Genomic DNA, 57,671 nt, shown 5'->3' on the forward strand with positions numbered 1-57,671 from the left:
CTTCAGTTTCGACTGCGCATTTCCATCGCCTGTTGCGATCCCCTGTACGGCGCCTCCCCATTCGTGTCCCCCTTGGCAAGGCCTGCCTGCCGCGGGCAAGATCGCGCCGCCGCCAATGGTTGGCGGAAGAAGGGGACCAGATTGAAGTTCACGCAGGATGCATTGCTGGGTGCGGCGGCCACCATCGTGGCGGCCCGGTTGCAAGCGCAGGCTTTGAGCAAGTCGGCACCCGCGGCCGATGCCGAGAGCAGTGTGAGTCACATGTTGCTTCAGGCGATGACTGAAGTGCTCGCCAGCACCGAGCTGATGGAAGAGCACGCCAAGAACAACCTCGATCTCTGGGCCCGCGTGGGCACCGAGTAGCCGGGCCAGGCCTCTTGCCGACGGGTGCGCGGCAAGGGGCCGCGCCTGGCAGTACCCAGCCCCACGCCGGCCCGATCTCGATCGGGCCGGCCTGTATGGAGGGCCTGCGGTCCTCTTCGATCGGGCATGACGTGCCCGGTGTCGCTTTGCGGCGCATTCGAGTCGGGCCATACCCACCGCGTTGACAGGGCTCGGCTCGGCCACGCAGAATGCGCGCCTGCTCCGGGGTGCACGCATGGTGCGTGCTGAGACGGTTGATCCGAACCCGCGAACTTGAACCGGTTAGTACCGGCGTAAGAAGAGCCGTTGATCCTTGAGGCCCAGGGCACCGCTGCGCGCGGTGTGCGGGCTGCGGGGCGCACCTTCGGAGCAGCCATTCGATTGCCGCGAAGGACTGCCGATGAACGCCCCAGAACGCCTCGAAGAGCTGCTGTCGCTGACACGTGCTCCGTTCCCAGCCTCCCGCAAGATTCACCTCACTGGTTCGCGTGAAGACCTGCGTGTGCCCTTGCGCGAGGTGAGCCTCACCAATGGCGAGACGGTGACGCTCTACGACACGTCGGGCCCGTACACCGACCCTTTTGTCGCCATCGATGTCCGCCGCGGATTGCCCGCATCGCGTTCGCCGTGGATCGGCGAACGTGGTGACACCGAGCCTTACCCTGGTCGCGCGCATCAGGCGCTGGACGACGGCGCCCGCCACGTGGATCGGGCGGCAGACACGCTCGCTGCCCTGCGGGCCGAGGCCGCAGCGCTGCAACGCCCACCCAGGCGTGCGAAGCAGGGGGCCAACGTCACACAGATGCACTACGCACGTCGAGGCATCGTGACGCCGGAGATGGAGTTCGTCGCGCTGCGCGAGAACGGCCGCCGTGAGTGGATGGCGCAGTACCTGGCCGACGCGAAGCGCGAGCAGCGTCGTGCAGGCCACGGTATGGGGGCGATGCTGCCGCGTGGGCCCATCACCCCCGAGTTCGTGCGCGACGAGGTCGCGCGGGGGCGCGCGATCATCCCGGCGAACATCAATCACCCCGAGATCGAGCCGATGGCGATCGGCCGCAACTTCCTGGTGAAGATCAACGCCAACATCGGCAACTCGGCGGTCACCTCCAGCATCGAGGAAGAGGTGGAGAAGCTGGTCTGGGCGATCCGCTGGGGCGCCGACACGGTGATGGATCTGTCCACCGGCCGCCACATTCACACCACGCGCGACTGGATCGTGCGCAACTCGCCGGTGCCCATCGGCACGGTGCCGATCTACCAGGCCCTGGAGAAGGTCGGGGGCGTCGCCGAAGAGCTGACCTGGGCCATCTTCCGCGACACCTTGATCGAGCAGGCCGAGCAGGGGGTCGACTACTTCACCATCCATGCGGGCGTGCGCCTGCCGTTCATCCACCTCACCGCAGACCGGGTCACCGGCATCGTCTCGCGGGGGGGCTCGATCATGGCGAAGTGGTGCATCGCCCACCACCAGGAGAGCTTCCTTTACACGCACTTCGAAGAGATCTGCGAGATCATGAAGGCGTACGACGTGAGCTTCTCGCTCGGAGATGGCCTGCGCCCAGGCTGTGCTTCTGATGCGAACGACGAGGCCCAGTTCGCCGAGCTGCGCACCCTGGGTGAGCTGACGCAGATCGCCTGGAAGCACGACGTGCAGACGATGATCGAAGGCCCGGGCCATGTGCCGATGCACATGATCCAGGCCAACATGGACGAGCAGCTCAAGCACTGCCACGAAGCGCCGTTCTACACCCTGGGCCCGTTGACGATCGACATCGCGCCGGGCTACGACCACATCGCCAGCGCCATCGGGGCCGCGATGATCGGCTGGATGGGCACGGCGATGCTGTGCTACGTGACGCCGAAGGAGCATCTGGGCCTGCCGGATCGAGACGACGTCAAGCAGGGCATCATCGCCTACAAGATCGCCGCGCATGCGGCCGATGTCGCCAAGGGCCACCCCGGCTCGCGTGCACGTGACGATGCGCTCTCGAAGGCCCGCTTCGAGTTCCGCTGGACAGACCAGTTCAACCTCAGCCTCGACCCCGACACGGCCCGCGACTTCCACGACGAAACGCTGCCCAAGGACAGCAGCAAGGTGGCGCACTTCTGCTCGATGTGTGGCCCCAAGTTCTGCTCGATGAAGATCACGCAGGAGGTGCGCGACTATGCGGCCACGCTGGGCGTGAACGAGGCCGACGCGTTGCGCCAGGGCATGGCGGAGAAGTCCGGTCAGTTCCGGGCCGGCGGTGGCGAGATTTACATCCCGCTGCACCCTGACACCGCATCCCACGACAAGGCCTGACGCGATGGCCGTGACCTTGCAAGTGGGCGTGGCCGGTGCCGGCCTGCTGGGCCGGTTGGTGGCGTGGCGCCTGGCCCGAAAAGGCCACCGGGTGAGCGTGTTCGACCCCGCCGCCGGGCCGGAGCCCACCTTCGATGGTGCGGGCGCCGCCGCCTTCACTGCCGCCGGCCTGCTCAGCCCGCTGGCCGAGCGTGATGTGGCCAGCGACCGGGTGGCCCACCTGGGTTGGCGATCGATCATGCTGTGGCGCGGCATCGTGCAGGCGCTGCCACGCGCGCCACACTTTTCTGAACGCGGCAGTTTGCTGGTGGTTCACCGGGGCGACCTCGCCACCGCGCAGCGCACGCTGGCCCGATTGCCCGCCCCCGGCAGCGGGCCCAACGCGCCAGTGGTGTTGACTGGCGACAAGCTGGCGGCGGTCGAGCCGGCGCTTCGGGGTGTCTCCCACGCATGGCTGTTGCCGGGCGAGGCGCAGATCGACACGGTGCAGGCCATGCGCGCGCTGCACGACGACGCGTCCTCCGTCCATTGGCACTGGGGTGAGCGTGTGATCGGTGCGTCGCCTGGCGAGTTGCGCCTGGGTGACGGCAGTCGCCGTTGCTTCGATCTGGTCTTCGATCTGCGCGGCCTGGGGGCCCGGCCCGAGCTGCCCTTGCGTGGCGTGCGGGGTGAGACGGTGTGGCTGCGCTGCCCGGGCCATGGCCTCACCCGGCCACTGCGGCTGGTGCATCCGCGCCACCGCATCTACATGGCGCCTCGCCCTGGCGACACGCTGGTGATCGGCGCCAGCGAGGTCGAAAGCGAAGACCGCAGCGAGGTCTCGCTCAAGAGCGCGGTCGAGTTGATGTCGGCTGCTCAGAGCGTGATGCCGATCCTGCAGGAGGCTCGCATCCTGCGGCTTGATCGCAACCTGCGGCCCGCGCTGCCCGACCACGAGCCCCACCTCGACACCCAGCCGGGCCTGACGCGGATCAATGGCCTGTTTCGCCACGGCTGGCTGGTGGCGCCCGCCTTGGTGGATGACGCACTGCGTTCGGTGGAGCTGGCATGACGCCGCAGAGCTTCGGCGGCGAGGCGCCTGTCCTCGTCAATGGCCAGCCGGTCGAGGGCGCGGAAGGCGCCACGCTGGCCGACCTGCTGGCGCGCCTGGGCCAGCCGGCCGATGCCGTGGCCACAGCCCTGAACGGGCAGTTCGTGCCGCGCGCTGCGCGGGGTGAAGTCGGGCTCAGCCGTGGTGACCAGGTCACCGTGTTCAAGGCCATCGTCGGAGGTTGATGCGATGCCATTCGAGACATCCACCTGGTCGCTGTATGGCGACTTGCTGCACAGCCGCTTCCTGATCGGCAGCGCCGGCTATCCATCGCCCCAGGTGCTGCGAGATTCGATCGCGGCCGCCGGCTCGCAGGTGGTGACGGTCGGCCTGAAGCGCTCGTTGGCTGGTGGTGCGGGCGACAACGGCTTCGTCGACATCATCCGCGCCAGCGGAGCGCGGCTGCTGCCGAACACGGCCGGTTGCCGCAGCGCACGCGAGGCCGTGATGCTCGCGCACATGGCCCGCGAGCTGTTCGGCACGCGCTGGATCAAGCTCGAAGTCACTGGCGACGACCACACCCTGCAGCCCGACCCCTGGGAGCTGCTGGAAGCCGCCACCCAACTGGTGCGCGATGGTTTCCAGGTCTTTCCTTACTGCACGGACGATCTGGTGACCTGCCGGCGTCTGCTGGATGCAGGGTGCGAGCTCTTGATGCCCTGGGGCGCGCCGATCGGCTCGGGGCAGGGGCTGCTGAATCCATTCGCATTGCGCACGCTGCGTGAGCGGCTGCCCGGTGTGCCGCTGATCGTCGATGCCGGCATCGGCGCGCCGCACCATGCCGCACACGCCATGGAGCTGGGCTTCGATGGTGTGCTGTTGAACTCGGCGGTGGCCCAGGCCCGCGAGCCGGCGCGCATGGCGGCGGCCTTCGCCCACGCGATCCGGGGCGGGCGTCTGGGCTACGAGTCCGGCTTGATGGCGCCCCAGGACATGGCGGTGCCCAGCACCCCCGTGGCCGATGGGCCCTTGCTGATCGGATGAGAGGTCGAGGGCCCATGACCGCCTCACGCCCACAAGTTCACATCGCTCAACGGCTTGTTGCAAGCCGTCGAGGGCATTCCCTCCAGTTTGGCGGGCAAGGGTCGACAACGAACGGATCAGCCCGTTTCCGGTCGTCCCATGCCGCCTTCTTCCCCCAGCCCCGCCCCGACCACCCGTGTGATGTCGGGCGGCATGTCGCGTGGGGCGTTCTGGTTGATGCTGCGCAGGCTGGCCTTGTTCGCAGCATCGGCCGAGCTGGTGTACCTGGCGGTGTTCCTGGCGCTCGGAATGCCGGCGATGGCGCTCGCCTGTGCGGTGGGCTCGGCCACTTACGTGGTCGCGTATGTCTTGATGGGCTTGCGGTGGAACCACACCGCCGTGGTGCTGATGTGGGCCGAGGTGCTGACGCAGGCCGGCGTCTGCACGGTGCTGCTCGGATGGGCCAGCGGAGGGCATTACTTCCTGCTGGTGTTTCTGCCGGCGGTGGCGGTCAGCCGATCCCCGCGGCGCGCCCTGGCAGCGCTGATCTTTCTTTTGGCCGCCTACCTGTGTCTCGATGTGCTCGCCCACCGTGCGGCACCGGCCTATGCATTGAGCCCGGCCTCGCTGACCACCCTGCGTTGGCTCAGCATCGTGGTGGTGTTCGGCATGTTCACCTACACCGCGCGGTTCTACACCCGGCGGGTGCAGGACGCAGAAGAGCAGCTCTACGACATGGCCACCACCGACTCGCTCACCGGCCTGTGGAACCGGCGGCAGTTCCTGCAGCTCACCCATGCCGAGATCGACCGGGCCCGCCGGCACGGCACGCCGCTCGCACTGGTGCTGGCCGACATCGATCACTTCAAGCTCGTCAACGATCAGCACGGCCACGATACGGGCGACCAGGTCATCCGCCATGTGGCGGGGCTCATGCGCGGCCAGGCGCGTGGGGGCGATCTCATGGGCCGCTGGGGCGGCGAGGAGTTCGTGGCCCTGCTGCCGATGACCGACGGCACCGGTGCTCTCGAGTGGAGCGAGCGCGTGCGCAGCCGGGTCGAGCAGACGCCCTGCCGGCCCGACGGCCAGGCCGTGGAGGTGACGCTGTCGCTCGGTGTGTGCGAGCTGCTGGCTGGCCAGACGCTCGACCACGCGTTCAAGAATGCCGACGCGGCGCTTTATGCGGCCAAGAACGCCGGCCGCAATCGGGTGTGCGTGGCGCCCGCCGCATTGCCGGCTCAGCCGCCTGCGGCAGAGGTGCACCGCCAAGCGGCGGCCGCCCCGGGCGACCCGCGACCCGCGCCCTCCATCGCCGGCTGATTTCCTGTTTGATCCGCCGGGCCCCGGCTGCGGGGCATCGGCCCTGCGTTCGTGCGCCTGGCTTGTCCGTACGAACACCATGACACTTCCTCTCATCTGGAGCATCGCCGGCACCGATTCGGGTGGCGGCGCCGGCCTGGCGGCAGACCAGCGCGCCGCCGAAGCCTTCGGCGTTCACCTGTGCCCGGTGGTCTCTGCAGTCACCGCGCAGAACAGCATGGCCGTCACCTCGGTGCGGCCGGTCCCGGCCGATTGGCTCGATGCGCAGTTGGCCGCGTTGGCCGCCGATATGCCGCCTCGCGCCATCAAATGCGGCCTGCTGGGCAATGTCGACAACCTGCGGGTGCTGGTGCGCTGGCTCGATCAACTGCGGGCTGACCATGGGCCCATTCCCCTGATCGTCGACCCGGTGCTGGGCGCGTCCACGGGCCGTTCGTTTGCCAACGACGCGATGCTGGCCGCCTACCGGCACGAGCTGCTGCCGCGCACCACGCTGCTCACGCCCAACCGCCGCGAGGCCGCGCTGCTGCTGGGGGGCGTGCCCGACGAAGGGGGGCATGCAGCATGGCCTGCGCTCGCCCGAGCATTGCGCGCCATCGGCGTCCAGGCCGTGGCCATCACCGGCGGCGACAGCCCGGACCTGGCTCATCAGGCGCTCGACTGGATCGACACGCCGCAGGCCCAGGGCTGGCTCGCTGCCCCGCGGGTGCGCACGCCACATCACCACGGCACGGGCTGCACTTTTGCGACGAGCGCTGCGTCGGCCATCGCGCTGGGCCACGCGCCGGCCGATTCGCTGGTTCTGGCCAAGATGGCGACGCTGCATGCGCTGCGACACGCCGGCCCGGTGGGGCAGGGGGCCGGGCCGGTGCGTGCCCGCGTGGGCTTTGCCACCGACGTGGGCTGCATGCCGCAAATGTCGTGGGGCGAGGCGCTAGAGGCGCTGACGCCGGTGGCCTTGCCGGACGAGGCCGAGCGCCGCGAGCCGTTGGGGCTCTACGCCATCGTTGACAGCAGCGAGCGGGTCCAACAGGTGCTGGACGCTGGCGTGCGCACCGTCCAGCTGCGCATCAAGGCGGGCAGTGTCGATGAGCCTGCCCTGCGCCAACACATCAACCAGACGATCGACCAGTGCCGAGCCGTGGGCGCTCAGCTCTTCATCAACGACCACTGGGCCCTGGCCTGTGAGCTGGGTGCGCCGGGCGTTCACCTCGGGCAGGAAGACCTGCAGGCCCTGGGCGAGGCAGGCCGGGCCGAGCTGAGGGCCAGCGGTGTGGCACTGGGCATCAGCTCGCACAGCCTGTGGGAGCTGGCGCGGGCTCGCTCGCTGGGGCCGCGCTACATCGCCTGTGGGCCGGTGTGGCCCACGCTCACCAAGGCCATGCCCTGGCGTTCACAAGGCCTGGACAACCTCAGCTGGTGGTGCCGGATGGCCGGGCACCCGGTGGTCGCGATCGGGGGCATCCTCGCGCCCGATCAGGCCCGCGCGGCCGCGGCCTGTGGTGCGGCCGGCGTGTGTGTCGTGCGGGGGCTGGGCCACCGCCTGGAGGCGACGGTGCCGGGCTTCGTCGAAGCGCTGCGCGGCGGTGCGCTCCATCCCTCTCGCGAGGTGCCGGAGCTGCCGCACCCTGTGCTGGGCTGATCGGCCTCAGCGGCCTCAGCGGCCCAGGCGCCCGGCTGCCGAGAGCAAGGCATCAACCACGCCGGCCACCGCAGCGGCGGTCTTCGGGTCTTTCAGTGCCCCCGCGTCGTCGAAGGCTTCGCCGGCCCTGCTGAGGGCGTTCTGCTGGGGCAGTACCAGCATCTGAAAGTTCATCTGCAGGTACTGGCGCAGAAGGTTCATCGAGCGCAGGCCACCGAGTGCGCCCGGCGAGGCAGAGAGCAAGGCCACCGGCTTGTTGGTGGTGGTGGACAGGGCGGCAGGCAGCCCTTCGCCGGCAGGCAGCCGGGAGAGCCAGTCGAAGGCGTTGATCACCAGTGGCGTCGGAAACCCGTTGTACTCGGGCGTCACGAGCAGCAGGGCGTCCGATGAGGCGAGCGCCGCGTGCAAGGTGCGCGCGCTGGCCGGCACGCCCTGCGCCGCTTCGAGATCGCCGTCGTAGACGGGCAGGTTCAAGGCGCGCAGGTCGAAGGCCTGAACTTCGGCACCGCGATCGCGGGCCATGCCGCCGGCCACGTGCGCCAGGCGCAGGTTGAACGAGCCTTGGCGCTGGCTGCCGGAGATGACGAGCAGTTTCATGGTGTCTTCCTGGTGGTGGCGGTGGGGCCGTGGTGCAGCCGGGCGCGGCTCACTGGCACAGGGCCTTGATGTCCTCGGGGATCGGGATCGACTTGAGCTTGTAGCTACCGGGGATTCGCACGACGAAGGCGCGCGTCTCGCGGCCCTCGCAGAGCAATTCGCCATCGCGCAGGATGCGGTGGTGCTGGATCAGCACCTTCTCGCGCCACTCTTCGACATGCGTGTGCACCTCCAGCGTCTGGCCATAGGTGGCGGGGCGCAGGAATTTGGTGTTGATCTCCAACAGCGGCGTGCCCACGATGCCACGCGTCATCTCCAGCTCACGCCAGGGCGGCACACCGCAGGCCATGAAGAAGGCCAGCGAGGCCTGGTCCATCCAGCGCGAGAAGTTGGGAAAGAAGACGATGCCTGCGGGGTCGCAGTCACCGAAGTGCACGTCGACACGGTGGATGTGGGTCTTGCTCATCGACAGGCGGATCTACAGGCAGATCAGATCGGGGTGATGCGCCTGACTGTACAAGGCCAACACCTGATCGGCCCGGCGGGCCAGCACGGCGCGCTGGTTGATGTAGCCCTTGTCGGTGATCTCGCCTGCGTCCGCCTGCGGTGGCTCGGCCAGCAGGAGGGCCCGCGCCGGCGACTGCGAGCTGCCGCCGCCCTCGGCGCGCAAGGCCCGCAGCGCGGCGCGGACCTTGTCGTGGCGTTCGTTCGCATCCATTGCTTTGGCGGCCGGGCTCGGGAAGACCAGCAGGCCCACCTCTTCGCGGTCGTGGCCGGTGACGACCACATCGGCTGCCAGCGGCGAGAGGGCGGCCACTGCCCGCAGGCGCAGCGTGCCCACCGACACCCAGGTGCCGCTCATCAGCTTGAAGTCTTCGGCCACCCGTCCATCGAAGGCCACCCCTAGGCTCGGGTTGGCACTGTCGACCAGCTTGCCCGCGTCGCCGATCAGGTAGTAGCCCTCTTCGTCGAAGGCTTTTGCCGTGAGATCCGGTGCGTCGCGGTAGCCGGGAAAGACGTTGGGGCCCCGCACCCGCATTTCGAGCTTGTCGCCGCTGGGCACCAATTTCAAGTCAACGCCAGGCAGGGGCGCGCCGATGCAGCCGGCCCGCTCGATGGCCCAGTGCACGCTTGTGACCGCGGGCGAGGTTTCGGTCGAGCCCCACGACGAGGTGAACCAGAGAGGGCGATCGCGCAGCCGCATGGCCACCGCCTCGATGCGATGCCACACGCTCTGGGGCAGGGCGGCACCCGCATAGAACAGGCCTTCGAGGGGCCCGAAGAACTGGCGCGCGAAGTCTTCGTCGCTCTCCAGGAACGGCAGCAGCATGTCAAAGCCGCGTGGCACGTTGAAGTAGAGGTTGGGCTTCACCTCGCGCAGGTTGGCCACGGTTTTCTCCACCAGGCCCGGCATCGGCCGTCCTTCATCGATGTACAGGCTGCCTCCGTGGGCCAGGACGAGGTTGAAGTTGTGGTTGGCGCCGAAGGTGTGGCTCCAGGGCAGCCAGTCCAGCAGGCGCAAAGGGTGGCGATTCAGGAAGGGCCACACCTGAGTCATCTGCTGTTGGTTGGCGCACAGCATGCGGTGGGTGTTGATCACCACCTTGGGCGTGCCGGTCGAGCCGCTGGTCAGCAGGTACTTGGCATGCGTCTGCGGTGTGATGCGCTCGAAGGCCTGGCGAACGGCCTCCGATTCGACCGCCTGGGCCAGCTGTGCGAAATCGATGGCGCCGGGCAACTCGGTGGCACCGCGGCTGAGCACCACCGGGCACTGACCCCGGCCGGCCCAGGCGGAAATCGGCGGGCCGTAGACACTGGGTTCAGCGGCATAGACCAGCGCGGGCGCCAGGGTGTCGAGAATGGTGTGGACCTTGGTGTAGTCCTTGGTCAGGCGGCAGTAGGCACTCGACACGGTGCAGACGGTGCGGCCCAGGTGCATCGTGGCCAGCGCGAGCAGGGCATGGTCGACGCTGTTGTCTGACAGCACCACCACCGGCTGGCTCGGCGGCAGGTCGAGGTCGATCAGGCCCTGGGCGATGCGGCCCACCTCGGCCCGCGCCTGGGCGTAGCTGAAGGTGCGCCAGCCGGCCCCCTGCCGCTCGGCCAGAAAGAGAGCATCCGGCGTGGTGTGGGCCCAGTGCTCCAGCCAGTCGCCGATGCAGCGTGCGAAGGGCTGCAAGGGTTCGGCGCTGCGCAGCACGAAGCCGCCGCCCGGCAGCGCTTGCCGCAACACCCGAGCAGGCGCCAGTGCGCCCGCATCGCCGAAGGGACGGATCTCGCTCATGCGTCTTCTCCTCACACACCCAAACAGGCGGCCAGTTCGCTGCTGCCCGCGAGCGCCGGGGCATCGCCGGCCAGAACGACCTGGCCTTTTTGCAGCACCACCAGGCGATCGGCCTGTGATGCCACCTTGCGGTAATCGCGATCGACGATCAGCGTAGCGATGCCGCTGGCGCGGATGTCGCCGATCACGCGCCATATCTCGGCCACGATCAGCGGCGCCAGGCCTTCCGTGGCCTCGTCCAGGATGATCAGGTCGGGGTGCGTCATCAGCACGCGGCCGATCGACAGCATCTGTTGCTCACCGCCGGAGAGCTGGCCGCCCAGGTGGCCCAGCCGTTCGGCCAGACGCGGAAAGGTGGCCAGCGTTCGATCGAGCGTCCAGTCGTGCCGACCCTCGCGGCTGGGGCGCGCCGCCATCACCAGGTTCTCGCGCACGCTGAGGTTGGGAAACACGCCTCGGCCTTCCGGCACGTAGCCGATGCCGGCTCGCGCCACTTGATGGGGCGCCGCGCGTGACATGTCCTGCCCTCGCACGGCGATGTGGCCCTCACGCTGCTTCACATGGCCGAGCAGGGTGCGGATGAGGGTGGATTTGCCCATGCCGTTGCGGCCCAGCAGCCCCACCGTCTCGCCGGGCTTCACCTCGATGTCCACCCCATGCAGCACATGGCTGGAGCCGTACCAGGCGTGAATGCCGCTGGCGTGAAGCAGGCTGGCGCTCATCCGTGGCCCCCGAGGTAGGCCGCTTGCACGGCGGGATCGTTGCGGATGGACTCGGGCACGGCCGAGGCGACCACGGCGCCGTTGACCATCACCGTGATCCAGTCGGCGATGCGGAAGACCGCGTCCATGTCGTGCTCCACCAGCAGCGTGGCGTGGCTCGGGCGCAGGTCGGCCAGCAGCGCGAGCATGCGTTCGGTCTCTTCGGCGCCCATTCCGGCCAAGGGCTCGTCCAGCAGCAGCACGGTGGGCGAGGTGGCCAGGCACATGGCGATTTCCAACTGCCGCTTCTGGCCATGGCTGAGCAGCCCGGCCGGGCGATCGAGCACCGGCTGCAGCCCGGCGCGACTGGCGGCCCGATGGGCGGCGTCCAGGCTGCGCCCGCAGTGCGCGGCCGATTGCCACCAGGCCCATGGGCGCTGGTGCGCGGCCTGCGCCGCCAGGCGGCAGTTCTCCAGCACGCTGAAGCCCGGGAAAATGGTGTTGCGCTGGTAGCTGCGGCCGAGCCCGGCGCGGGCCCGTCGAGGCTGCGCCCAACTGGTGACATCCTGGCCCTGCAGTTCCACACGGCCGGCCGACGCGGCGATCTCGCCCGACAACATGTTGATGAGGGTCGATTTGCCCGCACCGTTGGTGCCGATCACGGCATGCACCTGGCCCTGCGCGAAATCGAGTGACACGCGGTCGACCGCGACCAGGCCACCCCAGCGCCGTGTGAGGCCTTCGCAGCGCAGCAGCGGGGCGCTCATGCGCGGTCTCCGAACAGGCGCTGGCGCACCAGGGCCGGCAGGCCGATCAGCCCGTGCGGCAACAGCGCCACGCAGGCGATGATCGTGAGGCCGAGGGCCAGATGCCAGTGCTTGGCCAGGCTGCCGAACACCGCCTCGCTCTGGAACAGCTCCTGAAGCAGGGTGAAGGCGAACGCCCCGATGACGGCGCCGCGCAGGTGCCCCAGCCCGCCGAGGATGATCATGATCAGCACCGAGCCCGACAGGTGCCACGACAGCAGCTCCGGGTTGACGAAGCCGTCTTTCACCGCGAACAGAAAGCCGGCCAGGCCCGCCAGGCCGCCCGAGATCACGAAGGCGGCCAGCTTGTACGGGTACGTCGAGTAGCCCGCCGCGCGCATGCGTTGCTCGTTGGCATGGATGCCGGCCAGCGCGCGGCCGAAGCGCGAGCGGGACAACTGCGCCAGCAGGCCGAATGCCAAGGCGAGACAGCCCCACACCAGGTAGTAGAAGGGGACCGGCCGGTCCACATCCAGCAGCGTCACGCCGCCGATCGCCAGCGTGGGCTTGAAGTACAGGTAGATGCCATCGGTGCCGCCGCCCAGCGGGGTGTCGTGCACGACGTAGTACGCCATCTGGGCGAACGCGAGCGTGACCATGATGAAGTAGACACCCTTGGTGCGAAGCGAAAGCGCGCCCATCACCAGCGCATACAGGGCGGACACGCCCACGCATGCGGGCAGCAGCCACCACATCGATGCCGAATCAGATTCTGGCGACAGCTTCACCGCCGCATAGCCTGCCAGCCCGAAGAGGGCAGATTGCCCAAAGCACACCAGCCCGGTCATCCCCACCAGCAGCTCCAGGCTGAGCGCGAGGATCGCGAAGATCATGATCTTGGTGACCAGATCCACCGCGAAGCTGCCGCCCCACTGGGGCACCAACGCGAGGGCAATCGCCCCCGCGACGATGAAAAGATGCTTGCCTGCCGTCATCGCATCAGGCCTTGAACAGCCCATCGGGCTTCCACAGCAGGATGAGTGCCATCAGCACATACACCAGCACCCCCGCCGCCTGCGGGAAGACGACCTTGCCGAAGGTGTCGACCAGGCCAATCAGCAAGGCCGCCAGCAGGGCACCTCGGATCGAACCGATCCCGCCAATGACCACCACCACGAAGCAGATGATCAGCACCTGGTTGCCCATGCCCGGGTAGACGGACGAGACCGGCGCAGCCACCATGCCGGCCAGCACCGCCAGGGCCACGCCGGCGGCGAAAACGACGCGGTAGAGAAACTTGATGTCGATGCCCAGCGACTGCACCATCTCGCGGTTGCTGGCACCGGCGCGGATCATCATGCCCAGCCGTGTCTTGGTGAACACGAACCACATGCCAAGTGCCAGCAGCAGGCACACGCCCGACATGAACAGGCGGTAGACCGGGTAGCTCATCAGCTCACCGAGCGCGATGCTGCCCGAGAGCCAGTCGGGTGGCGCGACGCTGTGCACGTCGTCGCCCACCAGGATCGAGCGCAGCTCTTCGAACACCAGGATGAGGCCGTAGGTCATCAGCACCTGCTGCAGGTGCTCGCGCTCGTACAGGAAGCTGAAGAAGGCCCACTCCAGCACATAGCCCAGGGCCACCGCCAGCACCACGCCCACCGCCAGCGTGGCGAAGAACCCGCCGCCGAGCGTGGCGGCCACCGCCGGGGCCAGCGCGTACGCCATGTAGGCGCCGATCATGTAGAAGCTGCCGTGCGCCAGGTTGATGACGCCCATGATGCCGAAAATGAGCGTGAGACCTGACGCCACGAGGAACAGCAGCAGGCCGTACTGCAGCGCATTCAGGCACTGCACCAAGAAGGTGGCTAAATCCATCGGTGCGAGGTCAAAGCCCTATGGGGGGCTGTGAGGTGGGCTGTGATGTGGGCCGTGATGTGGGTGGCGCGTTGAGTGACGCGGTGCGGCGCAAGGCGCCGGCGTTGGCGCGGCGGCCCGGGCCGGTGGCGGTGGCTGGGGCGCTTTGTGAAGACGACGCCCCGCCGCTCATGCAGGCGTCAGAGCTTGCAGCCGCGTGCCGGATCGGCCAAGCCTTTCGAGGCCACGCCGACCACCTTGTTTTCTTTGCCGACCACTTGGCGCAGATAGAAATCCTGCACCGGGTTGCCCGCCTTGCTGATGCTGAACGCGCCGCGCGGGCTGTCGATCTTGGCCTTCTGCACCGCGGCCGCGAACTCTGCCTTCTTGCTCACGTCGCCTTTCACCGCCGCCAGGCCGATACCCAGGATCTGGCCCGCGTCGTATCCCTGCACGGCGTAGACATCCGGCTGCAGCTTGTAGGTCTTGGCGTAGGCCAGGCGGAAGGCGTTGTCGCGGGGCGTGTTCAGGCTGTCACCGTAGTGCAGGGCGGTGAACAACCCTTCGGCGTCGGCGCCTTGGGCTTCGAGCGTGCCATCGGTGAGGAAGCCCGAACCGTACAGCGGGATGTTTTTCTTCAGGCCCGCCGCGGCGTAGTCTTTGACGAACTTCACCGCGCCGGCGCCGGCGAAGAAGGTGAACACAGCGTCGGGTTTGGTGGCCGCGATCTCGGTGAGCAGCGCCTGGAACTCGACATTGGGGAAGGGCAGCGACAAGTCTTTCACCACCTGCCCCCCGGCCTTCTCGAAGGCCTCTTTGAAGCCCTTGACGGACTCATCGCCCGCGGCGTACTTCCAGGTGATGGTGACGACCTTCTTGTGCCCCTTCTTCGCCATCACCTCGCCCATGGCGTAGCCTGGCTGCCAGTTCGAAAACGAGCTGCGCACGATGTTCGGGCCGCACAGCGGCCCGGTGACGGCGTCCGCGCCGGCGTTGGGGACGACGAGCAGGGTGTTGGTTTCCTTGGCGACCTTCGCCATCGCCATGGCCACGCCCGAGTGCACCGTGCCCACGAGCACATCGACCTGATCGCGTTTGACCAGCTTGTTCACGTTGTCGGTGGCTTTGGCGGGGTCGCTCTCGTCATCGACCTTGAAGAACTCGACCTCGCGACCGCCCAACTTGCCCCCTTGCTCGCTGACGTACAGCCGCAGCCCGTTCTCAATGGCGTTGCCCAGTGCCGCGTAGGTGCCGGTGTAGGGCAGCATCAGGCCCACCTTGAGCTTGGTGGTGGTCTGGGCCGCCAGCGGGCCGGTGGCGAGGGCGCACACCGCCAGGCTGGCGAGGGCGAGAAGGGTACGGCGCGGGGTCATCGAAAGTCTCCGTTGAATGGTCGAGCGAGGGTATTCGCAGCCGCCGTCGGGCGCCGCTAGGGCAAGCACCGGCGTTTGAAGATGCATCATCTTGCTTAACCTGCGTCAAGGCTAACGCCATTGACTCAATATAGGCAATATAGTGCATACCCTGCAACGTTATGCTTCGGGCAGGAGAACTTCAAGCATGAACCAATCTCAGCTGCCGCCCGTCCTCGTCGTGGGCGCGGGCATCATGGGCGCGGGCATCGCGCAGGTGGCCGCGCAGGCCGGGCACCGGGTGATGCTCTACGACACCCGAGAAGGCGCGGCCGCTTCGGCCCGCGACAAGCTGGGCCAGACGCTGCAGGGCCTGGTCGCCAAGGGCAAGCTCAGTGCCGAATCGGCCGACGCCGCGCTGTCTCGCATTGCCCCGGTGCTGCGACTCGAAGATGCCGTCGAGGCGGGCCTCGTGGTCGAAGCCATCGTCGAGAACTTGGAGGCCAAGCGGGCCTTGCTGCGTCAGTTGGAGGCACTGTTGGCAGACGATGCCGTGCTCGCCTCCAACACCTCGTCGATCTCGATCACGGCGCTGGCCAATGGCCTGCGGGTTCCGGGCCGGGTGGTGGGCATGCACTTCTTCAACCCCGTGCCGTTGATGAAGTTGGTCGAAGTGGTGTCGGGGCTGCAGACCGATCACGGCGTGGCGCAGCGGGTGTTTCAGTGGGCCACCTCGTGGGGCAAGACGGCGGTGCATGCGCGCTCGACCCCGGGCTTCATCGTCAACCGCATCGCGCGCCCCTACTACGCGGAAACCTTGGCCCTGCTGCAGGAGCGCGCGGTGGAGCCTGCGGTGGTGGATGCCTGTCTGCGCGGCGCCGGGTTTCGCATGGGGCCTTGCGAACTGATGGACCTCATCGGGCACGACACGAACTTCTCGGTCACCGAGTCGGTGTATCAGGCGAACTTCTACGACAAGCGTTTCCAGCCTTCGCTGGTCCAGCGCGAGATGGTCGATGGTGGCTTGCTGGGGCGGAAGTCGGGCCGTGGTTTCTATGGCTACGGCGAAGGCGCTGCTGCACCGGCACTTCCGTCCGCTCGGGCGGGGGTGTGCCCGCGCTCGGTGCGCTGGCATGGGGGTGAGGCTGGCGGCGCCGCGATGGCCTCGTTCGGCCGTCGTTGGCGCGAGGCATTGGCAGCGGCGGGTGTGACGGTGGAGCCGGTGGCCGGCTCGGGCTGGATCGGCATCGAGGCAGAGGGCCGCCGGCTCGCACTGACCGACGGCCGTGCGGCCACCCAGCGCGCTGTGGACGACGGGGGGGACGACGGGGTGGGCGACCTCGTGCTGTTCGATCTGCCCATCGCCGAGCTGCCCGCAGGCGCTTGCCTGGCCTATGCGGCGGGTGCGGCCACCGGCTCAGCGTGGGTCGATCAAGCGGCCGCGTTGCTTGGGTTGGCGGGCGTGCAGCCTCAGCAGGTGGAGGACGCCCCCGGGCTGGTGGTGGCACGCACCCTGGCCATGCTGATCAACGAAGCGGCCGATGCGGTGCAGCAGGGCGTGTGCACCGCCGAGGGCGCCGATCTCGCGATGAAGCTGGGGGTGAACTACCCCGCGGGCCCGTTCGAATGGCTGGCCCGCTGGGATGGTGATGCGGTGGTGTCGCTGCTCGACCGACTGGCCGACCACTACCGCGGCGAGCGCTACCGGGTCAGCCCTTGGCTGCGCCAGCGCCACCCCCGTCGAGGTTCGGCACGCTGACCAGGCAGACGATGCCCTTGGGCTCGCGCTCTCGCCAGGAGACCGAGCCCCCCATCAGCTTGACCCGCTTGCGGATGCCGCCCAGACCGAGGCCGTGAGACCACTTGGCCGGCGTGCGGCCCACGCCATCGTCGCTGATGGTGACGGTGAACAGGCCTTCGTGCAGCCGCATCTCGATCAACACCTTGGTGGCCTTCGAGTGGGCGATGATGTTGCTCACCAGCTCGCGCAGGATGCGGGTGAGTGACGACCACTGGATGATGGTCAGCGTGAGGTCTTCGTCGAAGCTGGCTGTCCACTCCAGCTCGCACCGTGCCGCTTCGAGTCGCGCGGTGATGTCGGTCTTCCACTCCGCGGCGGCCAGCGCGAGCGAGTGGGTGGAGGCGGCGAGGCCCCGGGTGAGCGTCTTCAGATCCTGCAGGGTGTGACGGACGTAGTCCTCCATCTCCTTGCTCTGGGCCTTGTACATCAGGGTCAGCAGGCGGGCACCGATGTCGTCGTGCAGATCTTGTGCGATGCGCTGGCGTTCTTCGCTGCGGCCGCGTTCCACCGCACGGTCGTGCGCCAGGGCGCGCATCAACTGCTCGACGATGCGATCCGCGAGGCGCGCGTCTTCAGGCGTGAACAGGCGCTTGCCGCGCTCGGCAAACCGCAGGGCGATCTGGCCATCGAGCATCGGGCCCTGGGTGAGGTTGGGCACCGGCACCAGCAGCACCGCACCGTTGGCCACCACCCGGCTCTGTCGCCCCTGCCCGCCGGTGCGCGAGGTCTCGAGCGGCTCGAAGACGTGGCGCAGCAGATCGGCCATCCGATCGGCCGCTCGCTCGGGCTTGGCCTCGACCTCACGCGCGATGCGGTAGAGGTGCTCGAACATCCGCTCCGTGGTCAGTGTGCGGGCGCCCATCATCTGGTTGACCAGCCACTGGCGCACGGCGGCATAGGCCCCGAGTGCGAGGAACAGCGAGAGTGTCAGTGACGCGAACTGGCTGAACGAGAAGACGGCGACGAACAGCAGGTCGACCGAGGTGGCCACGGTGCTGACGCCGGCCAGCATCGCGAACTCGCGCATCACGTTTTGTGAGCGCGAGATGAACGGCACCATCAGGATGACCGAGGCGAAGAAAACGCTCCAGATCACCGGCCCCACCGCTGCCAGCGGCTGCACGTCTGGCGGCATGTGAGGGACCAGCGCGACGGCCAGCGTCAGCAGCACCAGTGCGCCGACGGTGACGGCCGCGAAGCGCCGCATCACGATGGCAAACGGATGCGGTTGCGCCGAACCGGGCCAGGCGAGGAACAGGATGCACAAGGCGCCATCGGCGATCAGCAGCGCCTGTGCCGTCCACCAGTGGTGCGGCTGCTGGCCGAGCACCGCGTAGATGCCGAATCCGAGGGTGGCACCCCAACTGGCCAGCACCGGCAGAAAACGCCAGCGCGCCCTGTACGGGTGCAAGGCCGTGGCGTGCAGCACGGCGGCGCCGGTCGCCAAGTCGAGCAGGGTGAGTAGCGAATGCTCGCGCAGCACCAGCGAGCTGGGCAGCGTGAGCCCGGGCACCGAGCCGATGGCGGCCAGCAGCAATTGGCCGGCCTGAGACAGCGCCATCAGCGCATAGAGCAGGTTGCGCAGCTGCGGCTGCACCAGGGGCACGATCCAGCCGACGAGGAACAGCACCATCGCAAAGGCGCTGAGCAGCCAGAACATCGCACCGAGCCCGGCATAGCCGCGGGGCCGCGGCACCACGTCCACCCGGTGGCCGTTGTTGAACACCAGCACCAGATGCCCGGACTCCACCTCGCGCGCGACTTGCAGCCGGGTGCTGATCAGGCGCTGACGCAGTTCATCGTCGGCCAGCCAGCGGGCGGAGTGGGTCAGGGCCAGCGCATCGAAAGCCAGCGTGCTGCCGGGCTCGATCTCGATACCGACCAACTCGCGCCCCACCTCTTCCTTCAGGCCGGGCACATTGGTGTAGACCAGCTCCAGCCCGCCCTCGTGCGTGACGCGCCAGTCGGCGGCCACGTGCGGGTTGTTGGCCATCACCCGCGCCAACAGGAAGACCGTCAGACAAGCGACCACCGCAGCCAGCAGCAGGGCCTGGCGACGCCAACCGATGCGGGGCGTGCCACTGGCCAACGGCGGCGTGGCGCCGAACGTGCTGGGCTCGCCGAAACGTGAGTCGGTGGAGTGGGACCAACCGCTGTCGCTGGCTGGCTGGACGGAATCGGGGGGGTCTTCTGCGGCGGTGGTGGAACTCATGATGCGCCCACCGCGTGGCGCGGGGCATGAACGACGAAGATCAGACCAGACCTTGCTTGCTGGCCAAGACGGCCGCTTCGGCGCGGCTGGACACGTTGAGCTTGCGGTAGATCGACTTGATGTGATCGTTGACGGTGAACCACTTGATGCCCATCAGGTTGGCGATCTCTTTGATCGTGAAACCCTTGCTCAGGTACGTCAAGACTTCGATCTCGCGCGGCGTCAGGTGAGGCAGATCGACCGGCTTTTCGATGGGCACCGGCTTCTGGCCGGCACCCGAAGGCGCGCTGGACAGGGTGCTCATCGGCGCAGGTGCGGCCGAATCGGCCGCGGCGCCGTGGCGGAAGTGCGTGAGCAGGCGGCGGGCAATGGCGGGCGAGAGCGGCGGTTGCCCCAGCACGATCTTGCGCAGCTCTTCGACGAGCACGTCGAAGCGGTCTTCCTTGAGCAGGTAGCCGTCGGCGCCGCACTGCAGGGCCGGGAAGAGATGGTCGTCGTCCGAATACAGCGTGGTCACCACCTTGGTGGCCGGGTATTGCGTCAGCTCGGCGAGCAGCTCCAGGCCATTGCCGTCGGGCAATTCCAGATCCACCAGCATCAGCTTGAACGGGTCGGCCCCGTGCAAGCCGTGCGGCCCGGTCAGCGCGATCTGCTCGCGGGCGGTCTCCAGGTCTCCAGCTTCGGTGATCGAAATCGGATCGCTGAAGCTCTCCCGAAGCACGCGCGACAGAAAGTCGCGGGCGACGGGGTTGTCTTCCAGGATCAGCACCTTCACGGTCATTTGCGCTCCCCTATTACATCAAGCTGGCGTGGGCCGGCATGCTAGCAGCCACCCAAGGGGGGGACCGAGCCCCCTTTTGGGGGACGATGCCAGGGCCTGGGCTCTCCCTATTCTTAGGGGTAAAGCCCGGCGAAGCAACCGCGAACTTGCCCGGTGGTGTTCAGCCGTTCACCAGCACCAGCTTGCCCTTGATGGCGCGCTCGGCCATGCGGCGGTAGGCGGTCGGGACTTCGCTCATCGGCAGCAGGCTGTCGATCACCGGCTTGATCTTGCCCTCGGCATACCAGCGCGCCAGTTCGGCCAGTGCCCGCGCATTGGCGGCGGGTTCCCGGCGGACGAATTCGCCCCAGAACACGCCGACGATCGAAGCGCCCTTGAGCAGTGCAAGGTTGAAGGGCAGGGCCGGGATGCCGCCGGCCGCGAAGCCGACCACCAGATAGCGGCCGCGCCAGGCGATCGAGCGAAACGCCGGCTCCGCGTGCTCGCCCCCGACGGCGTCGTAGATGATGTCCGGCCCGGCGCCCCCGGTGATGCGCTTGAGGGCATCGCGCAGCGACTCGGTGCTGTAGTTGATGGTGTCGTCGGCGCCGATGGCGCGACAGGCAGCGCATTTGTCGTCGGTCGACACGGCGGCGATCACGCGCGCGCCCGCGGCCTTGGCGATCTGGATGGCCGCGGTGCCCACGCCACCGGCAGCGCCCAGGATCAGAACGGTTTCACCGGCCTTGAGCTGGCCGCGGTCCAGCAGCGCGTGGTGCGAGGTGCCATAGGTGAAGGCGAAGGCGGCCGCGTCTTCCAGCGCGAACCCGGGCGGCAGCGGAATCAGCTGTTGCGCCTTCACGCAGGCGTGCGTGCCGAACCCGCCCGAGGTGCCGATCGCCGCCACCGGATCGCCCACCTTCAAGTGCGTGACTCCGGAACCGACGGCCTCGACCCGCCCGGCGAACTCTGATCCCGGCACGAACGGCAGCGGTGGGCGGACCTGGTACTTGCCTTCGACCGTCAGCAGATCAGGGAAATTGATGCTCGCCGCACGGATGGCGATACGCACCTCGTCGGCGGCCGGCTCCGGGGTGGGCAGTTCGCGCCAGACGAGGGCGCCGGGGCCGGTGGTCGATTCGCAAAGCCAGGCTTGCATGGCGTGCTCCAGAGGCTGGTGGATGGGTTGCTGGCGGCATGATAGGCAGACGCGGCGGTCCGAATCGTCGCCTGTGTGACGTTGGTGTGGCGATGGGGCCGCGTGGGTTCCACGCTTCACAACACGTGAGAAGCCGTGACCGGGTGTTGCGGCTGCCTACAATCGCCGCATGCGCATCCTCATCGCCAATGACGACGGTTACCTCGCGCCCGGCATCGCTGCGCTGGTCCAAGCCTGCCAAGGCCTGGGCGAGATCGATGTCATCGCGCCCGAACAAAACGCGAGCGGCACTTCGAATGCCTTGAGCCTGACCCGGCCTCTGACGGTGCACGAGGCCCGCGGAGAGCCCGTGCAGGGCTTTCGCTTCGTCAACGGCACGCCCTCGGACAGCGTGCACATCGCGTTGACGGGGCTGCTGCCCCACAAGCCCGATCTGGTGCTCTCGGGTATCAACCAGGGCGCCAACATGGGCGACGACACGCTTTACTCGGGCACCGTCGCCGCCGCCATGGAGGGCTTTCTGTTCGGCGTGCCGGCCATCGCCTTCTCTCAGGCGGAAAAAGGCTGGACGCACCTGGACGCCGCCGCGCGCACGGCCCGCCGCATCGTCGAGGCGGTGCTGGCCTCCATGGCGCAGCGGCCGCCGGCCGCCAAGCCCTGGCTGCTGAACGTGAACATCCCGAACCGGCCGGACGCCGACCAACTGCCTTGGGCCACGACACGCCTGGGCCGTCGCCACGCCAGTGAGCCCGTCATCAAGCAGATCAGCCCCCGTGGCGAAACGGTCTACTGGATCGGCCCCGCGGGTGACGCTCGCGAGGCGGGCGAGGGCACCGATTTCCACGCGGTGGCCCATGGCCGGGTATCCATCACGCCCTTGCAGGTGGACTTGACCGATCACGCCGCGCTGCCGGATTGGCAGTCGCGCTTGTGTGGCGGTGGATGAGCATCGTGCTGTGCAGTAGGGCATGCGAGATGCGTCGATGAGTGACAAGAAGCCGGCCGGCACCCGCACCGCGCGTTTTCCGGCGTCGCTCGAAGGGCGGGCACCGGCGCCGGCCATGACGGCCCCTGGGGTGCTGCGCCCGCAACGCCTGCTGCACGAGGTGGCGCAGGATGCCGCCCGCCAGGTGGCCCCGCGCGGCTTGGGCCTGGACAGCGCGCCCGTGCGCCAACGGATGGTGCAGCGCCTGCGGTCCGACGGTGTTCGCTGCGAACCTGTGTTGACGGCGATGGGCCATGTGCCCCGGCACGAGTTCGTCGACACGGCCCTGGTGGCTCAGGCGTATGAAGACACGAGCCTGCCGATTGGCCTGTCCCAGACCATCTCCAAGCCCTCTGTCGTCGCGCGGATGATCGAGTGGCTGTACCTGGGCGAAGCGGCGCGGCAGCGCGGTCACCTCGGCCGTGTGCTGGAGATCGGCACCGGCTGCGGCTACCAGGCGGCGGTGCTGGCGCATTTGTCCACCCAGGTGATTTCGGTCGAACGGCTGAAGGCGCTGCACGAGCTGGCCGCCCGTCACCTGCATCGCCTGCAGGTACCGCGCTGCCGACTGGTATATGGTGACGGCATGCGTGGGCACCCGCCCAACGCTCCTTACGACACCATCATCGCTGCCGCTGGGGGTGAAGACCTTCCCGGTTCGTGGCTCGATCAACTGGCTGTCGGTGGCCGCCTGGTGGCCCCTGCGCGTTCGAACGATGGGCGCGGACAGGTCCTGGTGATCGTCGATCGCACCCCCGATGGATGGCACCGCAGCTTCGGCGAGGCGGTGCAGTTCGTCCCCTTAAAATCCGGCACCCATTGACATGACCACTACACAGGGATTGCACGCGCCGATGAACCCCAGCCGTTGGACTTCCACACGAACACTCGGCCTGTGGGCGGTCTGCGCGGCCATGCTGCTCGCGGGCTGCAAGACGGTCCACTCACCAGCCCCGGTGGAGGAGCGTGCCACCTCGGCCAGCCAGGTCAAGCCCGCGGCGGCCCCGGAGGCGGCCAAGCCGGCGTCCACCCCCGCAGCGACCTCAGGCGATGCCCGGCCAGCCACCTACACCGTCAAGCCAGGCGACACGCTGATGCGCATCGCACTGGAGTCGGGTCAGGCCTGGCGAGACATCGCCCGCTGGAACGGGATGGACAACCCGAATGTGATCGAGGTAGGGCAGGTGTTGCGGGTGATGCCGCCGGCCGCCGAGACCGCCGTCGCGACGAAGCCTGTCACCCCTCCCAAGATCGAGACCAAGCCGCTCGACGCGGGCACGAAGCCCGCAGCGTCTGCACCGGCCGCCTCTGCCGCGGCGTCTGCCAGCGTGGCGCCGGCCGTGCCCGCCAAGGACAACGACGACGACGTCCAGTGGGCCTGGCCAGCCGCCGGCCCGGTGGCCACGCCTTTCGACGAATCGCGCAACAAGGGCTTGGCGATCACCGGCAAGGCGGGTGATCCGGTCTACGCCGCGGCCGATGGCCGGGTGGTCTACGCCGGTTCGGGCCTGCGAGGCTACGGCAATCTGGTGATCGTGAAGCACAACGCCACGTACCTCACGGCCTACGCGCACAACCAGACCTTGCTGGTCAAGGAAGATCAGGTGGTGCGCAAGGGCCAGAAGATCGCCGAAATGGGCTCGTCGGACGCCGAGCGCGTTCAACTGCACTTCGAGGTGCGTCGCCAGGGCAAGCCCGTCGATCCGACCAAGCTGTTGCCTCCCCGCTGATTTCACCCCCACCGCCTATCCGCATCGATTGACGCCGCCTCCGGGCGGCGTCGGCCTTTGCACCGCCTGCCAGAGAACCGCATGACTGCACGAGACGAGTGGCTGACCGTCGAATCGCTCGACATTGAGGCCCAGGGCGTTGCCCACAACAGCGAAGGCAAGGTTGTCTTCATCGAAGGCGCGCTGCCGGGTGAGCAGGTGCAGGTTGATGTCGGCCGCAAGAAGAACCAGTGGGAGCAGGCGACGATGCGCGAGATGCGACGCGAGAGCGCGCAACGCGTGCGGCCGGCGTGCCCGCATTTCGGGTTGCACGCCGGCGCCTGCGGTGGCTGCAAGATGCAGCACTTGCACGGGGCGGCTCAGGTCGCGATCAAGCAGCGGGTGCTGGAAGACAACATGGCGCACCTCGGCAAGGTGAAGCCCGAGCGCATGCTGCGACCGATCGAAGGCCCGACGTGGGGCTACCGCCTGCGCGCCCGGCTGTCGGTGCGGTACGTGCCGAAAAAGGGCACGGTCCTGGTGGGCTTCCACGAGCGCAAGTCGCGCTATGTGGCCGACATGGGTGAGTGCCACGTGCTGCCGCGGCGGGTGAGCGACATGCTGATCCCGCTGCGTGAGTTGATCGGCGCCATGGACGGGCGCGATCGGCTGCCGCAGATTGAATTGGCCATTGGCGACGCCGTCACCGCGCTGGTGCTGCGGCATCTGGAACCACTGTCGGCCGCAGATGTGCGCCGACTGCGCGAGTTTGCCGAGCGGCACGGCGTGCAGTGGTGGCTGCAACCCAAGGGGCCTGAGACGGTGCACCTGATGGATGAGGGAGGCCCTGAGCTGGCCTACACCTTGCCCGAATTCGGCCTGACCATGCCGTTCAAGCCCACCGACTTCACCCAGGTCAACCACCAGATCAACACCGTGCTCGTCGGCCGCGCGCTGCGCCTGCTGGATGTGCAGGCTGACGAGCGGGTGATCGACTGGTTCTGCGGCTTGGGCAACTTCACCTTGCCACTGGCCACGCGGGCACGCGAGGTGCTGGGCATCGAGGGCAGCGAGGTGCTGGTCGAGCGCTCACGGCAGAACGCGGTTCGCAACGGTGTGGCCGAGCGGACGAGCTTTGCGGCGCGCAACCTGTTCGAGATCGGCCCGGAAGACCTGATGTCGTACGGCGTGGCCGACAAGTGGTTGGTCGATCCGCCGCGTGAGGGGGCCTTTGCCCTGGCCAAGGCGCTGGCGGATCTGAATGAAGCGCCCCGCGAAGGCTGGCGTTTCCCGCGTCGAATCGTCTATGTGAGCTGCAATCCGGCCACATTGGCGCGCGACGCCGGGCTGCTCGTCCACGTCGCCGGCTATCGCTGCGTGGCCGCGGGGGCTGTCAACATGTTCCCGCACACCGCGCACGTCGAGTCGATCGCCGTCTTCGAGCGCTGACCGAGGTAGCGCCTGCGTCAGCCGAAGATGATGCCGCGCAAGCCTCGCCAGGACAGCAGGTTTCCTGGCATTCGACGCTCGTTCAGTATGTCCGACAGGCGTTGCGCGATGCGGGGGCTGTGGCGCGCGCGCCAGACGACCAGGCTGACCAGCGCCGGGTAGCGATTGACGGTGGCGGCCTTGCGGTACATCTCGAACCGTGGCCGGAGGGCGTCGAGGCTGCGGCGGTAGGCCTGCAGCACTTGGGCATCTTCAGCGGGGCTGGTTTGCAGTGCCGCTGATGCCGCCATGCCGGTCTCCAGCGCCTTGCCAATGCCCTCGCCTGTGAAGGCGTAAGTGGCACCGGCGGCTTCGCCGGTCACCAGCACGCCCGGCTCGCACCACCGGGCGCCGTCGAGATCGCAGCGCAAGGGCGCGCCTTTCAGCTCACCCAGGGATTCACCTTCCTGCATCAGGCGTGCCGCCAGCGGATCGATGGCGAGATAGTCGTTGAACACCGCCCGGAGGTTGCGGCTCTGGTTCTCGTCGGTGTGGCTGTCCAGCAGGCCCACGCCGATGTTGTAGGTGTCGTCCGGCCCCGGAAAAATCCATCCGTAGCCGCTTCGAAGCTGGCGGTGCCACACGAAGCGGGGGTTGCCGAGCTCGGCTGCCATGCCCGGGTGTCGCACATACGCCCGCAAGGCCATCGCGCTGGGCGTGCGCCTTTCGCAGAGATTGGCTGCGAGCAAGGCCGATGGCGTGGCGCCCGTGGCCAGCACGAGCCAGCGGCACTCGACGTCGCGGGTCTGTCCGCCGTGGCTCAACTGGGCGCCGACGACGCGCCCGTTCGCATCGCGGCGAGCCAGCAGAAACTTCGCAGGTGCCACCATGCGCGCGCCGGCCTCAACGGCGGCGGTGCACAGCAGGGCATCCAACTCGCGACGAGGCAACACCGCCAGCTCGCCCGCCACGTCGATGTGACGTCCACTCGGAGCCACGCAACGGGCCGCGGCGGCGGGCCGGGCGAGTGCCATCACCCGGTCGTGGACGCCCAGGCGGCGCAGCGCGGCGTGGGTGTCGGGCACCAGGCCGTCTCCGCACACCTTGTCGCGCGGGAAGGCTTGCGCGTCGACCAGCACGACATCGCGGCCCGCGGCGGCCAGTTGCTGCGCGCAGGCGCTTCCTGCCGGTCCCGCGCCCACGACCAGCACCTCGCACGTCTCAGGCAGCGAACTGAGGGGGTGATTCCAGTCGGGCATCTTCATCGGCGGCGTTGGATCGGTGTTCGGGCGACGTTCGGGCGGCAGAGCGGCCGCGGCATTGTGCCGTTTGCCCGCCAACGAAAAGGGCCCGCGAGGGGCCCTTGAATCTGAGATGCAGGGTGCGCTCAGTCGCTCTCGCCACCGAAGATGCCGAGCAGGCTGAGCAGGCTCTGGAAGACGTTGTAGATGTCGAGGTAGAGCGCGAGTGTGGCGGTGATGTAGTTGGTTTCGCCGCCGTCGATCACACGCTTCAGGTCGTACACCATGTACGCCGAGAACAACCCGATGCACAGCACCGACATCGTGAGAAACGCTGCACTGGACTGGACGAACACGTTGATGATGCCGGCGATCATGATCACCACCGCGCCGACGAACAGGAACTTGCCCATGCCCGACAGGTCGCGCTTGATCACGGAGGCGAGCGTGGCCATCACCAGGAAGACGCCGGCCGTCCCGCCAAAGGCGGTCATCACCAGTGCGCTGCCGTTCTTCATGCCCAGCACGATCGCCAGCAGTCGGGACAGCATCAGCCCCATGAAGAAGGTGAAGGCCAGCAACACGCCAATGCCCGCAGCGGAGTGCTTCGTCTTTTCGATCGCGAACATGAACCCGATGGCGCCCGCGAAGAACACCACCATGCCGACGCCGGGGCTCAGGCCAGTGACCAGACCGGTGGAGACCCCGAGCCAGGCGCCGAGCACCGTGGGGATCATCGAGAGAGCGAGCAGCCAGTAGGTGTTTCGCAGCACCCGGTGGCGTTGCGCCGCCAGCGAGCCCGACCCGGCCAGGCCGGTATAGGTTTGCAGGCTTTCGTTCATGGAACCTCCGTTGGTTGCAATGCGCCGCAGGGCGCAGCATGTCAGACCGTTAAACGGCAATTCTAGTTCCGCCCCCTTCCGCGAGAGGGTTCATGCGGCTCCTCGGGGTTGGCCATTGGCCGCGTTCAGGCTATACTTAGCGGGTTTACCCGAAAACACAGCCGCCCAGCGAAACTCCCCCTCACGGTTTCCTCTCGAGTCCTGCCCAAGCCTTCGAACAGCCCTGTGCTGCGGAGGGCGATAGTGGGCCCGGGCTGGGTGCGCGAACACCGGAGTTTCCATCTTGCCGCTACCGTCGTCCCTGGTGCCTGTCACGGCGCCCGCCATCCTGGCTCTCGCAGACGGCACGGTCTTTTCAGGCACCTCGATCGGCGCAGCCGGTCGCACGGTCGGTGAAGTGGTGTTCAACACCGCGCTCACCGGCTACCAGGAAATTCTCACCGACCCCAGCTACTGCCAGCAGATCGTCACGTTGACGTATCCGCACATCGGCAACTACGGCGTCAACGGTGAGGATGTCGAGGCGTCCAAAGTCCATGCCGCCGGTCTGATCATCAAGGATCTGCCGGTTCGCGTCTCCAACTTCCGCCAATCACAGACGCTGTCCGAGTACCTGCGTGCGCAGGGCACGGTGGCGATCGCAGGCATCGACACGCGTCGCCTCACCCGTGTGCTGCGCACGACGGGCGCACAGAACGGCTGCATCGCCACCTTTGCCGAAGGCCATCCGGTCAGCGACGCAGACATCGCCGATGCGGTGGCCCGCGCGAAAGCGGCCCCCAGCATGGCAGGGCAGGATCTGGCGCAGGTGGTCAGTGTCGACCGAGCCTACGAGTGGACAGAAACCGAATGGCAGCTGTCGAGGGCCGATGGCACGCCCGGCTACGGGCAACTGGCCGATGCGAAATACCACGTGGTGGCCTTTGACTTCGGCGTCAAGCGCAACATCCTTCGCATGCTGGCCGAGCGCGGATGCCGTGTGACGGTGGTGCCAGCCAAGACGCCAGCGGCCGAGGTGCTGAAGCACCGGCCCGACGGCATCTTCTTGAGCAATGGGCCTGGCGACCCGCAGCCTTGCGACTATGCAATCGCCGCGGTGCGTGAGCTGATCGAGACGGGCATCCCCACGTTTGGGATCTGCCTGGGTCACCAGATCATGGCGCTGGCATCCGGCGCGAAGACCTTCAAGATGAAGTTCGGGCACCACGGCGCGAACCATCCGGTCAAAGACCTGGATTCGGGTCGCGTGTCGATCACCAGCCAGAACCACGGTTTCGCGGTGGACGAGAAGACCTTGCCCGCCAACCTGCGCGCCACCCACGTCAGCCTGTTCGACGGCACGCTGCAGGGCTTGGCCCGCACCGACAAGCCGGCGTTTTGCTTCCAGGGTCACCCCGAAGCCTCGCCAGGCCCGCACGACATTGCTTACCTGTTCGATCGTTTCACCGCGTTGATGTCGGAGAAGAACTGAATGCCCAAGCGTACCGACATCCAGAGCATCCTCATCGTCGGCGCCGGCCCGATCATCATCGGGCAGGCGTGCGAGTTCGACTATTCCGGCGCCCAGGCCTGCAAGGCGCTGCGTGAAGAGGGCTACAAGGTCATCCTGGTCAACTCGAACCCGGCGACCATCATGACCGACCCCGACACGGCCGATGTGACCTACATCGAGCCCATCACCTGGCAGGTCGTCGAAAAGATCATCGCCAAAGAGCGGCCCGATGCCATCCTGCCGACGATGGGGGGCCAGACGGCGCTGAACTGTGCGCTCGATCTGCACAAGCATGGCGTGCTGGCCAAGTACGGCGTCGAAATGATTGGCGCCAATGAGCATGCGATCGAGAAGGCCGAAGACCGCCTGAAGTTCAAGGACGCGATGACCAAGATCGGGCTCGGCTCTGCCAAATCTGGCATCGCGCACTCGATGGAAGAAGCCTGGGCCGTGCAAAAGAGCATCCAGGCCGAGATCGGCGGCTCGGGCTTCCCGATGGTGATCCGCCCCAGCTTCACGCTCGGCGGCACCGGCGGCGGCATTGCCTACAACCCTGAAGAGTTCGAGACCATCTGCAAGCGCGGCCTTGATCTCTCGCCCACCAACGAACTGCTCATCGAAGAATCGCTCATCGGGTGGAAAGAGTACGAGATGGAGGTCGTCCGCGACAAGGCGGACAACTGCATCATCGTGTGCTCGATCGAGAACCTCGACCCGATGGGCATCCACACCGGCGACTCGATCACTGTCGCCCCCGCCCAGACGCTGACCGACAAGGAATACCAGTTGCTGCGCAACGCGTCGATCGCGATCTTGCGTGAGATCGGCGTCGACACTGGTGGCTCGAATGTGCAGTTCTCGATCAATCCGGACACCGGCCGGATGATCGTGATCGAGATGAACCCGCGTGTGTCGCGTTCCTCTGCACTGGCCTCCAAGGCCACGGGCTTCCCGATCGCCAAGGTCGCGGCCAAGCTGGCGGTGGGCTACACGTTGGACGAGCTGAAGAACGACATCACGGGTGGTGCCACGCCGGCCTCGTTCGAGCCGTCGATCGACTACGTGGTCACCAAGATCCCGCGCTTCGCCTTCGAGAAGTTCCCGGCGGCCGATGCCCACCTCACCACCCAGATGAAGTCGGTGGGCGAAGTGATGGCGATGGGGCGCTGCTTCCAGGAGAGCTTCCAAAAGGCGCTTCGCGGCCTGGAAACGGGTATCGACGGCCTGACCGAGCGCTCGACGGACCGGGAAGAGGTCGTGCAGGAAATCGGCGAGGCCGGGCCCGAGCGAATCTTGTTCGTGGCCGACGCGTTCCGCATCGGAATGACGCTGGACGAGATCTTCGCGGAGACGGCGATCGACCCGTGGTTCCTGGCGCAGATCGAGCAGATCGTGTCCACCGAGAAGGCGCTGTCGGGTCGGACGTTGGACAGTCTGAGCAAGGCGGAGCTGTTCTTCCTGAAGCAGAAGGGCTTCTCGGACAAGCGCCTGGCCAAGTTGCTCGGCACCAACCAGCACGAAGTTCGCGCGCGTCGTCATGCCCTGAACGTCCGCCCGGTCTACAAGCGGGTCGATACCTGCGCTGCCGAGTTCGCGACGCAGACCGCCTACCTCTACTCGACCTACGACGAGGAGTGCGAAGCGCAACCCAGCGACAAGAAGAAGATCATGGTGCTGGGCGGCGGCCCGAACCGGATCGGGCAGGGCATCGAATTCGACTACTGCTGCGTCCATGCCGCGCTGGCGATGCGTGAAGACGGGTACGAGACCATCATGGTCAACTGCAACCCGGAAACCGTGTCGACCGACTACGACACCTCCGATCGTCTTTACTTCGAGCCGGTGACGCTCGAAGATGTGCTCGAGATCGTCGACAAGGAAAAGCCCGTTGGCGTGATCGTGCAGTACGGCGGCCAGACGCCGCTGAAGCTCGCACTCGACCTGGAGCGTGCCGGTGTGCCCATCATCGGTACCAGCCCCGATTCCATCGACATCGCCGAGGACCGTGAGCGCTTTCAGAAGCTGCTGCACGAACTCGGCCTCAAGCAGCCTCCCAATCGCACTGCGCGTACCGAAGAGGCGGCGATCGCGATGGCGCAAGAGATCGGCTACCCGCTGGTCGTGCGCCCGAGCTACGTGCTGGGCGGCCGTGCGATGGAAATCGTGCACGGCGACAAAGACCTGGAGCGCTACATGCGCGAAGCGGTGCGCGTCAGCGAGAAGTCTCCTGTGCTGCTGGATCGCTTCCTCGACGACGCGATCGAGGTCGATGTCGACTGCATCAGCGATGGCCATGACGTGATGATCGGCGGCATCATGGAGCACATCGAGCAGGCGGGCGTCCACTCCGGTGACTCTGCCTGTTCGCTGCCGCCTTATTCGCTGCCTGCCAGTCTGCAGGATGAGCTTCGTCGGCAGACAGCGCTGATGGCGCGTGCCCTGAAGGTGGTGGGCCTGATGAACGTGCAGTTCGCCATCCAGGGCGAAGGCGACGATCGCACGGTCTACGTTCTGGAGGTGAACCCCCGCGCGTCGCGCACGGTGCCTTTCGTGTCGAAGGCGACGGGTCAACCTTTGGCGAAGATCGCCGCGCGCTGCATGGCGGGCCAGAAATTGGTCGACCAGCGCGGCAAGGATGGCCAAGCGCCCCGCGAAGTGGTGCCGCCGTACTTCAGCGTCAAGGAAGCCGTTTTCCCGTTCAACAAGTTCCCGGGCGTTGACCCCATCCTGGGGCCCGAGATGCGCTCCACCGGCGAGGTGATGGGGGTGGCCTACAGCTTTGGCGAGGCGATGCTCAAGAGCCAGTTGGGCGCGGGCTCTCGACTGCCGAGCAAGGGCACTGTCGTGATCACGGTCAAGAACAACGACAAGGATCGCGCGGTCAAGGTCGCAGGCGATCTGGTCGACCTGGGTTACCAAGTGGTGGCCACCAAAGGCACTGCGGCTGCGATCTCGGCGGCGGGTGTCCCGGTGAAGCTGGTCAACAAGGTCAAGGACGGGCGCCCCCACATCGCCGACATGATCAAGGCCGGCGAGATCCAGCTGGTGTTCACCACGGTCGACGAAACGCGCACCGCCATCGCTGATTCACGTTATATCCGCACGGCAGCCCTGGCCAATCGGGTGACCTACTACACGACGATGGCGGGGTGTGAAGCAGCGACGGAGGCGCTCAAGCACCAGGACGACCTGAACGTGCTTTCTCTGCAAGAGCTGCACCGGGCGTTGGCCTGAGCCCACGGGGTTGGCGCGGGCTTGCAGCCCGCCCAATCTGCTCTAAACTTCGTCTAAGCGCGCCTTTTGGCGCGTTTTCCTTTTTCCCACGAATCTCATCAAGCTGCGGGTGAACGGCCCCTCGAGGCCGAAACTTCCCGCACTGACCGAAGGTATTCCAGTGAGCACCATCCCTCTGACCACGCGTGGCGCCGAAAAGCTCAAAGAAGAACTGCAGCGCCTGAAGACTGTGGAGCGCCATGCCGTGATCCAGGCCATCGCCGAGGCACGAGCGCAGGGCGACCTCTCTGAGAACGCCGAATACGATGCCGCCAAGGACAAGCAAGGCTTCATCGAGGGCCGCATTCTGGAGATCGAAAGCAAGCTGGCCGCGGCGCAGATCATCGACCCCTCCACCCTCGACGCGGGCGGCCGCGTGGTGTTCGGCGCCACTGTGGAGCTGGAAGAAGAGGAATCCGGCGCCAAGGTCACCTACCAGATCGTTGGCGACGACGAGGCCGATCTGAAGCTGGGGCTGATTTCGATCAGCTCACCGATTGCGCGCGCGATGATCGGCAAGGAAGCGGGCGACGTGGCCGAAGTGCGCGCGCCAGGCGGCGTGAAGACTTACGAGATCGTCGCCGTTCGCTACCAGTGAACGCGGCCGAACGCACCCGCCGCGTGTTGCCCGGTCTGTGGGCCGGTGTGCTGTGGTGTATCGCCCTGGTCGCCACGCCTGCGCCATTCGCTGTGCTGGCAACAGGCGATGCGGGGCGAGTCGTCGGAAGAATCTTCAGCCAGGAGGCCTATCTCAGCCTGGCGATCGCGGTGGTGCTGTTGGCCCTGGAGCGTCGCGCGGCGTCGTTGTCCGGTGAGTCCCGCCTGAACGCACCGATGTTGATGGCGCTGGGAGCCATTTTCTGCACCGTTGCCGGTTACTTTGGGCTTCAGCCGATGATGGCGGCCGCGAAGGCGGGGCAGGGCGCCTGGACCTTCGGCCAGCTTCACGGGGCGAGCTTGGCCTTCTTTGGCATCAAGATCATCCTTGCCACCGCCCTGGCTTGGCGAGCCGCGGGGCTGTCGCCCCGACAGGTCAGTCTTGTTGGGCCTTCTTCTTGACGCTGGTGGTGCGCGACTTGGCGCGCTTGATCTGACCACCGGCTGTGACCCGCTCGTTGCCGAAGACTTTGACCTTCTTCACCGTCGGGCGATGCGTACCGCTCTTGGAGAAGCTGACGATCTTGACGGTACGCGGGCCCGGCTTGCGGTCTTCCCGCTCGACCGCGGCCTTTCGCGGCAGCGGGCGCCACAGCACCAGCAGCTTGCCGATATGCTGGACTGGCGCGGCGTTCAGCTCGTCGGACAATTGCGCCAAAGCGGCCTCGCGTGTGGTCCGGTCGTCCGAGAACATGCGAACCTTGATCAGGCCATGGGCCTTCAGGGCGGCATCGGTCTCTTTCACGATGGCAGGCGTCAGTCCGTCGGCGCCGATCATCACCACCGGGTCAAGGTGATGGGCCTCCCCGCGCTTTTCTTTGCGTTGGGCGGGGGTCAGTTCGATTGCAGGCATCCCCGTATTATGTCCCTGGCATGAAAGTCAAAACCAAAAGCAAGAAGGTCAACAAGGCGTGGTTGCACGACCATCTGACCGATCCTTACGTGAAGATGGCCCAGAAAGAGGGCTATCGCGCTCGGGCTGCCTACAAGCTCAAGGAGATCGACGAGGCGTTCCAGTTGATCCGCCCGGGCCAGGTGGTTGTGGATCTGGGTGCAGCCCCCGGTGCCTGGAGCCAGTACCTGCGGCGTCGCTTTGCGCCGAAGTCGGCCGGTGTCGGCGGGGCCGCGTCCGGTGAACTGGACGGCACCATCATTGCGCTGGACCTGCTCGAGTTCGAGCCGATCGACGGTGTGGCGTTCATCCAGGGCGACTTCCGGGATGACGAAGTGATGCACCAGTTGGAAGCCGCGCTGGGCGGCAAGGCCGTCGACGTGGTGGTTTCGGACATGGCGCCCAACTTGTCCGGCATTGCATCCTCGGATTCGGCCCGCATTTCGCACCTGGTCGAGTTGGCCGTTGATTTTTCGACGCGTCATCTGAAGCCCGAAGGGGCGTTGGTCGCGAAGGTTTTCCATGGCAGCGGCTACAGCCAACTGGTGGAGCTGTTCAAACAGACATTTCGTGTCGTGAAACCCATCAAGCCGAAATCGTCGCGGGACAAGTCGGCGGAGACATTTCTGGTCGGCATCGGTCTGAAAAGACCTTGAATCGAACGCTGGTATGCCATCTAAGGCCTGATAAGCCGCTGGATTGGGCGCCATCGGCCTCTTTAGGGGCCTCCGGGACATGTCAGGATGCCGGGGTATTGAGTCGACTAGAATCAACCCTATATGCCTGGGATGGCAGGTGGGTTAGCCCGCCTGCGCAGACCCAACTGGATCTCGTAAAGGAACCGCGGTGAACAATCAGTGGATTTCGAAGGTCGCCGTCTGGCTGGTGATCGCTTTGGTGCTGTTCACCGTCTTCAAGCAGTTCGACAAGCCGCGGACGAATGAACAGGTGACCTACACCCAGTTCATGGAGGACGCCAAGCAAGGGCGCGTGAAGCGCGTCGAAGTGCAAGGGCGTACGCTGAAGGTCACCCCCAGCGAAGGACAGCCGTTCACCATCTCGTCGCCTGGCGACTTGTGGATGGTTGGCGACCTGATGAAGTACGGCGTCCAAGTCTCGGGCAAGCCTGATGAAGAGCCTTCGCTGCTGCAGACCCTGCTGCTGTCCTGGGGCCCGATGCTGCTGCTGATCGGCGTTTGGATCTACTTCATGCGCCAGATGCAAGGCGGCGGCAAGGGCGGTGCGTTCAGCTTCGGCAAATCGAAGGCGCGCATGCTCGACGAAGCGAACAACTCGACCACCTTTGCTGACGTCGCGGGTTGCGACGAGGCCAAGGAAGAGGTCAAGGAGTTGGTCGACTTCCTGAAAGATCCGCAGAAGTTCCAGAAGCTGGGCGGTCGTATTCCGCGCGGCGTACTGCTGGTGGGCCCCCCGGGGACCGGCAAGACCTTGCTGGCCAAGGCCATCGCAGGTGAAGCCAAGGTGCCGTTCTTCTCCATCTCAGGCTCGGACTTCGTTGAGATGTTCGTCGGTGTCGGTGCGGCCCGCGTGCGCGACATGTTCGAGCAGGCCAAGAAGAGCGCGCCCTGCATCATCTTCGTCGACGAAATCGATGCGGTGGGTCGTCACCGCGGTGCCGGCTTGGGCGGCGGCAACGACGAGCGCGAGCAGACTCTGAACCAGATGCTCGTCGAGATGGACGGTTTCGAGACGAACCTGGGTGTGATCGTGATGGCGGCCACCAACCGCCCGGACATCCTGGATCCCGCGCTGCTGCGTCCGGGGCGATTCGATCGCCAGGTGTATGTGACGCTGCCAGACATCCGCGGACGCGAGCAGATCCTCAACGTCCACATGCGCAAGGTGCCGGTGGGCGGCGACGTCAAGGCGGACATCATCGCGCGTGGCACCCCGGGCTTCTCGGGCGCCGATCTGGCCAACCTGGTCAACGAAGCGGCGCTGTTCGCGGCCCGCCGCAATGGTCGCGTGGTCGAGATGATCGACTTCGAACGCGCGAAGGACAAGATCATCATGGGCACCGAGCGCAAGTCCATGGTGATGGATGAAGAAGAGCGCAAGAACACGGCCTACCACGAGTCTGGCCACGCCCTGATCGGCCGCCTGCTGCCGAAGCTGGATCCGGTGCACAAGGTGACCATCATTCCGCGCGGCGGTGCCCTGGGTGTGACGGTGTCGTTGCCTGAGAAGGACCGCTACAGCGTCGACAAGATTCGCATGCTCAGCACCATTTCGATGCTGTTCGGCGGCCGGATTGCCGAAGAAGTGTTCATGGGCCAGATGACGACGGGTGCCAGCAACGACTTTGAGCGCGCTACGCAGATCGCTCGCGACATGGTCATGCGCTACGGCATGACGGATTCGCTCGGCCCGATGGTCTATGCCGAGAACGAGGGTGAGGTCTTCCTAGGACGCTCGGTGACAAAGACGACCAACGTCTCGGAAGACACGATGCGCAAGGTCGATGCCGAGGTGCGGCGCATCATCGACGAGCAGTATGCGATTGCACGCAAGCTCATCGAAGACAACCAAGACAAGATGCATGCGATGGCCAACTCGCTGCTCGAATGGGAAACCATCGACGCGGATCAGGTCGACGACATCATGAACGGCAAGCCGCCGCGTCCTCCGAAGGACTGGTCTCCCTCGGCCAATCGGTCGGGCGCCGGCCCCACGCCGCCAGTCAATCCTGACAGCGCCCCTGCTGCCGCCTGATTGGCGCAGGCGCCACTTCAACGGGGCCAGTCGGCCCCGTTGTGCTTGGTGCATCAGAGCTACACAGCCACGCCGCGCCCGTGCCCAACTCGACAGCCAACATCTGGCAGACCGCACGTTTCTCGCTCGATCTGGGGCCCAGGCCTCTGGTGATGGGCATCGTCAATGCGACCCCTGATTCGTTTTCGGACGGTGGGCGGCATTCGGCGGCGGCCCAGGCTTGCGCGCACTGCGACCAACTGCTGGCCGAGGGGGTCGACATCCTGGACATCGGCGGCGAGTCCACGCGGCCCGGGTCGCTGACGCCGCCGGTCGACGTCGAACTCGAGCGTGTCCTGCCGGTGATTCGGCACGCGGTGACGCTCGGCGTGCCGGTGTCAGTGGATACCAGCCGTGCCGAAGTCATCGCGGCGGCACTCGAGGCGGGCGCTGACATCGTCAATGACGTCCGGGCCTTGCGCTGGCCGAAGGCTCTGGAAACAGTGGCCGGCCATGCGCGGGCGGGTGTGTGTCTGATGCACATGCAGGGTGAGCCTGCCACGATGCAACAGGCGCCCCTGTACCGCGACGTGGTGGAGGAAGTTCGGGCGTTCCTGCACGAGCGGCTCAATGCGTTGGAAGCGGCGGGTGTCGCCGCGGAGCGTGTGGTGCTCGACCCGGGCTATGGCTTCGGCAAGTCGCAGGAACACAATCTGTCCTTGTTTCGACTGCAGCCTCGGTTGCTGCAGATCGGACGCCCGCTGCTGGTGGGCTGGTCCCGCAAGGGAACACTGGGCCAGTTGACGGGGCGGCCGGTCGATCAACGCCTGCCGGCCAGCGTCGGCGCGGCCCTGGCTGCGGTCGCCCACGGCGCGCGCATCGTGCGCGTCCACGATGTGGCAGCCACCGTGGATGCGTTGAAAGTTTGGAATGCCGCGGGCCTGGGGATGGCTCGTCCGGCGTGAAGTGAATCAAAGCACAACAGGAGTGAACCCATGACCCGCCAGTACTTCGGCACGGACGGCATTCGCGGCACCGTCGGGCAAGAGCCCATCACCGCCGATTTCGCACTGCGCCTGGGACATGCGGTGGGCCGAGTCTTGCAGCAGGGCTTGCAACGTCGTGGCAGCACGCGAGCCCCGGCCGTACTGATCGGCAAGGACACCCGGATCTCGGGCTACATGATGGAGTCGGCGCTGGAGGCTGGATTTGCGTCGGCGGGCGTCGATGTGCTGCTGACCGGGCCGCTGCCGACGCCGGGCGTGGCTTATCTGACTCGCGCCCTGCGCTTGGACCTGGGCGTGGTGATCAGCGCCTCGCACAACGCCTATCCAGACAACGGCATCAAGTTCTTCTCTGCGAAGGGCGAAAAGCTGCCCGATACGTGGGAGATCGCGGTCGAAGCCGCGCTGGCTGAGCCGCCGCAATGGGTGGATTCGGCCCGCCTGGGCCGTGCGCGCCGATTGGCCGACGCTCAGGGGCGCTATGTGGAGTTCTGCAAGGGCACGGTCAGCGGCGAGCTGTCCCTCAAGGGCTTGAAGCTGGTGATCGATGCTGCGAATGGTGCGGCCTACCAGGTGGCGCCTGCGGTCTTCCACGAGCTCGGCGCTGAAGTGGTCAGCATTGGCTGTTCGCCGAACGGAACCAACATCAATGCCGGCTATGGCGCTACCGCTCCCCAGGCGCTGATCGCGGCCGTCAAGGAGCATGGTGCCGACTATGGCATCGCCCTGGATGGCGATGCCGATCGGCTCCAGTTGGTGGATGCTGCCGGGCGCCTCTATAACGGCGATGAGCTGATCTACCTGATGGCGATGGATCGCCGATCGCTGGGCGAGCCTGTCCCGGGTGTCGTCGGTACGCTGATGACGAACATGGCGGTCGAAGTGGCTTTGGCGGCGCAGGGCATTGAACTGGTTCGCGCGAAGGTGGGTGACCGCTACGTCCTGGAAGAACTTGGGCGGCGTGGGTGGATTCTGGGCGGCGAGAGTTCCGGCCACTTGCTCGCTCTGGACAAGCACAGCACCGGCGATGGCATCGTCAGTGCACTTCAGGTGCTCCAGGCCGTCCAGCGCAGCTCACGCACCCTGGCGGACCTGATCAGGGACGTGGTGCTGTTTCCGCAGACCATGATCAACGTGCGTCTGCCCGAGGGGCGTGATCCGGCCGATTGGGCGCGCAATGCGGCGCTGGGGGCTCAGATCGAATCGGCCAAGGCCGAGCTGGGCAAATCAGGCCGCGTTTTGATTCGGCCGTCGGGTACGGAGCCCGTACTTCGTGTCATGGTGGAGGCGCAGGATGCCGGCCAGGCCAAACGTCTGGCTGAGCGGATGGCAGCGGCCGCGCTGGAGTGATTCGCGGAGTTGGCTGACGTTGCCTGAATTTGGCGTTTCTACGGCAATTTTGCCGGTGACAGTTTCGTGACACTCACATGACGGCAGCACAGCTGCCGTCGTCGCGCCCCCGGCCGTCTCCGACGCGTCACGGCCCTGTCACAAAACCTTCCTACAGTCCGCCCGAACCGAGCCGAGGGTGCGAACAGCGCCGGCCGGGCACTGAAGAAAGGTTGATGACATGCTGAGTTCTCTCGTTCGTCCCGTGTGGGTGGGTGTTGCCGCCCTGGTGCTGTCGCAGGGCGCAATGGCGCAGGACGTCACCGGCGCTGGCGCTTCGTTCCCGGCCCCGATCTATGCCAAGTGGGCCGATGCCTACAACAAGGCCAGCGGCGCGCGGATCAACTACCAGTCGGTCGGCTCGGGTGCCGGCATCAAGCAGATCAAGTCCAAGACGGTCGACTTCGGCGCTTCGGACATGCCGCTGAAGGACGAAGAACTGGCGGCCGACGGCCTCTTCCAGTTCCCCACGGTGATCGGCGGCGTGGTCCCTGTCATCAACGTCAAGGGCATCAATCCTGGGCAACTGAAGCTCAGCGGCCAGGTGCTGGGCGACATCTACCTGGGCAAGGTGACCAAGTGGAACGACGCCTCGATCGCCGCTCTGAATGCCGGCGTGGCTTTGCCGGATGCTGACATTGCCGTCGTGCGGCGCGCAGATGGTTCAGGCACCAGCTTCATCTTCACCAACTACCTGAGCAAGGTGAACGCCGAGTGGAAGGCCAAGGTGGGTGAAGGCACGGCGGTCAACTGGCCGACGGGCGCGGGTGGCAAGGGCAATGAAGGGGTGGCGTCGTATGTGCAGCGCCTGCCCAATTCGATCGGTTACGTCGAGTACGCCTATGCCAAGCAAAACAAGATGTCGCACGTTCTGCTGAAGAACAAGGACGGCAACTTCGTGGCCCCCGACGACCTGAACTTCAAGGCCGCCGCGGCCAATGCGGATTGGTCCAAGACCTTCTACCAAGTGTTGACCGAACAGCCGGGCAAGGACTCCTGGCCGCTGACGGGTGCCACGTTCATCCTGATGCACAAGGTGCAGGCCAAGGCTGAACAGGCCGGCACCACGCTGAAGTTCTTCGACTGGGCCTATGCCAGCGGCGACAAGATGGCCAGCGAGCTTGAGTACGTGCCGTTGCCCGATGCCGTCAAGGCGCTCGTCCACAAGCAGTGGGCTGAGGTGAAGGACGCCAGCGGCAAGCCGGTTTCCTATAAGTAAGTCAGGCGACAGGACGACTCGACGGACCCCACGTCGGTGGGCCCGTGGCCGAAGGCTGCGGGCCCTCGGCGCGCGACGTATGAAGGAACGCAAGGTGACCGCTACACTGCCGGCCAGCCCGATTGCCAGCGAGCTTCCCATGGAACGATCCTCTCCGGCGGGGCGACCCGGCGGCCGCGCGGTGCGTGCCCCTTGGGCCGACCGGCTGTTTGCTCTCGCCGCACACGGTGCGGCTTGGCTGACGCTGGCCCTGCTGCTGGGGATCCTGCTGTCTCTGTTCGCCGGCGCGGCGCCGGCCATTCGCGAGTACGGGCTCAGTTTCCTGTGGCGCTCCGAATGGGATCCTGTCCAAGACCGCTACGGCGGCTTGATCATGATCTACGGCACGCTGATGACGTCGTTCATCGCGCTGCTGATTGCGGTTCCGGTCAGTTTCGGCATCGCGCTGTTCCTCACCGAGTTGTCGCCGCAGTGGCTCAAGCGGCCGCTCGGGGTGGCCATCGAACTGCTTGCCGCGGTGCCGTCGATCGTCTATGGCATGTGGGGGCTGCTGGTCTTCGGCCCCCTGCTGGCCACTTATGTGCAGCAGCCGCTGCAACACCTGTTCAAAGGCGTGCCCGTCCTGGGCGCGCTGTTCTCAGGGCCGCCGGTGGGCATCGGTTTGCTGTCGGCGGGCATCATCCTCGCGATCATGGTCATCCCGTTCATTGCCTCGGTGATGCGTGATGTTTTCGAGGTCACGCCACCCATGTTGAAAGAGTCCGCCTATGGCCTGGGCTCGACGACGTGGGAGGTGGTCTGGAACGTTGTGCTGCCCTACACCAAGACAGGGGTGGTGGGCGGCGTCATGCTGGGCCTGGGCCGTGCACTGGGCGAAACGATGGCGGTGACCTTCGTGATCGGCAACATGAACCAGTTGAATTCCATCTCCGTCTTCGAGGCGGCCAACAGCATCACCTCGGCGCTGGCGAACGAGTTTGCCGAAGCCGGCGAAGGCCTGCACCAAGCCTCGCTGATTTACCTCGGCCTGGTGCTGTTCTTCATCACCTTTGTCGTGCTGGCCTTCTCGAAGATCTTGCTGGCCCAATTGAAGAAGAGCGAGGGCAGCAAGTCATGAGTTCTCTTGCCACTTTCGATCCGGCACGCCTGGCGATGCACCGCCGGCGCAAGCGCGTCAACGTGGTGGCGCTTGCCCTGTCGCTCGGTGCGATGGCGTTCGGCGTGTTCTGGCTGATCTGGATCCTTTACGAGACGGTCCACCTCGGCCTGGGCGGGCTCAGTCTGCAGGTCTTCACCGAGATGACACCGCCACCCCAGGCAGAAACCGGTGGCCTGGCGAATGCGATCTTCGGCTCACTGGCGATGGTGTCGTTGGCCACGCTGTTGGGTACTCCGATCGGCATCATGGCGGGCGTTTATCTGGCGGAGTACGGACAACGCACCTGGCTCGGGCGTACCACCCAGTTCATCAACGACATCCTGCTGTCCGCGCCCTCCATCGTGATCGGCCTGTTCATCTACGCGGTGGTGGTGTCCCGCTTCAAGTCCTTCTCGGGCTGGGCCGGCGTGCTGGCCCTCGCGTTGATCGTTATCCCGGTGGTGATCCGCCAAACAGAGAACATGCTCAGTCTCGTCCCGAATGCCATGCGCGAGGCGGCCTATGCGCTGGGCACGCCGAAGTGGAAGGTCATCCTGGCGATCACCCTCAAGAGCGTCCGGGCGGGCGTGTTGACCGGTGTACTGCTGGCGGTGGCTCGCATCTCGGGCGAAACCGCACCGCTGTTGTTCACTGCCTTGTCCAACCAGTTCTGGACTTCGAATCTTGGTGAGCCGATGGCCAGCCTGCCTGTGACCATCTTCAAGTTCGCCATGAGCCCGTATGAGAACTGGCAGAAGCTCGCCTGGGCGGGTGTCTTCCTGATCACGCTGGGCGTGCTCGCGCTGAACATCCTCGCGCGCGTGCTGTTCCGCAACAAAAACTGATCGAAACGCGAGAGTTCCCATGGACGCGAAAGTCGAACTGTCGGTGACCGAGAAGGCCAAGATCTCGGTTCGTGACCTCAACTTCTACTACGGCAGCTTCCACGCGCTGAAGCACATCAACCTCGACATCCCCGAGAAGAAGGTGACTGCCTTCATCGGTCCGTCGGGCTGTGGCAAGTCAACCTTGCTGCGCACCTTCAACCGCATGTTCGAGTTGTATCCCGAGCAGCGTGCCGAGGGCGAAATCCTGGTCGATGGCGAGAACGTGCTGGACCGTCGGCTCGATGTGTCGCTGATCCGCGCCAAGGTCGGCATGGTCTTCCAGAAGCCCACGCCGTTCCCGATGTCGATCTACGACAACATCGCGTTCGGCGTGAAGCTGTTCGAGAACCTGTCGCGTGTCGAGATGGACGAGCGCGTTGAGTGGGCGCTGAAGAAGTCCGCGCTCTGGAATGAGGTGAAGGACAAGCTGGGGCAGAGCGGTTCGGGGCTGTCCGGCGGCCAGCAGCAACGCCTGTGCATTGCGCGCGGCATCGCGATCAAGCCCGAGGTGCTGCTGCTGGATGAGCCTTGTTCGGCGCTGGATCCGATCTCGACCGGCAAGGTCGAAGAACTGATCCACGAGCTGAAGAGCGACTACACCGTGGTCATCGTGACGCACAACATGCAACAGGCTGCGCGGGTTTCCGACTACACCGCGTACATGTACCTGGGCGATCTGGTCGAGTTCGGCCCGACGCGTGACCTGTTCATGAAGCCGCAGAAGAAAGACACTGAAGACTACATCACCGGCCGCTTCGGTTGATCGAACGGGAGAACCACACACCATGTCCGACAAGCATCTCTCCACCCAGTTCGACGCCGAGTTGAGCGGGGTCTCCACGCGCGTGCTCGAAATGGGCGGGCTGGTCGAGGCGCAGGTGGCTCAGGCCATCTACGCGCTGACCAACTTCAGCGCCGAGACGGCGACCCAGGTGTTGCAGATGGAGGAGCGGGTCAATCAGCTCGAAGTCGACATCGATGCAGACCTCTCGGCCATCATCGCGCGGCGTCAGCCGACGGCGCGTGACCTGCGCCTGCTGATCGCCATCAGCAAGACCATCGGCAACCTCGAACGCGTGGGCGACGAGGCCGCGCGCATTGCCCGCACCGTGCAGCGCCTGATCAACACGGGCGTCTTCAGTCGTCTGCGGCTGCCGGTGGGTGATGTGTCGTTCGAGGCCAAGCTCGCCACCGCGTCGCTGAGAAAGGCGCTCGACGCCTTCGCGCGCTTGGACACGGTGCAGGCGCTGGACGTCATCAAGAACGACAACCAGATCGATGCTGAGTTCGACGGCCTGATGCGCAAGCTCATCACCTACATGATGGAAGACCCGCGCACCATTTCGGCCAGCATCGACCTGGTGTTCGTGGCCAAGGCCATCGAGCGTGTGGGCGACCACGCCAAGAACCTGGCTGAACAGATCATCTACATCGTCAAGGGTCAGGACGTGCGCCACAACCCGGTCGAAGCGGTCGAGACGATCGCCTTGAACCGCAACTGACGCGCACCGGCTGCCCGACGAACGGAGAAACACACCCATGCCCACCGTGCTCGTGGTCGAAGACGAAGCGGCCATCGCCGAGCTGGTCGCGATCAACCTGCGCCATGCCGGCTTTGAGGTCACGCTGGCCGAGAACGCCGACCAGGCGATGGTCGCTGTCGACGCTGTCCTGCCCGACCTGGTCTTGCTCGATTGGATGCTGCCCGGGCAATCCGGCGTGGCACTGGCGCGCCGCTGGCGCGCAGACGCCCGGACGCGTGAACTGCCCATCATCATGCTCACGGCCCGTGCCGATGAGACGGACAAGGTGGCAGGCCTGGACGCCGGGGCCGACGACTACCTGACCAAACCTTTCTCGACCCAGGAGCTGCTGGCCCGCATCCGGGCCGTGCTGCGCCGCCGCGTGCCGGAGGCTCTGGACACCGTCGTCGAGATCGGTGGCTTGAAGCTGGACCCGTCGACCCGACGTGTCAGCCGCGAGGGAGTGGATCTGAAGTTGGGGCCCACCGAGTTCAGGCTGCTGCATTTCTTCATGACCCACCCCGAGCGCGTGCACAGCCGCGCGCAACTGCTCGACCGCGTGTGGGGCGATCATGTGTTCATCGAGGAGCGGACGGTGGATGTGCACGTGAAGCGGCTGCGCGAGGCCTTGTTGCCGGCCCGATGTGCCTCGATGATCGAGACGGTGCGGGGCGCTGGCTACCGGCTGAGCCAGCAAGCTGTCGCTTCGGCCGCGTGAACGCGGGCCGCAGGCGGCACGGCGGGAGCCGCTGATGTCGTGGATCTGGTTGCGCGCCTTGCTGGTGTTCGTGCTGGCCGTCACAGGCGGTTTGCTGGGCCACGCGCTGCATTGGGGCGAGTCCTGGGCGCTGGCCTGCGCTTTGGCGGGGGTTTGCGGCGGATTGCTGATCTTCATAGCCCGTGACGTCTGGCGTGGCCACCAGCTGTTGGGCTGGTTGGCCGGCGCGATCGGGGGCGAGCCACCGCGCATGGGCGGCTTCTGGGGCGAGATGGCCATTCGCGTCGAGCGTGCGCTTCGCTCGCGCGAGCGAAGCGCCGCGGTCGAGCGCGACCGGCTCGCACAGTTCTTGTCCGCCGTCGAGGCGTCGCCCAATGGCGTGCTGCTGCTCGACGCCAGCGAGCAGATCGAATGGTGCAATGCGTTGGCGGCCGATCACCTGGGGCTGGACAGGCAGCGCGACCTGCGCCAGCGGGTGACCAACCTCGTGCGCGCGCCCGCCTTCGTGACGATGCTGCAGTCCAAGGCCTTCGACCATCCGGTGCAGATTCCCCAGCCCGGCGGCAGCGGGTTGCTCTCGGTGATCGTGCGGCCGTATGGCGATGGTCAGCGCCTGGTCCTGACGCAGGACATCACCGAGCGCGAGCGTGCCGATGCGATGCGACGCGACTTCGTGGCCAACGTGTCGCATGAGATTCGCACGCCCCTGACGGTGGTGGCCGGCTTCGTCGAGACGTTGACAAACCTGCCGCTGTCCGAGGTCGAACGCAAGCGTGTGCTGGCGTTGATGGGGCAACAGACGCAGCGGATGCAATCCCTGGTCGGTGACCTGCTGACCCTGGCCCGGCTGGAGGGCAGCCCTCGTCCTCCCTCGGACGCGTGGTTGCCGATGTCGCGCCTGGGCGCCGCGGTCGAGAACGATGCGCGCGGGCTGTCGGCCGGCCGCCATCAGTTCAGCTTCGATTGGGGCCCTGACATCGAGCTGGCCGGCAACGAATCCGAGCTGATCAGCGCCGTGACGAACCTGGTCAGCAACGCGGTGCGCTATACGCCGGAGGCCGGCAGGATCGATGTGCGCTGGCAAGAGCGTCCCGAAGGCGCCGGCGAGATCGTCGTGAAGGACACCGGGCCGGGCATTGCTGCGGAACACCTGCCGCGATTGACAGAGCGCTTCTACCGGGTCGATGGCAGCCGGTCACGCGACACCGGCGGAACGGGCCTGGGGTTGGCCATCGTCAAACATGTCGTTCAGCGGCACGGGGGCGAGCTGCTCATCGAGAGCACGCCGGGCCAGGGATCGACGTTCACCTTGGTGCTGCCGGCGATGCGGGTTCGGCAGCAGGTGTCGAAGTTGGCTCTGCACTCGTAAGTGGGCCGCGCTGCGGCAAGTAGATGCCCATCTGCTCGCTGCGCTCGCCAGGCCGACGCAGCTTCATTGCCAATCGCCATCCCGCCGGGGCTTCAGGGGCAACGGCATTGCCGCGCCAGCTGAGCAGCAGATGGTCGCAGTGAGCGACTTCCGTTTGAGGGCTGACCGTGGTCAGCACCTTGTGCCGTCCGAACACTTCGAGGGCGGCCACGTTGGCGCGTGACATGCCTGGCGCTCGCACGCAGGCCCCGAGAGGCACCTGTTGATTGACGAGTTCCATCAGGGGGCGCGGGCTGCGGCCGAAATCCAGCGGGGGCAGAAGCAGTGTCATGGTCAGCAACCAGGCCAGTGCCACGCCGCTGGCGGGCAGCACGAGGCTCTTCCACAGCGGATGCCGATGCCGGGAGGTGCGCCACCGAACCAGCCACAACCAGGCGAAGGTGCCTGCGGCAGCCGCGACCAGCTCGATCACGGAGAAGCGAGGCACGAACCCCGGTGCCAGCCGTTGGATGTTGGCCATGGGCTTGGGCGGGATACCGGTCTGCATCGACAGGTAGATCACCCACACCGCCAGTGCAGCCAGGCTGAAGAAGAAGACGGAGAACCAGTCAATCGCCGATCCGGCACTGCGTTTGAGCGTGGGCAGCGCGAAGGCGGCCAACACCGCCATGCCGGGCATCGCGAGCATCAGCGCCCGATCAGAGCCCCCCATCGCGATGCATGACAGCACGCCCACCACGACCGTCGCTAGCGGCACGGCAATGTGGCGGCGCATCCAGTGTTGGCGCCAGCGCCACAGTGTCCACAGGGCCAACGGCCAAACCGGCCACGCAAACCACAGCAGCAGGCGCGTTGTGCCTGCTGCGCTGGGCGTCGCCATCCTGAGCTGCCACGCTCCGAGCAAGGTGGCCACGCCGGCGGCCACGGCGATCGAGGCCAACAGCCACGGCCACAGGGCGCGGACACTGGCGTAGCTGGAGCGGAGCACGATCAACAGGGCTGTCGCGCCCAGGGCCATGGCCATGCTGGGCGCGCCACTGCTGGCCAACGCGGGCAAGGCGAGCAACACGGCCAGCCGCACCGCGGTGGATCGGTAGGGCGCCGCCGACAGCGCCCACAGCCACAGTGCCACCTCGCTGAGTTGCATCAGTTCGGGCGTGGTTTCGTGGCCCAGTTGGAGCAGGCCCAGCGTGGCAATCGTCGCGAGCAGCCCGCCGTCAGCCAGTGCGCGGGCATAGTCCACCGGGTCGGCCTCGCCGCCAAATGCAAAGGGTACCGGCTGGGCGGCGTCGGTGCGCGCGAGGTTGAATGTGGCGTACCAGACGAGCGCCAGGGTCAGCGCGAGCAGGGCGGCGAAGGGCAGGCGGGCCGCCAGGGCCGGATCGATCCAGGAACCCAGCAGCTTGATGAACATCGCGCCCAACGCGTGGGGCAGCAGGGCGGTCTCTGCCGGCAGGTCGCCCAGCGTGGGCGAGATCCACGGCGTGCGGCCCTCGGCCATGCCCAGCATCGTGGCAAAGGCGGTCAGGTCGGCATTGCGCCACGGATCGCGGCCGAACAACCCGGGGAGCAGGTAGGCGGCGCAAAAGAGCACCAGCGCCACGCGGGGCAGTCGCTGGGCGGCCCGCTGGGTGACGAGGGCGGGAGTGGGTTGGTTCACGGGCGGCATCATGCCAAGGCAGAGCGGCGCGACCGGGCGCGCCAATGAAAAAGGCAGCCGAGTAGGCTGCCTTTCAGATCTTGCAAGCGATGCGGGCTCGACGGCCCAGGATCACTTCTTGATGCCGACGCGGGCGAACTTGTTGCGGAACTTCTCGACGCGGCCGCCCAGCGTATCGACGCTCTTTTGCTGGCCCGTGTAGAAGGGATGCGACTCGCTCGTGGTTTCCAGCTTGAACAGCGGCAGTTCGCGGCCGTCGTCCATCTTCACGGTTTCCTTGGTCGGGGCGCACGAACGCGTCACGAACTTGAAGCCATTGGACAGATCCACGAAGCACACATCGCGGTAGTTGGGGTGGATGCCTTCTTTCATGTCGCAAACCTTTCGCGGAGATCGTTGGCAGCCACGCCGCACCATGCGAGCGCACTTACCGGGCCTCATTCGCCGGTCGCTGTCTTCGCCGCGGTGGGTAAAGAAGTGGCCGGGAACGTGGAAAAACGTTGGATTATAGCCCAGCCGCTGAGCTGGCCGGTCGGTGGGCGACCGCCACCAACACGTGCCTCGTCATCGATCTTGCCAACTCGTGCTCGCCCACCAGCACCGTGCCGTGACCTTCCTGCCGCAGCAGTTCGGCTTCCTCGGCGTTGTGGCTGCGCACGACGATCTGGATTCCGGGGTTCAGCGTCCTGGCCGTTTCCACCATCTTGCGCACGTGAACCGTTTCCGGGGTGGCGATGGCCAGCGCACGGGCATCCTTGATGTGGGCCTGGACCAGCACCTCGGGCTCGGTGGCATTTCCCCAGACCGCGGCCTGACCTTGCGTTCGCAGCCGCTCGACCGCATCGCGGTTTTGCTCGACCACGACGAAGGGTACCGCCTCTTCCGAGAGCGATTCAGCGATGCGCTGGCCCACCCGCCCCCAGCCGACGAGAACGACTTGATTGGCCAGGTACTTCGCCTCGGTATTCATGGGCAGCGCCGCCAGCGGATCTTCGGCAGGATCCAGCCGACGGGCCATGCGCGGGTGGCGTTGAATCCAGCGCTCGATCGGCTCGATCAGGCTGAAAGTCACCGGATTCAGTGCGATCGAGATCAGCGCACCGGCAACCACCAGGCTCTGCCCTTCGGGCGGCAACAGCCCGAGGGAGAGGCCCAGGCCGGCGAGGATGAATGAAAACTCGCCGATCTGTGCCAGGCTGGCAGAAGCGGTGAGGGCCGTCTTCACCGGGTAGCGCAGCACCAGCACCAACACGGCGGCGGCCAGAGACTTGCCAACGATGATGATCGCCACCGTTGCGAGCACCTGCATCGGCCGCTCGATCAGCACGGCAGGGTCGAACAGCATGCCGACGGACACAAAGAACAGCACCGCGAAGGCATGCTGCAACGGCAAGGTCTGTTCAGCGGCCCGCTGACTGAATTCGGATTCGCGCAGCACCATGCCGGCGAAGAAGGCGCCCAAGGCGAACGACACCCCGAACAGCGCTGACGAGCCATAGGCGATGCTGACGGCCGCCGCCACGACACACAACGTGAACAACTCGCGCGAGCCGGTTTTGGTCACCTGCCAGAGCACCCAGGGAAAGAGGCGCCGGCCGACGATCAGCATGAACGCGACAAAGCCGCCCACCTGGATGAGCGTCTTCGCCAGTGTCCAGGCCAATCCCTCACCGGACTCGGACCCATGGGCCCCGACCGACTCGCTGCCCAGCAAGGGGGCGAGTGCGGGCAGCAGCACCAACACCAGCACCATCGCCAGGTCTTCGACCACCAGCCAGCCCACGGCGATGCGGCCATTCGCCGAATCGACGATGCCGCGGCTTTCCAAGGCCTTGAGCAGCACCACCGTGCTCGCCACCGACAGAGACAGCCCGAAGATGATCGCGCCCCCGAACGACCAGCCCCAGAGTGTGGAGATACCCGCCCCCAAGGCGGTGGCAACCGCCATCTGCGCGATGGCTCCAGGCAACGCGACACGGCGGACCGCCAGCAAGTCGGCCACCGAGAAGTGCAAGCCGACGCCGAACATCAGCAGCATGACGCCGATCTCGGCCAACTGAGCCGCGATGACACCGTCCGCGACAAACCCCGGCGTGGCGGGCCCGATGGCCACGCCCGCGAGCAGGTAGCCCACGAGTGCGGGCAGACGCAGGCGTACCGCCACGAATCCCAGCACCAACGCCAGCGCAAAGCCGGCGGCCAGGGTGGTGATCAGGCTGGCGGCATGCGGCATCCAAGGCTCCTCTGATGGGGGATGGGTCCTGCGATGGAGCCCAGAAATGACAACAGCCCGCGTCGCGGCGGGCTGTTGGCGCACGTTGGGGTGGCGTGCGGGTGCAGGGCTCGACGCGGCTTTACCCGCCCCGGCGCATCATGTCGAAGAAATCGAGATTCGTCTTGCTCGCCTTCATCTTGTCGAGCATGAACTCCATCGCCTCGATTTCGTCCATCGGGTAGATCAGTTTGCGCAGGATCCAGGTCTTCTGCAGGATTTCCGGCTTGAGCAGAAGTTCCTCGCGGCGCGTACCCGACTTGTTGATCAGGATGGACGGGTAGACCCGCTTCTCGGCCATCCGGCGATCCAGGTGGATTTCGCAGTTGCCGGTGCCCTTGAATTCTTCGTAGATGACTTCGTCCATCCGCGAGCCGGTATCGATCAGCGCCGTACCGATGATGGTCAACGAGCCACCTTCCTCGACATTGCGGGCCGCGCCAAAGAAGCGCTTCGGGCGTTGCAGCGCGTTGGCATCGACACCGCCCGTCAGCACCTTGCCGGAGCTGGGCAGCACGTTGTTGTAGGCGCGGGCCAGACGAGTGATCGAGTCCAGCAGGATCACCACGTCCTTGCGCAGTTCGACCAGGCGCTTGGCACGCTCGATCACCATCTCGGCCACCTGCACGTGGCGGGCTGCCGGTTCATCGAAGGTCGAGCTGATGACCTCGCCGCGCACGGTGCGCAGCATCTCGGTCACTTCTTCCGGACGCTCATCCACCAGCAGCACGATGAGGTGCACGTCAGGGTGGTTGGCCACGATGGCGTGGGCCAAGTGCTGCATCATGACCGTCTTGCCGGTCTTGGGCTGTGCCACGAGCAGGGCGCGCTGGCCTTTGCCGATGGGGGCGATCAGGTCGATGATCCGACCGGTGATGTTTTCTTCGCCCTTGAAGTTGTCACGCTCCAGCTTGAACGGCTCTTTCGGGAAGAGCGGCGTCAAGTTCTCGAACATGATCTTGTGCTTGTTCTCCTCGGGCGTCAGACCGTTCACGCGATCGACCTTGACCAGCGCGAAATAGCGCTCGCCATCCTTCGGCACGCGCACTTCGCCTTCGATCAAGTCGCCGGTGTGCAGGTTGAAGCGGCGAATCTGGCTCGGCGAGAGGTAAATGTCGTCGGTCGATGCCATGTAGCTGGTATCGATCGAGCGCAAAAAGCCGAAACCGTCGGGCAGGACCTCGAGCACCCCGTCACCGAAGACCTGCTCGCCCGCTTTGGCGCGCTTCTTCATGATCGCGAACATCAACTCCTGCTTGCGCAGACGAGAGACGTTGTCGATCTCCAATTCCTCGCCCATCTTGATGAGGGCGGAAACATGAAGCGCCTTGAGTTCTGACAGATGCATCGACAAACACCCTTGGGGGAAATCGGCCGCGCGCTTTAGCAGGTGCGCCGTGCCGGATCAGTGTGGCCCTGGCCGGACATCACCGGCGCCATGGGCGCAGACCGTGAATCGAGAGAGGGGTCGGGAGCTTGGGGCCTGAATCCGGCGCGCCTGGCAATCAAAGACGATTGTGGGCGCCGTGGCCTTGAAGCCTGTTCACAGCACGGGAGTGGGCCGTAGCCGCTAGGTTGGCGGCGCCGCTCCCGGTGCGTCAGGCGCGATTATAGATGGCCGTCGAGGAAGGCCGTCAATTGGGCCTTCGAAAGTGCGCCGACTTTGGTCGCTGCCAGTTGGCCGCCCTTGAAGAGCATCAGCGTGGGGATACCGCGAATACCGAACTTGGCCGGTACATCGCGATTGTCATCAACGTTCATCTTGGCGATCTGGAGACGGTCGCCATACTCTTTGGCGGTTTCATCCAGGATCGGCGCGATCATCTTGCACGGGCCGCACCATTCGGCCCAATAGTCCACCAGTACCGGTTTGTCAGACTTCAGGACATCTGCCTCGAATGAGGCATCGGAGATGTGCTTGATCAATTCGCTGCTCATGAAAGATCCTTGCGGGATGGGCCTGCGCGGCCGGGTGGGGCGCGGGCGATCGGTGCTCGGCCCGGGGTTGGATCAGGTGTTGCCAACCTGATGATTTTCAAGCCCTGCGAAGCGCGTTGTCGGCGCCATGCGCCTGCCAGGGGCCGGGCACAATGATTCTGACATAAAGCCTGCGCAGCTGTCGGGCGACTCGGGGTGGTAGCCCTGGGCCCGGCGGGTGCTTGTTCTGCGCCCACTTTCTTGATGTCCGCTTCCGCCACCTTGTTTGCCTTGCCCGCCGGCCGTCCTGACAGGGCTTGGTGGCAGGTCGCTGCGCGGGCGGTGCACGACTGGGCGCGTCCCAGCCGTGTCGATCTGCGCGATGCCGTCTGGCTGCTGCCGTATTCGGCGCTGTTGCCGGCGGCCCGCCAGGGCCTGGCGGATGTGGGGGGCTGGCAACCGCGCGTCGAGACGGTGGCGACGCTGCGAGCGCAACTGGGGCCGCGGCTGGCCGCCGGTGGCCCGGGCCCGGACGCGGTGCTCAACCGTTTGCAGGCCGCGCAGTGGTTGCGTGAGGTGCCTGCAGGGGCCGCCTGGGCTCGCGATGACGCGCAGGCCTTTCGCCAAGGGGTGGATGCGCTGGTGCGCACCGCCGAGGCGATGCAGATGCGCGTGGCTTGTCTGGCGCCGGCTCAGAGAGAGGCCTGGTGGAACGAGGCCCGAGCGTTGCTGGCCGGCAGCCAGGGGCCGGGAAGCATCGAGAGGCTGCTCGCCCGGGTGGCGCTGGAGTGGGTGGCCAGCGACTTGTCGGTCGATGCGGATGTGCTGCGCCGGCTGCGTCCGAGCGGCTGGATCCTGTTGCGGGCCGGCGGGCCAGACGCACTGGCCGAAGCGCTCCAACGCGAAGCTCTCGAGTCCGGCATCCCCGGCTTGCTGCTGGATGCGGACCCGCCGCCGTCAGAGCCTTTTGCCTTGGCGCTGCATGGACAACCACCGGCCGAGGCGGTGTGCCATGACGCCGAAACCGAGGCCCAGGCGGCGTGTGCCCAGGTGCTGGCCGAACTGAAGGTCTCGCCCGTTGCCCAGGTCGCGCTCATCGCCCAGGATCGCGAGGCCGTGCGGCGTGTGCGGGCACTGCTGGAGCGGTTCGGCGTGGCTGTCATTGACGACACCGGGTGGCGGCTGTCCACCACTCGCAGTGCCGCTCGGATGATCGCGATGCTGCGTTCGGCGCAATCGCTTCGGCCCGGTGGCGCCGATACCACCGCCGCCGACCGCCGGCTTGAATGGCTGAAGGACGACGCGATCGGCCTGGCCCAGCCCGACTCACTGGTGCTGCTCGAGGCCCATTGGCGCGGCCAGCGTCTGGCCGATGATGCGCGTGAAAAGGCGGAGGCATTCTGGGTCGATGCGCAGGCACGGCTGGCGCCGTTGCTCGGTGGCCGGCGCAAAGCGCTGTCCGACTGGCTGCGCGCCCTGTCGGCCCTGTGCCTGGCGGACACGCAGGAGGCGGCTCGCTGGCGCGACGATCCGGCGGGCCGCGCCGTGTTGCTCGCGCTGCGCCTGGAACCCCATGCCGCGCACGACGCCACCTGGCAGACGTTGGCGGGGCAGGCCACGATGTCGCTCGATGATTTCGTGGCGTGGGTCGATGAGGTGCTCGGTGACGCGAGCTTTGTGCCGCCGCACGACAGCCGCGCCCGGGTGGTCATCACACCGATGGCACGAGCGTTGCTGAGGCCCTTCGACGCGGTGGTGTTCCCGGGCGCCGACGAGCGCCGACTGGGCGCCATCGAGCCCCAACCCGAACTGATACCGCCGGCTGCGGCGCAGGCGCTCGGCATCGAGGGCACCGCCGCGCAACGAGAGCGCGAGACGCTGGCCTTCGCCCAACTGCTTCGACAGCCTCGGCTGACGCTGCTGCGGCGGGCGGCGGAAGGCAGCGAACCCTTGGGTGCCAGCGCACTGGTCGAGCGCCTGCGCCTGGCATGGCTGGCCGCGCCGGACGGTGCCCGCACCCTGCCAAGGGTGTCGCCGAGCTTGCCGGTGCGGTCCGAGCGGGCCGTGGCGGTGGATCCACCGCTGCCCACGGCGGGCTCGCGCTGGCCCGCCAGCCTGAGCGCGAGCGCGGTCGAGGCGCTGCGCGCCTGCCCTTATCGCTTCTTCAGCCGCGTGTTGCTGGGCTTGGGTGAGGTCGATGAGTTGGACCGGGGGCCCGCCAAGCGCGACTACGGCAACTGGCTGCATGCGGTGCTGTTCCGCTTCCACCAAGGCCGCGTGCCTACGCAGGACCTTGAAGCCGACCGCGATCGGCTGCGCCAATCCGCGCGCGACGAGCAAGACGCCTCCGCCTACAGCGAAGCCGATCTCCTGCCGTTTCTGGCCAGCTTCGAGGCCCTGGTCGACCCCTATCTGCGATGGCTGCACAAGCGAGAGCACGAAGGCTGGGCCTGGGCGCATGGCGAACAGGAACGCCGCATTGCGCCCCCGGCGCTGGGCGGTGTCGCACTGCACGGTCGCCTCGATCGGCTTGACCAGCACCCCGATGGCCGGGTGGAACTGCTGGACTACAAGACCGGCAGCGTGACCTCGTTGAGAAGCCAATTGACCGACCGCAGCGAAGACACCCAGCTGGCCTTCTACGCCGCCTTGCTGGCCTGCGATGAGCGCGGCGGCCTGCGGCCCGAGGTGGTCAACGCCGCCTACCTGGCGCTCGACGATCGTCACGCGCCGGTGTCGCTGCCCCACGCCGGCGTGGGCGAATCGGCGATGCTGTTGATCGATGGCCTGGCCGCCGAGCTGGCGCGCTTGCGTGCGGGTGAGCCGATGCAAGCGTTGGGCCAGGGCGCGGTGTGCGAGCACTGCGAAGCCCGCGGCCTGTGCCGGCGCGATCATTGGTCGGCCCCCGCTTCGCCGGCCAAGAACGGCGAGGGCGACACCGCGCCGTCTGACGCTGGTGGGCCCGCATGAGCCAGGCGGCCGCTTACCGCATCGATGGCGCCGAGGCCGATCGCGCACGCTTCTACGCCACCGCCTGCGATCCGCGCCAGAGCGTGGTGGTCGAGGCCTGTGCCGGGGCGGGCAAGACCTGGATGCTGGTCTCGCGCATCCTGCGTGCGCTGCTCGAGGGCGCCGAGCCGCAGCAGATCCTCGCCATCACCTTCACCCGCAAGGCCGCGGGCGAGATGCGTGAGCGCCTGAACGATTGGCTGGCAGAGTTCTCCGATGTCCAGGCCACCGAGGCACAGCGCGTGCAAGCCCTGCGCGACCGCGGCATGAGCGAGGACGAGGCCCGCCGACACGCCCCGGCGCTGGGCCAATTGCGCGCGCGTGTGCTGGCCAGCGGCCGCGTCGTGCAGGTGCGAACCTTCCACGCCTGGTTCGCCCAGCTGATGCGCATGGCGCCGCTCGAGGTGCTGGTGGAGCAGGGTCTGTCACCCGGCATGTCGCTGATCGAGGACCCGCAGGAGCTGGGCCCCGAGCTGATGCGGCGCTTTCAGCGGCGCGTGGCGGCCGACAACGCGCTGCAAGCCGACTACCGCGCCCTGGTGGCGCGGCAAGGCCGCACGGTCGTGACGCGCTGGCTGCATACCGCGTGGGAGCGCCGCACCGAGGTCGAACGGGCGGATGCGGCGGGCCTGCTGGAAGGCGCGGTGCCTTCTGCGGCCGAGCACTTCCCCGCTTGTGCGGGCTTCGGCGATCCGCTGGACGCCTGGGCGTCGGCGCCGTTGCAAGACTTGCTCAAGGACGTCGCGCAGGCGCTGGGCACCGTGGAGAAGGCCAACCACCAGAAATCGGCGCAGTGGCTGCAGCAGGCTTTGCAGGCTGAAGACCGTGCCCAGGCTTTTGCGCTGGCCTGGAAGGCCCTGCACACCGAAGAGAACAGCCTGCGCAAACTCAGCGGTGTGCCGCCAGAGTTCGGCCAGCTCAGTGATGCGCTGAAAACCATCGATGAACAACGGCGCCAACAAGAGGCGCACGAGGACCAGCGCCGCATCGTGCCGCTGGTGCGGGTGCTCTTTGCCGAATACGCGGCGCTCAAACGTGCACGCTCTCTGGTCGACATGAACGACCTCGAGCAATTGGCGCTCCAATTGCTGGGCGAAGGGCAGTGGTCCGGCTGGATCCAGGAGCGCCTGGACACGCGTTTGCGGCATCTGCTGATCGACGAGTTCCAAGACACCAGCCCGCTGCAGTGGCATGCGCTGCGACCCTGGCTGGCCGGCTATGCCGGCGCCGGCGGCGGGGCCAGTGGGCAAGTGCCGTTGTCGGTGTTCATCGTGGGTGACCCGAAGCAGAGCATCTATCGCTTCCGCCGGGCCGAGCCACGGGTGTTCGCGGCGGCTGGCAGCTTCGTGGCGCAGGCGTTGGGGGGGCGCCTGCTGTCATGCGATCACACGCGCCGCAACGCGCCGCAGGTGCTGTCGGTGTTGAACCACGTCTTCTTGCAGGCGCAGCAATCGCAGCAGTACCAAGGCTACCGGCCTCACACCACCGAAGTGGCCGCAGCGGCGGGCGATGCCTTCAGCGGGGTGTGGTCGCTGCCGCGCGAGCCCAAGCCGCCCGCGAAGCAGCGCACCGATCGCGACGCGCCGCTCACCTGGCGCGACAGCCTCACCGTGCCCCGCGTGGAAGAGGAAGAGCGCCGCACCGCCGCCGAGGCCCGCTCCGTGGCGGCCGCCATCGCCGAGCTCATCACGCGTCACGGCGTGAAGCCGGCGGACATCCAGGTGCTCGCGCGGCGCCGCACGGTGCTGGCCCAGGTGTCCGAGGCGCTGCGTGCGCTGCATGTGCCGCATGTGCGGGCCGATGAGCTGCAGCTCGCCGAAGAGCCCGAAGCGCGTGACCTCATTGCGCTGCTGGATGCGCTGGCCTCGCCGGGGCACGACCTGTCGTTGGCGCAGGCACTCAAGAGCCCGATCTTCGGCGCCACCGATGCGGATCTGCTGTGGCTGTCCGAGCGCGTGCGCGGCCGCGGCCAATGGTCCGCCACGCTGCAGGCCTGCGCACGTCAGGCTCCGCCGGCGCTGCGCCGGGCGGCGCACTGCCTGGCCCGCTGGGCCGAGGTGGCGCGCATCCTGCCGCCGCATGATTTGCTTGACCGCGTCCTCCACGAGGGTGATGTCGCTGCCCGAATGTTGTGCGCCGCACCAGCCGAGCGCCGCGACCACACCCGTGCCGTGATCGACAGCCTGCTTGCCCAGACGCTGGCGCTCGATGGGGGGCGCTACACCACCCCGTACCGCTTCGTTCGTGCGCTCAAGAGCGGCTGGCTGACGGGCACCGTCGCGGCCGCCGAGGATGCCGTGCGCTTGCTGACGGTGCATGGCGCCAAGGGGCTCGAGTCCGACGTCGTCTTCCTGATGGACACCGACCCGGAGGCCCGCAACCCGGAAAGCGGTGGCCTGTTGGTGGACTGGCCGGTCGAATCGGCGCATCCCGCCACGGTGGCCTTTGTCGGGCGCTGGTCGCATCTGGCCCCGTCGCTGCGGCCTTTGCTGGAGCAGGAGCGGCTCGAATCGGCCCGCGAGGAGATGAACGGCCTGTACGTGGCCATGACGCGGGCGCGGCGCAGGCTGGTGATCTCCAGCGTCGAGCCTCGGCGCAAGGCGTCGGACACCGCCTGGTGGGATCGCTTGCTGCCCTCGGCCCCCGAGTGGACGCCGGACCCGTCCCGCGCCCCCCACGCCACCTTGGGCATGGACGACAGGGTCGCGGTGATCGACTGGCCGGCCCCGGCCCTGGGCGCGCCGGTGCCGCGCGCGGTGCCGGCGCAGGTGCTGGAGTCCGAGCCCACGCGAGCCACCCTGATCGGCGAGGCGTTCCACCGCCTGATGCAGTGGGCCACCGGCCCGGCGGGCTTGGGCGCCCGGAGAGGCCGTGAAGGCGATGGGGGCGATGGGGGCGATGGGGGCGATGGGCGCGATCGGATCGACCGCAGCGCTGCCCGGGCCTGGGTCGCCGGCGCGGTTCCCGCGGCAGCGGCGGAGTTCGGCCTGACGGTCGACGAAGCCGCCGTGGCAGAGCGGGCGGCGGCGACCGTGCTGGCCAGTGCGGCCTGTTCACCGCTGCTGCATGGGCCCCATATCGAGTGGGCCGGCGATGAAGTACCGGTGGCCGACGGCGGCGAATCGCTGCGGATCGACCGTCTGGTGGCCACCGTCGACCCCTCGGCTGTGCAAGACCTGTTCA

General features: G+C 66.8%; 48 protein-coding genes and 1 riboswitch (1 of these 49 running past the window's edge). Of the genes, 29 read left to right on the forward strand and 19 right to left on the reverse strand.

Translation table 11 applies throughout. From position 1 onward, the window contains the following. Positions 1-141: 141 nt before the first annotated feature. The 7 genes from AACH06_RS02155 (at position 142) to AACH06_RS02185 (ending at position 7,683) form a co-directional block, all read left to right on the forward strand. Entirely contained in the window at positions 142-363 is a 222-nt protein-coding gene (locus AACH06_RS02155; RefSeq protein ID WP_341423944.1) for a hypothetical protein, read from the forward strand. 213 nt (positions 364-576) lie between these two features. Next, a riboswitch (TPP riboswitch) is annotated at positions 577-680 on the forward strand. A gap of 83 nt (positions 681-763) precedes the next feature. Next, positions 764-2,668 carry a phosphomethylpyrimidine synthase ThiC gene (thiC, locus tag AACH06_RS02160; RefSeq protein WP_341423945.1) on the forward strand — a complete coding sequence of 635 codons (1,905 nt, stop codon included), beginning with the start codon at positions 764-766 and terminating at the stop codon, positions 2,666-2,668. Positions 2,669-2,672: 4 nt separating this feature from the next. After that, positions 2,673-3,719: an FAD-dependent oxidoreductase gene (locus AACH06_RS02165; protein ID WP_341423946.1), complete on the forward strand. Its 1,047-nt coding sequence runs from the start codon at positions 2,673-2,675 to the stop codon at positions 3,717-3,719. After that, complete coding sequence (gene thiS / locus AACH06_RS02170) at positions 3,716-3,943, forward strand: sulfur carrier protein ThiS (RefSeq protein ID WP_341423947.1); 228 nt, start codon at positions 3,716-3,718, stop codon at positions 3,941-3,943. The genes AACH06_RS02165 and thiS overlap by 4 nt, the downstream gene beginning before the upstream one ends. A 4-nt stretch (positions 3,944-3,947) precedes the next feature. Further along, complete coding sequence (locus AACH06_RS02175) at positions 3,948-4,742, forward strand: thiazole synthase (RefSeq protein WP_341423949.1); 795 nt, start codon at positions 3,948-3,950, stop codon at positions 4,740-4,742. A 138-nt stretch (positions 4,743-4,880) separates the two neighbouring features. Continuing rightward, positions 4,881-6,041, forward strand: coding sequence for a GGDEF domain-containing protein (locus tag AACH06_RS02180; protein ID WP_341423951.1), 1,161 nt, complete (start codon positions 4,881-4,883; stop codon positions 6,039-6,041). A gap of 79 nt (positions 6,042-6,120) precedes the next feature. Next, on the forward strand, positions 6,121-7,683 hold the full coding sequence (locus AACH06_RS02185; protein ID WP_341423952.1) for a bifunctional hydroxymethylpyrimidine kinase/phosphomethylpyrimidine kinase: 1,563 nt from the start codon (positions 6,121-6,123) through the stop codon (positions 7,681-7,683). Between the two features lie 15 nt (positions 7,684-7,698). Here the strand turns inward: AACH06_RS02185 and AACH06_RS02190 are convergent, their stop codons facing one another. The 8 genes from AACH06_RS02190 to AACH06_RS02225 all read right to left on the reverse strand — a co-directional run bounded on the left by AACH06_RS02190 (position 7,699) and on the right by AACH06_RS02225 (position 15,241). Further along, the gene (locus tag AACH06_RS02190; protein WP_341423953.1) at positions 7,699-8,280 is read right to left on the reverse strand and encodes an NADPH-dependent FMN reductase; all 582 of its coding nucleotides are present in this window, start codon (positions 8,278-8,280) and stop codon (positions 7,699-7,701) included. Between the two features lie 49 nt (positions 8,281-8,329). Further along, positions 8,330-8,746: an acyl-CoA thioesterase gene (locus AACH06_RS02195; protein ID WP_341423954.1), complete on the reverse strand. Its 417-nt coding sequence runs from the start codon at positions 8,744-8,746 to the stop codon at positions 8,330-8,332. A 12-nt stretch (positions 8,747-8,758) separates the two neighbouring features. Continuing rightward, positions 8,759-10,564 carry a feruloyl-CoA synthase gene (locus AACH06_RS02200; protein WP_341423955.1) on the reverse strand — a complete coding sequence of 602 codons (1,806 nt, stop codon included), beginning with the start codon at positions 10,562-10,564 and terminating at the stop codon, positions 8,759-8,761. An 11-nt stretch (positions 10,565-10,575) separates the two neighbouring features. Beyond that, positions 10,576-11,286, reverse strand: coding sequence for an ABC transporter ATP-binding protein (locus tag AACH06_RS02205; protein WP_341423956.1), 711 nt, complete (start codon positions 11,284-11,286; stop codon positions 10,576-10,578). Then, positions 11,283-12,032: an ABC transporter ATP-binding protein gene (locus AACH06_RS02210; protein WP_341423957.1), complete on the reverse strand. Its 750-nt coding sequence runs from the start codon at positions 12,030-12,032 to the stop codon at positions 11,283-11,285. The genes AACH06_RS02205 and AACH06_RS02210 overlap by 4 nt, the downstream gene beginning before the upstream one ends. Beyond that, the gene (locus AACH06_RS02215; protein ID WP_341423958.1) at positions 12,029-13,006 is read right to left on the reverse strand and encodes a branched-chain amino acid ABC transporter permease; all 978 of its coding nucleotides are present in this window, start codon (positions 13,004-13,006) and stop codon (positions 12,029-12,031) included. The genes AACH06_RS02210 and AACH06_RS02215 overlap by 4 nt, the downstream gene beginning before the upstream one ends. Positions 13,007-13,010: 4 nt before the next feature. Next, positions 13,011-13,889 (reverse strand): branched-chain amino acid ABC transporter permease, encoded by an 879-nt coding sequence (locus AACH06_RS02220; RefSeq protein ID WP_341423959.1) that lies wholly within the window; start codon positions 13,887-13,889, stop codon positions 13,011-13,013. A gap of 179 nt (positions 13,890-14,068) precedes the next feature. Beyond that, positions 14,069-15,241 carry an ABC transporter substrate-binding protein gene (locus tag AACH06_RS02225; RefSeq protein ID WP_341423961.1) on the reverse strand — a complete coding sequence of 391 codons (1,173 nt, stop codon included), beginning with the start codon at positions 15,239-15,241 and terminating at the stop codon, positions 14,069-14,071. Between the two features lie 187 nt (positions 15,242-15,428). Here AACH06_RS02225 and AACH06_RS02230 point away from each other — a divergent pair, with 187 nt between their 5' ends. Further along, complete coding sequence (locus AACH06_RS02230) at positions 15,429-16,979, forward strand: 3-hydroxyacyl-CoA dehydrogenase (RefSeq protein WP_341423962.1); 1,551 nt, start codon at positions 15,429-15,431, stop codon at positions 16,977-16,979. Here the strand turns inward: AACH06_RS02230 and AACH06_RS02235 are convergent. From AACH06_RS02235 to AACH06_RS02245, 3 genes are all read right to left on the reverse strand, one after another. Next, the gene (locus AACH06_RS02235; protein WP_341423963.1) at positions 16,930-19,233 is read right to left on the reverse strand and encodes a sensor histidine kinase; all 2,304 of its coding nucleotides are present in this window, start codon (positions 19,231-19,233) and stop codon (positions 16,930-16,932) included. The two genes, AACH06_RS02230 and AACH06_RS02235, sit on opposite strands and share 50 nt — an antisense overlap. Positions 19,234-19,273: 40 nt before the next feature. Further along, the gene (locus AACH06_RS02240; protein WP_341423964.1) at positions 19,274-20,014 is read right to left on the reverse strand and encodes a LuxR C-terminal-related transcriptional regulator; all 741 of its coding nucleotides are present in this window, start codon (positions 20,012-20,014) and stop codon (positions 19,274-19,276) included. A 160-nt stretch (positions 20,015-20,174) separates the two neighbouring features. Further along, on the reverse strand, positions 20,175-21,152 hold the full coding sequence (locus AACH06_RS02245) for an NADPH:quinone oxidoreductase family protein (protein ID WP_341423965.1): 978 nt from the start codon (positions 21,150-21,152) through the stop codon (positions 20,175-20,177). A gap of 169 nt (positions 21,153-21,321) precedes the next feature. Here AACH06_RS02245 and surE point away from each other — a divergent pair, with 169 nt between their 5' ends. The 4 genes from surE to rlmD all read left to right on the forward strand — a co-directional run bounded on the left by surE (position 21,322) and on the right by rlmD (position 25,295). Continuing rightward, positions 21,322-22,098 carry a 5'/3'-nucleotidase SurE gene (gene surE / locus AACH06_RS02250; protein WP_341423966.1) on the forward strand — a complete coding sequence of 259 codons (777 nt, stop codon included), beginning with the start codon at positions 21,322-21,324 and terminating at the stop codon, positions 22,096-22,098. 37 nt (positions 22,099-22,135) lie between these two features. Beyond that, positions 22,136-22,960, forward strand: coding sequence for a protein-L-isoaspartate(D-aspartate) O-methyltransferase (locus AACH06_RS02255; RefSeq protein ID WP_341423967.1), 825 nt, complete (start codon positions 22,136-22,138; stop codon positions 22,958-22,960). Position 22,961: 1 nt separating this feature from the next. Continuing rightward, complete coding sequence (locus AACH06_RS02260) at positions 22,962-23,867, forward strand: peptidoglycan DD-metalloendopeptidase family protein (RefSeq protein ID WP_423221974.1); 906 nt, start codon at positions 22,962-22,964, stop codon at positions 23,865-23,867. An 81-nt stretch (positions 23,868-23,948) separates the two neighbouring features. Next, positions 23,949-25,295 carry a 23S rRNA (uracil(1939)-C(5))-methyltransferase RlmD gene (gene rlmD, locus AACH06_RS02265; protein WP_341423968.1) on the forward strand — a complete coding sequence of 449 codons (1,347 nt, stop codon included), beginning with the start codon at positions 23,949-23,951 and terminating at the stop codon, positions 25,293-25,295. 17 nt (positions 25,296-25,312) lie between these two features. Here rlmD and AACH06_RS02270 read toward each other — a convergent pair whose 3' ends face one another. Continuing rightward, complete coding sequence (locus AACH06_RS02270) at positions 25,313-26,539, reverse strand: NAD(P)/FAD-dependent oxidoreductase (RefSeq protein WP_341423969.1); 1,227 nt, start codon at positions 26,537-26,539, stop codon at positions 25,313-25,315. Positions 26,540-26,661: 122 nt separating this feature from the next. Next, positions 26,662-27,357 (reverse strand): Bax inhibitor-1/YccA family protein, encoded by a 696-nt coding sequence (locus tag AACH06_RS02275; protein WP_341423970.1) that lies wholly within the window; start codon positions 27,355-27,357, stop codon positions 26,662-26,664. A gap of 301 nt (positions 27,358-27,658) precedes the next feature. On the opposite strand from AACH06_RS02275, the gene carA reads away from it, so the two are divergent. The 4 genes from carA (at position 27,659) to AACH06_RS02295 (ending at position 33,181) form a co-directional block, all read left to right on the forward strand. Continuing rightward, positions 27,659-28,828 (forward strand): glutamine-hydrolyzing carbamoyl-phosphate synthase small subunit, encoded by a 1,170-nt coding sequence (gene carA / locus AACH06_RS02280; RefSeq protein ID WP_341424224.1) that lies wholly within the window; start codon positions 27,659-27,661, stop codon positions 28,826-28,828. After that, positions 28,829-32,083: a carbamoyl-phosphate synthase large subunit gene (gene carB / locus AACH06_RS02285; RefSeq protein ID WP_341423971.1), complete on the forward strand. Its 3,255-nt coding sequence runs from the start codon at positions 28,829-28,831 to the stop codon at positions 32,081-32,083. A gap of 160 nt (positions 32,084-32,243) precedes the next feature. Continuing rightward, on the forward strand, positions 32,244-32,720 hold the full coding sequence (gene greA, locus AACH06_RS02290) for a transcription elongation factor GreA (protein WP_341423972.1): 477 nt from the start codon (positions 32,244-32,246) through the stop codon (positions 32,718-32,720). Positions 32,721-32,743: 23 nt separating this feature from the next. Next, positions 32,744-33,181, forward strand: coding sequence for a DUF4149 domain-containing protein (locus AACH06_RS02295; protein ID WP_341424225.1), 438 nt, complete (start codon positions 32,744-32,746; stop codon positions 33,179-33,181). Here the strand turns inward: AACH06_RS02295 and AACH06_RS02300 are convergent. Continuing rightward, positions 33,156-33,632, reverse strand: coding sequence for a YhbY family RNA-binding protein (locus AACH06_RS02300; RefSeq protein WP_341423973.1), 477 nt, complete (start codon positions 33,630-33,632; stop codon positions 33,156-33,158). The genes AACH06_RS02295 and AACH06_RS02300 overlap by 26 nt on opposite strands. A gap of 20 nt (positions 33,633-33,652) precedes the next feature. Here AACH06_RS02300 and AACH06_RS02305 point away from each other — a divergent pair, with 20 nt between their 5' ends. The 11 genes from AACH06_RS02305 (at position 33,653) to phoR (ending at position 45,630) form a co-directional block, all read left to right on the forward strand. Continuing rightward, positions 33,653-34,327 (forward strand): RlmE family RNA methyltransferase, encoded by a 675-nt coding sequence (locus tag AACH06_RS02305; protein ID WP_341424226.1) that lies wholly within the window; start codon positions 33,653-33,655, stop codon positions 34,325-34,327. Positions 34,328-34,517: 190 nt separating this feature from the next. Next, on the forward strand, positions 34,518-36,404 hold the full coding sequence (gene ftsH / locus AACH06_RS02310) for an ATP-dependent zinc metalloprotease FtsH (protein WP_341423974.1): 1,887 nt from the start codon (positions 34,518-34,520) through the stop codon (positions 36,402-36,404). Between the two features lie 80 nt (positions 36,405-36,484). Continuing rightward, positions 36,485-37,348: a dihydropteroate synthase gene (gene folP / locus AACH06_RS02315; RefSeq protein WP_341423975.1), complete on the forward strand. Its 864-nt coding sequence runs from the start codon at positions 36,485-36,487 to the stop codon at positions 37,346-37,348. A gap of 30 nt (positions 37,349-37,378) precedes the next feature. Continuing rightward, positions 37,379-38,737, forward strand: a complete 1,359-nt coding sequence (gene glmM / locus AACH06_RS02320) for a phosphoglucosamine mutase (RefSeq protein WP_341423976.1) — start codon at positions 37,379-37,381, stop codon at positions 38,735-38,737. A 220-nt stretch (positions 38,738-38,957) separates the two neighbouring features. Further along, positions 38,958-39,995 carry a phosphate ABC transporter substrate-binding protein PstS gene (pstS, locus tag AACH06_RS02325; protein WP_341423977.1) on the forward strand — a complete coding sequence of 346 codons (1,038 nt, stop codon included), beginning with the start codon at positions 38,958-38,960 and terminating at the stop codon, positions 39,993-39,995. Between the two features lie 139 nt (positions 39,996-40,134). After that, positions 40,135-41,112, forward strand: coding sequence for a phosphate ABC transporter permease subunit PstC (pstC, locus tag AACH06_RS02330; RefSeq protein ID WP_341423978.1), 978 nt, complete (start codon positions 40,135-40,137; stop codon positions 41,110-41,112). Next, on the forward strand, positions 41,109-41,978 hold the full coding sequence (pstA, locus tag AACH06_RS02335; protein ID WP_341423979.1) for a phosphate ABC transporter permease PstA: 870 nt from the start codon (positions 41,109-41,111) through the stop codon (positions 41,976-41,978). Before pstC ends, pstA begins: the two co-directional genes overlap by 4 nt. 19 nt (positions 41,979-41,997) lie before the next feature. Beyond that, complete coding sequence (pstB, locus tag AACH06_RS02340) at positions 41,998-42,783, forward strand: phosphate ABC transporter ATP-binding protein PstB (protein WP_341423980.1); 786 nt, start codon at positions 41,998-42,000, stop codon at positions 42,781-42,783. Between the two features lie 22 nt (positions 42,784-42,805). Next, positions 42,806-43,522: a phosphate signaling complex protein PhoU gene (gene phoU / locus AACH06_RS02345; protein ID WP_341423981.1), complete on the forward strand. Its 717-nt coding sequence runs from the start codon at positions 42,806-42,808 to the stop codon at positions 43,520-43,522. Positions 43,523-43,559: 37 nt separating this feature from the next. Next, a complete protein-coding gene (phoB, locus tag AACH06_RS02350; protein ID WP_341423982.1) occupies positions 43,560-44,261 on the forward strand; it encodes a phosphate regulon transcriptional regulator PhoB in 702 nt (233 codons plus the stop codon). 34 nt (positions 44,262-44,295) lie between these two features. Next, positions 44,296-45,630, forward strand: a complete 1,335-nt coding sequence (gene phoR, locus AACH06_RS02355; protein ID WP_341423983.1) for a phosphate regulon sensor histidine kinase PhoR — start codon at positions 44,296-44,298, stop codon at positions 45,628-45,630. Here phoR and AACH06_RS02360 read toward each other — a convergent pair. From AACH06_RS02360 to trxA, 5 genes are all read right to left on the reverse strand, one after another. Then, a complete protein-coding gene (locus AACH06_RS02360) occupies positions 45,566-47,299 on the reverse strand; it encodes a hypothetical protein (protein WP_423221976.1) in 1,734 nt (577 codons plus the stop codon). The two genes, phoR and AACH06_RS02360, sit on opposite strands and share 65 nt — an antisense overlap. Before the next feature lie 102 nt (positions 47,300-47,401). Beyond that, the gene (locus tag AACH06_RS02365) at positions 47,402-47,662 is read right to left on the reverse strand and encodes a type B 50S ribosomal protein L31 (protein WP_341423985.1); all 261 of its coding nucleotides are present in this window, start codon (positions 47,660-47,662) and stop codon (positions 47,402-47,404) included. Between the two features lie 133 nt (positions 47,663-47,795). Further along, positions 47,796-49,523, reverse strand: coding sequence for a cation:proton antiporter domain-containing protein (locus AACH06_RS02370; protein WP_341423986.1), 1,728 nt, complete (start codon positions 49,521-49,523; stop codon positions 47,796-47,798). Between the two features lie 121 nt (positions 49,524-49,644). Further along, entirely contained in the window at positions 49,645-50,910 is a 1,266-nt protein-coding gene (gene rho / locus AACH06_RS02375; protein WP_341423987.1) for a transcription termination factor Rho, read from the reverse strand. A gap of 260 nt (positions 50,911-51,170) precedes the next feature. After that, positions 51,171-51,500 (reverse strand): thioredoxin TrxA, encoded by a 330-nt coding sequence (trxA, locus tag AACH06_RS02380; protein WP_341423988.1) that lies wholly within the window; start codon positions 51,498-51,500, stop codon positions 51,171-51,173. Positions 51,501-51,743: 243 nt separating this feature from the next. Here trxA and AACH06_RS02385 point away from each other — a divergent pair, with 243 nt between their 5' ends. Together AACH06_RS02385 and AACH06_RS02390 are read left to right on the forward strand one after the other, a co-directional pair. Continuing rightward, positions 51,744-54,449, forward strand: coding sequence for a PD-(D/E)XK nuclease family protein (locus tag AACH06_RS02385; RefSeq protein ID WP_341423989.1), 2,706 nt, complete (start codon positions 51,744-51,746; stop codon positions 54,447-54,449). After that, on the forward strand, positions 54,446-57,671 hold the 5' portion of the coding sequence (locus tag AACH06_RS02390; protein ID WP_341423990.1) for a UvrD-helicase domain-containing protein. Its footprint extends 185 nt past the window's final position; 3,226 of the gene's 3,411 nt are visible here — the first part of the coding sequence; its start codon is at positions 54,446-54,448; its stop codon lies beyond the right edge, outside the window. Before AACH06_RS02385 ends, AACH06_RS02390 begins: the two co-directional genes overlap by 4 nt.

Source organism: Ideonella lacteola, assembly GCF_038066555.1.
Taxonomy (GTDB): domain Bacteria; phylum Pseudomonadota; class Gammaproteobacteria; order Burkholderiales; family Burkholderiaceae_C; genus Ideonella; species Ideonella lacteola.

Excerpts from the sequence above, each read along its gene's own strand:
- thiC (WP_341423945.1), top strand. The coding sequence starts at position 764 with ATGAACGCCCCAGAACGCCTCGAAGAGCTGCTGTCGCTGACACGTGCT.
- AACH06_RS02165 (WP_341423946.1), top strand. The coding sequence starts at position 2,673 with ATGGCCGTGACCTTGCAAGTGGGCGTGGCCGGTGCCGGCCTGCTGGGC.
- thiS (WP_341423947.1), top strand. The coding sequence starts at position 3,716 with ATGACGCCGCAGAGCTTCGGCGGCGAGGCGCCTGTCCTCGTCAATGGC.
- AACH06_RS02175 (WP_341423949.1), top strand. The coding sequence starts at position 3,948 with ATGCCATTCGAGACATCCACCTGGTCGCTGTATGGCGACTTGCTGCAC.
- AACH06_RS02180 (WP_341423951.1), top strand. The coding sequence starts at position 4,881 with ATGCCGCCTTCTTCCCCCAGCCCCGCCCCGACCACCCGTGTGATGTCG.
- AACH06_RS02185 (WP_341423952.1), top strand. The coding sequence starts at position 6,121 with ATGACACTTCCTCTCATCTGGAGCATCGCCGGCACCGATTCGGGTGGC.
- AACH06_RS02190 (WP_341423953.1), bottom strand. The coding sequence starts at position 8,280 with ATGAAACTGCTCGTCATCTCCGGCAGCCAGCGCCAAGGCTCGTTCAAC.
- AACH06_RS02195 (WP_341423954.1), bottom strand. The coding sequence starts at position 8,746 with ATGAGCAAGACCCACATCCACCGTGTCGACGTGCACTTCGGTGACTGC.
- AACH06_RS02200 (WP_341423955.1), bottom strand. The coding sequence starts at position 10,564 with ATGAGCGAGATCCGTCCCTTCGGCGATGCGGGCGCACTGGCGCCTGCT.
- AACH06_RS02205 (WP_341423956.1), bottom strand. The coding sequence starts at position 11,286 with ATGAGCGCCAGCCTGCTTCACGCCAGCGGCATTCACGCCTGGTACGGC.
- AACH06_RS02210 (WP_341423957.1), bottom strand. The coding sequence starts at position 12,032 with ATGAGCGCCCCGCTGCTGCGCTGCGAAGGCCTCACACGGCGCTGGGGT.
- AACH06_RS02215 (WP_341423958.1), bottom strand. The coding sequence starts at position 13,006 with ATGACGGCAGGCAAGCATCTTTTCATCGTCGCGGGGGCGATTGCCCTC.
- AACH06_RS02220 (WP_341423959.1), bottom strand. The coding sequence starts at position 13,889 with ATGGATTTAGCCACCTTCTTGGTGCAGTGCCTGAATGCGCTGCAGTAC.
- AACH06_RS02225 (WP_341423961.1), bottom strand. The coding sequence starts at position 15,241 with ATGACCCCGCGCCGTACCCTTCTCGCCCTCGCCAGCCTGGCGGTGTGC.
- AACH06_RS02230 (WP_341423962.1), top strand. The coding sequence starts at position 15,429 with ATGAACCAATCTCAGCTGCCGCCCGTCCTCGTCGTGGGCGCGGGCATC.
- AACH06_RS02235 (WP_341423963.1), bottom strand. The coding sequence starts at position 19,233 with ATGAGTTCCACCACCGCCGCAGAAGACCCCCCCGATTCCGTCCAGCCA.
- AACH06_RS02240 (WP_341423964.1), bottom strand. The coding sequence starts at position 20,014 with ATGACCGTGAAGGTGCTGATCCTGGAAGACAACCCCGTCGCCCGCGAC.
- AACH06_RS02245 (WP_341423965.1), bottom strand. The coding sequence starts at position 21,152 with ATGCAAGCCTGGCTTTGCGAATCGACCACCGGCCCCGGCGCCCTCGTC.
- surE (WP_341423966.1), top strand. The coding sequence starts at position 21,322 with ATGCGCATCCTCATCGCCAATGACGACGGTTACCTCGCGCCCGGCATC.
- AACH06_RS02255 (WP_341423967.1), top strand. The coding sequence starts at position 22,136 with ATGAGTGACAAGAAGCCGGCCGGCACCCGCACCGCGCGTTTTCCGGCG.
- AACH06_RS02260 (WP_423221974.1), top strand. The coding sequence starts at position 22,962 with ATGACCACTACACAGGGATTGCACGCGCCGATGAACCCCAGCCGTTGG.
- rlmD (WP_341423968.1), top strand. The coding sequence starts at position 23,949 with ATGACTGCACGAGACGAGTGGCTGACCGTCGAATCGCTCGACATTGAG.
- AACH06_RS02270 (WP_341423969.1), bottom strand. The coding sequence starts at position 26,539 with ATGAAGATGCCCGACTGGAATCACCCCCTCAGTTCGCTGCCTGAGACG.
- AACH06_RS02275 (WP_341423970.1), bottom strand. The coding sequence starts at position 27,357 with ATGAACGAAAGCCTGCAAACCTATACCGGCCTGGCCGGGTCGGGCTCG.
- carB (WP_341423971.1), top strand. The coding sequence starts at position 28,829 with ATGCCCAAGCGTACCGACATCCAGAGCATCCTCATCGTCGGCGCCGGC.
- AACH06_RS02300 (WP_341423973.1), bottom strand. The coding sequence starts at position 33,632 with ATGCCTGCAATCGAACTGACCCCCGCCCAACGCAAAGAAAAGCGCGGG.
- AACH06_RS02305 (WP_341424226.1), top strand. The coding sequence starts at position 33,653 with ATGAAAGTCAAAACCAAAAGCAAGAAGGTCAACAAGGCGTGGTTGCAC.
- glmM (WP_341423976.1), top strand. The coding sequence starts at position 37,379 with ATGACCCGCCAGTACTTCGGCACGGACGGCATTCGCGGCACCGTCGGG.
- pstS (WP_341423977.1), top strand. The coding sequence starts at position 38,958 with ATGCTGAGTTCTCTCGTTCGTCCCGTGTGGGTGGGTGTTGCCGCCCTG.
- pstC (WP_341423978.1), top strand. The coding sequence starts at position 40,135 with ATGGAACGATCCTCTCCGGCGGGGCGACCCGGCGGCCGCGCGGTGCGT.
- pstA (WP_341423979.1), top strand. The coding sequence starts at position 41,109 with ATGAGTTCTCTTGCCACTTTCGATCCGGCACGCCTGGCGATGCACCGC.
- pstB (WP_341423980.1), top strand. The coding sequence starts at position 41,998 with ATGGACGCGAAAGTCGAACTGTCGGTGACCGAGAAGGCCAAGATCTCG.
- phoU (WP_341423981.1), top strand. The coding sequence starts at position 42,806 with ATGTCCGACAAGCATCTCTCCACCCAGTTCGACGCCGAGTTGAGCGGG.
- phoB (WP_341423982.1), top strand. The coding sequence starts at position 43,560 with ATGCCCACCGTGCTCGTGGTCGAAGACGAAGCGGCCATCGCCGAGCTG.
- phoR (WP_341423983.1), top strand. The coding sequence starts at position 44,296 with ATGTCGTGGATCTGGTTGCGCGCCTTGCTGGTGTTCGTGCTGGCCGTC.
- AACH06_RS02360 (WP_423221976.1), bottom strand. The coding sequence starts at position 47,299 with ATGCCGCCCGTGAACCAACCCACTCCCGCCCTCGTCACCCAGCGGGCC.
- AACH06_RS02365 (WP_341423985.1), bottom strand. The coding sequence starts at position 47,662 with ATGAAAGAAGGCATCCACCCCAACTACCGCGATGTGTGCTTCGTGGAT.
- AACH06_RS02370 (WP_341423986.1), bottom strand. The coding sequence starts at position 49,523 with ATGCCGCATGCCGCCAGCCTGATCACCACCCTGGCCGCCGGCTTTGCG.
- rho (WP_341423987.1), bottom strand. The coding sequence starts at position 50,910 with ATGCATCTGTCAGAACTCAAGGCGCTTCATGTTTCCGCCCTCATCAAG.
- trxA (WP_341423988.1), bottom strand. The coding sequence starts at position 51,500 with ATGAGCAGCGAATTGATCAAGCACATCTCCGATGCCTCATTCGAGGCA.
- AACH06_RS02385 (WP_341423989.1), top strand. The coding sequence starts at position 51,744 with ATGTCCGCTTCCGCCACCTTGTTTGCCTTGCCCGCCGGCCGTCCTGAC.